Source organism: Streptomyces sp. Q2 (assembly GCF_056820935.1).
The window spans coordinates 112,698-170,368 of the sequence record NZ_JBXEJE010000016.1 but is presented as its reverse complement, the minus strand read 5'-3'; the positions used below and the strand labels follow the sequence as shown (position 1 = coordinate 170,368).

At 71.1% G+C, this 57,671-nt stretch carries 43 protein-coding genes and 1 pseudogene (2 of these 44 cut by a window edge); 20 read left to right on the top strand and 24 right to left on the bottom strand.

Features of this window, described 5'->3' with window-relative positions:
* Together ACWBNA_RS19450 and ACWBNA_RS19445 are read left to right on the top strand one after the other, a co-directional pair.
* Positions 1-95, top strand: the end of a protein-coding gene (locus ACWBNA_RS19450) for a glycoside hydrolase family 43 protein (RefSeq protein WP_482705685.1). It extends 1,006 nt beyond the left edge of the window; 95 of the gene's 1,101 nt are visible here — the last part of the coding sequence; the start codon falls outside the window, past its left edge; its stop codon occupies positions 93-95.
* A 1-nt stretch (position 96) separates the two neighbouring features.
* Positions 97-1,509 carry an RICIN domain-containing protein gene (locus ACWBNA_RS19445; protein WP_482705684.1) on the top strand — a complete coding sequence of 471 codons (1,413 nt, stop codon included), beginning with the start codon at positions 97-99 and terminating at the stop codon, positions 1,507-1,509.
* A 12-nt stretch (positions 1,510-1,521) separates the two neighbouring features.
* Here ACWBNA_RS19445 and ACWBNA_RS19440 read toward each other — a convergent pair whose 3' ends face one another.
* Complete coding sequence (locus tag ACWBNA_RS19440; protein ID WP_482705683.1) at positions 1,522-3,204, bottom strand: rhamnogalacturonan lyase B N-terminal domain-containing protein; 1,683 nt, start codon at positions 3,202-3,204, stop codon at positions 1,522-1,524.
* A gap of 223 nt (positions 3,205-3,427) precedes the next feature.
* On the opposite strand from ACWBNA_RS19440, the gene ACWBNA_RS19435 reads away from it, so the two are divergent.
* Both ACWBNA_RS19435 and ACWBNA_RS19430 read left to right on the top strand, forming a co-directional pair.
* Positions 3,428-4,471 carry a rhamnogalacturonan acetylesterase gene (locus ACWBNA_RS19435; RefSeq protein ID WP_482705682.1) on the top strand — a complete coding sequence of 348 codons (1,044 nt, stop codon included), beginning with the start codon at positions 3,428-3,430 and terminating at the stop codon, positions 4,469-4,471.
* 89 nt (positions 4,472-4,560) lie between these two features.
* Positions 4,561-6,258, top strand: a complete 1,698-nt coding sequence (locus tag ACWBNA_RS19430) for a DUF2264 domain-containing protein (protein WP_482705681.1) — start codon at positions 4,561-4,563, stop codon at positions 6,256-6,258.
* Between the two features lie 84 nt (positions 6,259-6,342).
* Here the strand turns inward: ACWBNA_RS19430 and ACWBNA_RS19425 are convergent, their stop codons facing one another.
* On the bottom strand, positions 6,343-7,731 hold the full coding sequence (locus ACWBNA_RS19425) for a hypothetical protein (RefSeq protein ID WP_482705680.1): 1,389 nt from the start codon (positions 7,729-7,731) through the stop codon (positions 6,343-6,345).
* 113 nt (positions 7,732-7,844) lie between these two features.
* Here ACWBNA_RS19425 and ACWBNA_RS19420 point away from each other — a divergent pair, with 113 nt between their 5' ends.
* Positions 7,845-8,648 carry an isocitrate lyase/PEP mutase family protein gene (locus tag ACWBNA_RS19420; protein ID WP_482705679.1) on the top strand — a complete coding sequence of 268 codons (804 nt, stop codon included), beginning with the start codon at positions 7,845-7,847 and terminating at the stop codon, positions 8,646-8,648.
* Here the strand turns inward: ACWBNA_RS19420 and ACWBNA_RS19415 are convergent.
* The 4 genes from ACWBNA_RS19415 to ACWBNA_RS19400 all read right to left on the bottom strand — a co-directional run bounded on the left by ACWBNA_RS19415 (position 8,608) and on the right by ACWBNA_RS19400 (position 12,185).
* A complete protein-coding gene (locus ACWBNA_RS19415; RefSeq protein ID WP_482705678.1) occupies positions 8,608-9,408 on the bottom strand; it encodes an alpha/beta fold hydrolase in 801 nt (266 codons plus the stop codon). The two genes, ACWBNA_RS19420 and ACWBNA_RS19415, sit on opposite strands and share 41 nt — an antisense overlap.
* Positions 9,401-9,985, bottom strand: coding sequence for a TetR/AcrR family transcriptional regulator (locus ACWBNA_RS19410; protein ID WP_482705677.1), 585 nt, complete (start codon positions 9,983-9,985; stop codon positions 9,401-9,403). Before ACWBNA_RS19410 ends, ACWBNA_RS19415 begins: the two co-directional genes overlap by 8 nt.
* Positions 9,986-10,071: 86 nt before the next feature.
* Positions 10,072-11,391, bottom strand: coding sequence for a jacalin-like lectin (locus ACWBNA_RS19405; protein WP_482705676.1), 1,320 nt, complete (start codon positions 11,389-11,391; stop codon positions 10,072-10,074).
* A 257-nt stretch (positions 11,392-11,648) separates the two neighbouring features.
* Positions 11,649-12,185 carry a P-loop NTPase family protein gene (locus ACWBNA_RS19400; protein ID WP_482705675.1) on the bottom strand — a complete coding sequence of 179 codons (537 nt, stop codon included), beginning with the start codon at positions 12,183-12,185 and terminating at the stop codon, positions 11,649-11,651.
* 194 nt (positions 12,186-12,379) lie between these two features.
* Between ACWBNA_RS19400 and ACWBNA_RS19395 the strand changes: the two genes are divergently transcribed.
* Positions 12,380-13,702 (top strand): MFS transporter, encoded by a 1,323-nt coding sequence (locus ACWBNA_RS19395; RefSeq protein ID WP_482705674.1) that lies wholly within the window; start codon positions 12,380-12,382, stop codon positions 13,700-13,702.
* A 286-nt stretch (positions 13,703-13,988) separates the two neighbouring features.
* Here the strand turns inward: ACWBNA_RS19395 and ACWBNA_RS19390 are convergent, their stop codons facing one another.
* The 10 genes from ACWBNA_RS19390 to ACWBNA_RS19345 form a co-directional block, all read right to left on the bottom strand.
* Complete coding sequence (locus ACWBNA_RS19390) at positions 13,989-14,795, bottom strand: ABC transporter permease (RefSeq protein WP_482705673.1); 807 nt, start codon at positions 14,793-14,795, stop codon at positions 13,989-13,991.
* Positions 14,795-15,598: an ABC-2 family transporter protein gene (locus ACWBNA_RS19385; protein ID WP_482705672.1), complete on the bottom strand. Its 804-nt coding sequence runs from the start codon at positions 15,596-15,598 to the stop codon at positions 14,795-14,797. The genes ACWBNA_RS19390 and ACWBNA_RS19385 overlap by 1 nt, the downstream gene beginning before the upstream one ends.
* The gene (locus ACWBNA_RS19380) at positions 15,598-16,593 is read right to left on the bottom strand and encodes an ABC transporter ATP-binding protein (RefSeq protein ID WP_482705671.1); all 996 of its coding nucleotides are present in this window, start codon (positions 16,591-16,593) and stop codon (positions 15,598-15,600) included. The genes ACWBNA_RS19385 and ACWBNA_RS19380 overlap by 1 nt, the downstream gene beginning before the upstream one ends.
* 144 nt (positions 16,594-16,737) lie before the next feature.
* Positions 16,738-19,644, bottom strand: a complete 2,907-nt coding sequence (locus tag ACWBNA_RS19375) for a glycoside hydrolase family 2 TIM barrel-domain containing protein (protein WP_482705670.1) — start codon at positions 19,642-19,644, stop codon at positions 16,738-16,740.
* Between the two features lie 27 nt (positions 19,645-19,671).
* The gene (locus ACWBNA_RS19370) at positions 19,672-20,547 is read right to left on the bottom strand and encodes a carbohydrate ABC transporter permease (RefSeq protein WP_482705669.1); all 876 of its coding nucleotides are present in this window, start codon (positions 20,545-20,547) and stop codon (positions 19,672-19,674) included.
* Positions 20,544-21,509 carry a carbohydrate ABC transporter permease gene (locus ACWBNA_RS19365; protein WP_482705668.1) on the bottom strand — a complete coding sequence of 322 codons (966 nt, stop codon included), beginning with the start codon at positions 21,507-21,509 and terminating at the stop codon, positions 20,544-20,546. Before ACWBNA_RS19365 ends, ACWBNA_RS19370 begins: the two co-directional genes overlap by 4 nt.
* A gap of 20 nt (positions 21,510-21,529) precedes the next feature.
* Entirely contained in the window at positions 21,530-22,792 is a 1,263-nt protein-coding gene (locus ACWBNA_RS19360) for an ABC transporter substrate-binding protein (protein ID WP_482705667.1), read from the bottom strand.
* A gap of 216 nt (positions 22,793-23,008) precedes the next feature.
* Positions 23,009-24,871 carry a glycoside hydrolase gene (locus tag ACWBNA_RS19355; RefSeq protein ID WP_482705666.1) on the bottom strand — a complete coding sequence of 621 codons (1,863 nt, stop codon included), beginning with the start codon at positions 24,869-24,871 and terminating at the stop codon, positions 23,009-23,011.
* Between the two features lie 427 nt (positions 24,872-25,298).
* Positions 25,299-26,534, bottom strand: coding sequence for an ROK family transcriptional regulator (locus ACWBNA_RS19350; protein WP_482705665.1), 1,236 nt, complete (start codon positions 26,532-26,534; stop codon positions 25,299-25,301).
* 114 nt (positions 26,535-26,648) lie between these two features.
* On the bottom strand, positions 26,649-27,893 hold the full coding sequence (locus tag ACWBNA_RS19345; protein WP_482705664.1) for a D-arabinono-1,4-lactone oxidase: 1,245 nt from the start codon (positions 27,891-27,893) through the stop codon (positions 26,649-26,651).
* A gap of 234 nt (positions 27,894-28,127) precedes the next feature.
* On the opposite strand from ACWBNA_RS19345, the gene ACWBNA_RS19340 reads away from it, so the two are divergent.
* Complete coding sequence (locus ACWBNA_RS19340) at positions 28,128-29,447, top strand: radical SAM protein (protein WP_482705663.1); 1,320 nt, start codon at positions 28,128-28,130, stop codon at positions 29,445-29,447.
* Positions 29,448-29,637: 190 nt separating this feature from the next.
* On the top strand, positions 29,638-31,128 hold the full coding sequence (locus ACWBNA_RS19335) for a cellulose binding domain-containing protein (RefSeq protein WP_482705662.1): 1,491 nt from the start codon (positions 29,638-29,640) through the stop codon (positions 31,126-31,128).
* An 877-nt stretch (positions 31,129-32,005) separates the two neighbouring features.
* On the opposite strand, the gene ACWBNA_RS19330 is transcribed toward ACWBNA_RS19335, so the two are convergent.
* Positions 32,006-34,174: an alpha-galactosidase gene (locus ACWBNA_RS19330; RefSeq protein WP_482705661.1), complete on the bottom strand. Its 2,169-nt coding sequence runs from the start codon at positions 34,172-34,174 to the stop codon at positions 32,006-32,008.
* A gap of 120 nt (positions 34,175-34,294) precedes the next feature.
* On the opposite strand from ACWBNA_RS19330, the gene ACWBNA_RS19325 reads away from it, so the two are divergent.
* From ACWBNA_RS19325 to ACWBNA_RS19290, 8 genes are all read left to right on the top strand, one after another.
* Positions 34,295-35,332: a LacI family DNA-binding transcriptional regulator gene (locus ACWBNA_RS19325; protein WP_482705660.1), complete on the top strand. Its 1,038-nt coding sequence runs from the start codon at positions 34,295-34,297 to the stop codon at positions 35,330-35,332.
* Between the two features lie 78 nt (positions 35,333-35,410).
* Positions 35,411-36,742 carry an ABC transporter substrate-binding protein gene (locus ACWBNA_RS19320; RefSeq protein ID WP_482705659.1) on the top strand — a complete coding sequence of 444 codons (1,332 nt, stop codon included), beginning with the start codon at positions 35,411-35,413 and terminating at the stop codon, positions 36,740-36,742.
* Between the two features lie 18 nt (positions 36,743-36,760).
* Entirely contained in the window at positions 36,761-37,684 is a 924-nt protein-coding gene (locus ACWBNA_RS19315; RefSeq protein ID WP_482705658.1) for a carbohydrate ABC transporter permease, read from the top strand.
* Positions 37,681-38,511 carry a carbohydrate ABC transporter permease gene (locus ACWBNA_RS19310; protein WP_482705657.1) on the top strand — a complete coding sequence of 277 codons (831 nt, stop codon included), beginning with the start codon at positions 37,681-37,683 and terminating at the stop codon, positions 38,509-38,511. The genes ACWBNA_RS19315 and ACWBNA_RS19310 overlap by 4 nt, the downstream gene beginning before the upstream one ends.
* 88 nt (positions 38,512-38,599) lie before the next feature.
* Positions 38,600-41,068 carry a CBM35 domain-containing protein gene (locus tag ACWBNA_RS19305; protein WP_482705656.1) on the top strand — a complete coding sequence of 823 codons (2,469 nt, stop codon included), beginning with the start codon at positions 38,600-38,602 and terminating at the stop codon, positions 41,066-41,068.
* Between the two features lie 328 nt (positions 41,069-41,396).
* Complete coding sequence (gene rsgA, locus ACWBNA_RS19300) at positions 41,397-42,524, top strand: ribosome small subunit-dependent GTPase A (protein WP_482705655.1); 1,128 nt, start codon at positions 41,397-41,399, stop codon at positions 42,522-42,524.
* Between the two features lie 89 nt (positions 42,525-42,613).
* Positions 42,614-44,017 carry an AlkA N-terminal domain-containing protein gene (locus ACWBNA_RS19295; RefSeq protein ID WP_482705712.1) on the top strand — a complete coding sequence of 468 codons (1,404 nt, stop codon included), beginning with the start codon at positions 42,614-42,616 and terminating at the stop codon, positions 44,015-44,017.
* 104 nt (positions 44,018-44,121) lie between these two features.
* The gene (locus ACWBNA_RS19290) at positions 44,122-44,610 is read left to right on the top strand and encodes a methylated-DNA--[protein]-cysteine S-methyltransferase (RefSeq protein WP_482705654.1); all 489 of its coding nucleotides are present in this window, start codon (positions 44,122-44,124) and stop codon (positions 44,608-44,610) included.
* Between the two features lie 16 nt (positions 44,611-44,626).
* On the opposite strand, the gene ACWBNA_RS19285 is transcribed toward ACWBNA_RS19290, so the two are convergent.
* Complete coding sequence (locus ACWBNA_RS19285; RefSeq protein ID WP_482705653.1) at positions 44,627-45,001, bottom strand: PPOX class F420-dependent oxidoreductase; 375 nt, start codon at positions 44,999-45,001, stop codon at positions 44,627-44,629.
* Between the two features lie 156 nt (positions 45,002-45,157).
* The gene (locus tag ACWBNA_RS19280) at positions 45,158-45,640 is read right to left on the bottom strand and encodes a DUF456 domain-containing protein (RefSeq protein ID WP_482705652.1); all 483 of its coding nucleotides are present in this window, start codon (positions 45,638-45,640) and stop codon (positions 45,158-45,160) included.
* Positions 45,641-46,594: 954 nt separating this feature from the next.
* On the opposite strand from ACWBNA_RS19280, the gene ACWBNA_RS19275 reads away from it, so the two are divergent.
* Positions 46,595-47,947 carry a protein phosphatase 2C domain-containing protein gene (locus ACWBNA_RS19275; protein ID WP_482705651.1) on the top strand — a complete coding sequence of 451 codons (1,353 nt, stop codon included), beginning with the start codon at positions 46,595-46,597 and terminating at the stop codon, positions 47,945-47,947.
* 10 nt (positions 47,948-47,957) lie between these two features.
* On the opposite strand, the pseudogene ACWBNA_RS19270 reads toward ACWBNA_RS19275, so the two are convergent.
* Positions 47,958-48,772: pseudogene (locus ACWBNA_RS19270) on the bottom strand (transcriptional regulator); the annotation flags it as partial.
* Positions 48,773-49,479: 707 nt separating this feature from the next.
* On the opposite strand from ACWBNA_RS19270, the gene ACWBNA_RS19265 reads away from it, so the two are divergent.
* Entirely contained in the window at positions 49,480-49,932 is a 453-nt protein-coding gene (locus ACWBNA_RS19265; RefSeq protein ID WP_482705650.1) for an ATP-binding protein, read from the top strand.
* 77 nt (positions 49,933-50,009) lie between these two features.
* Here ACWBNA_RS19265 and ACWBNA_RS19260 read toward each other — a convergent pair whose 3' ends face one another.
* The gene (locus ACWBNA_RS19260; RefSeq protein WP_482705649.1) at positions 50,010-51,053 is read right to left on the bottom strand and encodes a DUF2637 domain-containing protein; all 1,044 of its coding nucleotides are present in this window, start codon (positions 51,051-51,053) and stop codon (positions 50,010-50,012) included.
* Positions 51,054-51,355: 302 nt separating this feature from the next.
* Entirely contained in the window at positions 51,356-52,225 is an 870-nt protein-coding gene (locus tag ACWBNA_RS19255; protein WP_482705648.1) for a (2Fe-2S)-binding protein, read from the bottom strand.
* Between the two features lie 155 nt (positions 52,226-52,380).
* On the opposite strand from ACWBNA_RS19255, the gene ACWBNA_RS19250 reads away from it, so the two are divergent.
* Positions 52,381-53,190, top strand: coding sequence for a GntR family transcriptional regulator (locus tag ACWBNA_RS19250; protein WP_482705647.1), 810 nt, complete (start codon positions 52,381-52,383; stop codon positions 53,188-53,190).
* Between the two features lie 701 nt (positions 53,191-53,891).
* Here the strand turns inward: ACWBNA_RS19250 and ACWBNA_RS19245 are convergent.
* Together ACWBNA_RS19245 and ACWBNA_RS19240 are read right to left on the bottom strand one after the other, a co-directional pair.
* Positions 53,892-54,671 carry a hypothetical protein gene (locus ACWBNA_RS19245; RefSeq protein WP_482705646.1) on the bottom strand — a complete coding sequence of 260 codons (780 nt, stop codon included), beginning with the start codon at positions 54,669-54,671 and terminating at the stop codon, positions 53,892-53,894.
* Between the two features lie 138 nt (positions 54,672-54,809).
* Positions 54,810-56,486 (bottom strand): PucR family transcriptional regulator, encoded by a 1,677-nt coding sequence (locus ACWBNA_RS19240; RefSeq protein ID WP_482705645.1) that lies wholly within the window; start codon positions 56,484-56,486, stop codon positions 54,810-54,812.
* A 381-nt stretch (positions 56,487-56,867) separates the two neighbouring features.
* Between ACWBNA_RS19240 and ACWBNA_RS19235 the strand changes: the two genes are divergently transcribed.
* Positions 56,868-57,671: the 5' portion of an FAD binding domain-containing protein gene (locus ACWBNA_RS19235; protein ID WP_482705644.1), read on the top strand. The gene runs 96 nt beyond the window's last position; only the first 804 of its 900 coding nucleotides appear in the window; it begins with the start codon at positions 56,868-56,870; its stop codon lies beyond the right edge, outside the window.

Below are 57,671 nucleotides of genomic sequence, written 5' to 3'. Positions count from 1 at the left end.
TCGGCTGGAAGGCCGACGGCACCCCCGACTTCGGCATCCCCGTGGCGGACACGGCGCCGGCCGCCTCCGCCGAACCGGTCAAGGAGAGTGTGTGAGATGAGACGTGCCTACGCGGCCCTGTTCGCCCTCTGTCTCGCGCTGCTCGGCGCCCTGGCCACCGCCGGACCCGCCCAGGCCGCACCCCAGACCATCACCAACGGCACCCAGTTCACGGACACGTCGGGCAACCCCGTGCACGCCCACGGCGGCGGGGTCCTCAAGGTCGGCTCCTACTACTACTGGTTCGGCGAGAACCGCAACGCCGACAACACCTTCCGGTACGTGGACGCGTACCGCTCCAGCGACCTGAAGAACTGGGAGTTCCGGGGCCACGTCCTGACCGAGGCCACCGACCCCGAGCTGGCCACCGCCAACATCGAGCGGCCCAAGGTCATGTACAACGCGTCCACCGGCAAGTTCGTGATGTGGATGCACAAGGAGAACGGCACCGACTACAGCGAGGCCCGCGCCGCCGTCGCCGTCTCCGACACCGTCGACGGCAACTACGCCTGGCGGGGCAGCTTCCGCCCGCTCGGCCAGCACATGTCCCGCGACATCACGGTCTTCGTGGACACCGACGGCGCCGGCTACATGGTCTCCGCCGCCCGCGAGAACTACGATCTGCAGATCTACCGGCTCACCGCCGACTACACCGGCATCGCGAGCCTGGTCGCCGACCCCTGGCACGGCGGCCACCGCGAGGCGCCCGCCCTGTTCAAGCGGGGCAACGTCTACTTCATGCTGACCTCGGGCGCGACCGGCTGGAACCCCAACCAGCAGCAGTACGCGACCGCCACCAGCATCGCCGGGCCCTGGTCGGCGATGACCAACGTCGGCGACTCGACGACGTACGGCTCGCAGACCGCGTTCGTCCTGCCCGTGCAGGGCACTTCGGGCACCTCGTACCTCTACCTGGGCGACCGCTGGGGCAACGCCTTCGGCGGGACCGTCAACGACTCCCGGTACGTGTGGCTGCCGCTGAGCTTCCCCAGCTCGACCTCGATGTCCATGTCCTGGTCCCCGGAGGTCACCGTCGACACGGCCGCCGGCACGGTCAGCGGCACGAGCGCCACGTACAACACGCTGATCGCCCGGCACTCGTCCAGGTGTGCCGACGTGACGAGCCAGTCGCTGTGGCAGGGCGCCCAGATCAAGCAGTACGACTGCAACGGCGGCAACAACCAGAGGTACTGGTTCAAGCCGCTCTCCGGTGGCTACTACCAGCTGATGGTCAGGAGCAGTTCCCTGTGCGTGCAGGAGAACGCGAGCACGGTCACGCAGGAGAACTGCAACGCCTCCGCGACCAGCCAGCAGTGGTCGCTGACCACCAGCGGCTCGTACGTCACCATCAAGGCCCGCACGAGCGGCGAGTGCCTGGACGTGAACGGCGCGTCCACCGCCAACTCCGCCGCGGTGATCACGTACACCTGCAACGGAGCGACCAACCAGCAGTGGACGCGCGGTACATGACGGCCGATCAGGTCAGGCCAGCAGGTCGATCGCGTCGATCGCCGTGCCCGCACTGAGGTAGGACGTGCTCCCCGAACCGCTCGCCACGTAGATCTTCAGCGTGTTGTACGCGCCGGTGTCCGTCAGCCAGGCGGACGCCGGCACGCTGTAGGTGAACGTGTTGTTGTTGCCCCGGTACGAGCCCACGGTCAGCGACCGTGTGCTCGGCTGGGTGGGCGGCGAGGGGACGGCCGAGGTCCAGGTGTCGTTGATGACGACCTGCGGGCGGCCGTTCGCGTAGGCCGTCGTCACACCGATGCGCAGGGTGTGCGCGGCGGCGGCCTGGGCGGCCGTCAGCTTGAAGTAGACGATGATGCCGCTGTTGACGTCCTTCCACAGGTAGCAGGGGAAGGCCGAGGTCTCGGTGCCGCTGCCGATGACCACGTTGCCGGTCCAGGAGGCGGCCCGGACGTCGGACGGATGGGCGTACGTCATCAGGTCGGCGTTCTTGAAGCCGCTGGGCGTGCCGTTCCAGTCGTTGATGCGCCAGATCGCGCTCGCGTTGCTCGGGTCGTTCGAGGACGGGATCGCGATGGAGTTGAGGGTGGTCGTCCCGCCCGCGCTGACGCTCACCGAGCTGGTGTGAACGGCGAGTTCACCCTTGAAGACGGTCAGTGTGTACGTCCCCGGAAGGACACCGCCGATGGAGAAGTAGCCGTCCGACGACCGGGCCGAACCCCAGTACTGGGCAGCGGAGTTGGCGAGCCCGACCGTGTAGGCGTACGACGTGTTCCGCCCGGTGATGCCGACGCCCGCGACCTTGCCCCGGCCGCCCGACGCGACGTACCCGGAGATGCCGAGCGAGTCCGCCCACGACGTGGTGAGGGTGCCCGGGTACAGCGAGGAGGAGGGGGCGCCGCCGTCCGTGAAGGCGATGACGTAGGGGCCCTGGAGGCCGAAGCGCTGGGCCTCCGTCTGGTTCTCGCCGTAGTACAGGATCTCGTACAGGCCGCCGCCGTCCGCGCTCTGGTGGCGCAGGAGGGAACGGTAGAACGGGCCGCCGGAGGCCTTCTCGTGGTTGGAGCGCACGATGTACAGGCCGACGCTGCCGGTGGTCCAGCCGACGTAGTTGTAGTCGATGACCCGGGACTTCGTGTAGTGCTTCGAGCGGGTCTGGCCGTCGGACTTCGCGAAGACGTCCGAGGCCTCGATGGTGGTGGGCGCGTACGTGTAGGAGTCGGACTCGTCGTTGAGGAACTTGCCCGCGTTCACGCGCAGGATGTAGCGGGTCGCGCTGACCGAGGTGTCGGCCTTGTTGGTCCACAGATAGATGTTGTTCTCGCCGCTGCGGGCCGCGTAGTAGTGCTTCAGCGTGCCGTACGTGACCGAGATCAGGATCGTCGTACCGGACTGCTTGATGCTCACGGTGGAGGTGCCGAGGCCGGACTCGATGTGCGAGTTCTTGCCGCCGTAGCCCTGGTACTGCGTGCCGCGGTAGACCAGCGAGGTCAGGTCGCCGTTGGTCTTGCTGACCTTGAAGACCAGGTTGGCGCCGGTGTCGACGACGTAGTTGGATCCGTCGTCGGTGTAGCCGAAGGTCGCGGCGGACGCGGTCTGCGCGAGCGGGCCGGCGAGGGCGGCCGTACCGGCGGCGGCCGCGGCGGAGAGGACGAAGGTACGGCGTGGGACCGGTCTGTTGTTCGCGGTTTTGGACATGGGGGTGCCTCCTTCGGGAGGTGTGGGGGTCGGGTGCCGGGGCCTGCCCGGCGGATCCTGGTTGGCAGAGTGACAGTTGAATCGATTTCGCGAAAGGGCTTTCACTGCTGCCGAGTTGGCGATTATGTGAAAACGATCCAAGGACTAGAAAGCGCTTGCCAAGAGCGGTACGGTCCAGCCGCCAGGCCTTGTCGCCCTGTCGCAGGACCGTCGGAGGAGCCGTATGAGACGTTTCAACCTCGCCGTGCTGGCGGCGCTGACCCTGAGCGCCGCAGTGACCGCCGTACCCGCCCAGGCGCACGGCGGTCAGCGCCCGCTGGGTATCGACAACTGCACCGCCACCGCCTGCCACTTCGACCTCCCGCCGGGCACCTACGACGTGTTGGTCCTCCTCGGCGGCGACGCCGGGTCGAGCACGAGCATCGCCGGCGAGACCCGGCGTTCCCTGCTCCCGGAGACCGCCGTCGACGCCGGTGAGCGGGTCGCCCGCAGCTTCACCGTGAACGTCCGCACCCCCGAGGGCGAGCCGACCGGCCCCGCGGGCACCCCCGGCCTGGACCTCGTCCTCGGCGGTACGGCCCCCGCGCTCGCCGACATCAAGGTCACCCCGGCCCGGCACGCCCGCCAGATCTTCCTGGTCGGCGACTCCACGGTCTGCGACCAGCCCGGCGACCCGTACTCCGGCTGGGGCCAGCAACTGCCCCAGTACCTCCGCAAGGGCGTGTCCGTCGCCAACTACGCCGATTCCGGCGAGAGTACGGTGACGTATCTGGGGAACCCCCAGTTGTGGGCCACCGTCCAGCCGCAGATCCGCCGCGGTGACCTGGTCATGATCCAGCTCGCCCACAACGACAAGACGACCGACGAGGCGACCTACCGGGCGAACCTGGAGACACTCGTGGCGGGCGTGCGGGAGAAGGGTGGCAAGCCGGTCCTCGTCACCCCGATCGTGCGCCGCTGGTTCAACTCCGACGGCACCCTGAACAACGGGACCGCACTCCTGGTCAACGGACTCGGCGTGAACCACCCCGAGGTCGTCCGCTCGGTCGCCGCCGCCGAGGACGTCGCGCTGATCGACCTGACGGCGAAGACGAAGGCGGTCGTGGAGTCGCTGGGAGTCGAGGGCTCCAAGGCGCTGTACCTCTACAACGAGAAACGGGACAACACGCACACCTCCGCCCACGGCGCGACCGTGTACGCGGAACTGGTCCGTGACGAACTCGTCGCCCAGCATCTGGTGCCCGAGGGCCTGGTGCGGGTGTCATAGACCCCTGGGGCGCTCCGACCGGAACCGGGGCGCCCCAGGCTCAGGCCGATCCGAACCACGAACCAGCACATCCCGCACGAAAGAGACCCATGCAGCTGCCTCCCCACGACCGCACCCTCAGCCCGCTCACCGGCTGCACCCGCGCCCACTGGGAGGCGGCGGCGGACGCCCTGCTCGCGGCCGTCGAGCCGTACGCCAGCGAGGACCGCGCCCTCTACCACTTCCCCGGCGACCACCAGAGCTGGTCGGGGCGGCTCTCCGACGGCCTGGAAGGCTATGCCCGCACGCTGCTGCTGGCTGCCTTCCGCCGTGACGAGACCGCCCTCGAACGCTACGCCGACGGGCTCGCCGCGGGCGTGTCGGGCGTCTGGCCCCGCATCGAGGACCGCGGTCAGCCGCTCGTCGAGGCCGCGTCGATCGCCCTCGCGCTCAGGCTGACCCGGCCGCTGCTGTGGGACCGCCTCGACGAGGGCGTGCGCCAGCGGGCGGCGGCCTGGCTCGGCGACGCGCTCACCGCCGAGGCCTGGCCCTGCAACTGGGAGCTGTTCCCCGTCACGGTCGGCGGCTTCCTCCAGGAGATCGGCCACGAGCCCGACGCCTCCCGCAAGGCGATCGACAACGGCCTGGAACGCATCGAGCAGTGGTACGTCGCCGACGGCTGGTACACCGACGGCGACGGCCGCAAGTTCGACTACTACAACGGCTGGGCCATGCACCTCTACCCGGTGCTGCACGCCTGGCTCGCGGACGACGACCGGCTCCTGGACCTCTACGGCGGCCGCCTGGAACGCCACCTCGCCGACTACGCCCGCCTGTTCGGCGGCGACGGCGCCCCGATGCACCAGGGCCGCTCCCTGACCTACCGCTTCGCGACGACCGCCCCGCTGTGGCTCGGCGCGATGACCGGCCGTACGCCGCTGGCACCGGGGCAGACGCGGCGGCTGGCCTCCGGGGCGCTGACGTACTTCCTGGACCGGGGCGCGGTCGACTCGCGCGGCCTGCTCACCCTCGGCTGGCACGGATCCGACCCGTCCGTCCTGCAGGGCTATTCGGGCCCCGCCTCCCCGTACTGGGCGAGCAAGGGCTTCCTCGGACTGCTCCTGCCGCCGGACCACGAGGTGTGGACGGCCCCCGAAGAACCCGGCCCGGCTGAGCGTACCGACGCCGTGACGCCGATCGCCGCGCCCAACTGGCTTCTTCAGTCCACGAGTTCGGACGGGCTCGTCCGCCTCCACAACCACGGCAGCGAGGACGTCCGCTACGACCCGTACTACACGCGCCTCGCGTACTCCACGGTGACGACGCCTTCACCGTCGTACGACAACAGCGTGATCGTCGGCGGCGATCCGAGCCGTACCGGGATCGAGCCGCTGGGCCTGGGCGACGGCTGGGTGGCCTCGCGGCACACGGCGGGCGGGGGTGCGCGGGTGACCAGCGTGGTGCTCGCGCGCGGGGCGAGCGAGGTGCGAGCGCATCTCGTGTCGGGTGCGGCGCCGGGGACCGCCGTGCGGGTCACCGGGTGGGCGGCGGCCGACGGCCCGCGGGCCGAACTGCTGCCCGTGGCCGGCCTGGACGACGAGCTCACCGGTGTCACCGGGGACGGCGGCACCCTGTTCGTCGCGCTCGCCCGCCTCACCGCCGAGCCGGACCCCGCACCGCTGGCGGACACCGTGAGCGTGCGGGCGGACGGGGCGGGGGAGCTGACGGTCCGGTGGAGCGAGGGTCCCGAGACGCGGGTGCGGCTGGACGAGTCCTCGGTACGGGTCGAGTCCGGCCCGGCACGATGACGCCGTGACGTCGGCCGACCGCACCCGCCACGGGCCGTCCCGCACGGCCCGTGGCGGTCGTGCACCGAGGGGCGGACTGTGCCCCTACGGCGTGACGCGGGCGATCCTCAGGCTCGTCGAGGTCGGCGACGCGCCGGTGAGCGCGGTCGCGTAGCTCGGCGTCACCGGCACGTACGCCCAGGTCAGCGAGCCGTCCTTCTGTACGGCGATGTCACCGGTCAGCCGCGCCGCGACGACCTTGTCCGCGCTCTGGAACTTCCCGTTCCAGTCGATGAGCCGCAGATGCGTGCCCGTGAAGGTGCCCGTGCAGGTGCCGCTCGCGCACTTGGCGTTCTTCAAGGACTCCCAGGACAGCAGCAGACGGTCCTTGCCGTACGGGGCGAGGCGCACGTTGACGTGTTCGGTGCCCGGCGTCTCGGACAGGCGGATCGCCTTGCCGGCCGGGGTGTTGCGGTTCTTCAGGAAAGCGACGGTCACCTGGTGCGCGCCCGTCTTCGGCTTCACCGTCCAGCCGCGGCCGCTCGCGTCGTCCGGGTTCTTCGCGGCGGAGGCGGCGCCGCGCGAGGCGAAGGCGGTGGCGTAACGGCCCGTGGACGACTTCACGAGGTCGCCGGTACGGCCCGCGAACGTGCCGCCGCAGTAACCGGCCCAGCACTGCTCGCGCTGCACGACCGGAGCGTTGTCCGGGGCGCCGATCCCCGTCGAGACGAACAGCCCCGAACGCCAGTCGTCGAAGCAGAGGGAGGTGAAGGCGCCGGTCTTCTCCGGGTGCAGGGCGATGCCCTCGTTGTGGCTGCAGCCCCAGCTCCAACCACCGCTGAGCTTGGCACCCTTGGCGCTGACGTACGACAGCTTGTCGCCGAAGTGCCCGTCGGCGAAGCCCCCCGCGCCGTGCACGACGAAGTACGCGCCGTACTTGGTGCCGTTCCAGGAGAGCTGGCCGTCGAGGAGCGGGGCGGTGTCGTGGGAGGCGGTGGAGGTGAGCTTGGTGCGGAAGGTCTCCTTGGCGCCCGTGTAGCGGACGACGGCCGCCGCCGTCTCCTTCCACTTGTTGGTGTCGGCGACGCGGGTGAGGAGCGCGAAACCGTCGTTGTGTGCGACCAGACCGCCCACCTCCTTGGCGCCCTTCACCACCGTGTCCGCGCCCGAGCGCTTCCCGGCGGCCGTCAGCGGGGTGACGTGGATGCCGTCCGAGGCGGGCCAGGCGACGCGCAGGGTGCCGTTCGGGGCCGCCGCGGTCGCCGTCCGCGTCCACTCCCGGGTGTTGTTGTAACCGGACGACAGATAGGGGAACTTGGCCGGCAGGCTCACGGTCGTGGTGGTCACGGCGAGCGTCGGGGCGGCGGGCGTGGCGGCACCGGCCACGGCGTACCAGGCACCGACGAACGCACCGGCCGCGACGAGTCCGGCGAGGACGGGCTTGCGGGCGGCGCGGACCCGGCGGTGGCCGGCGGGGCGTCTTGCAGATGTCATGTCCGGCAGTCGCCGCCGGGCGGTCAAAGGTTGCCGCACGGGCCCGGTCGGCGCGAGGTGCCGCCGGAACACTTCGGCGGACACCGAACCGAGCCGCCCCTACCGTGGCGGACATGACCGCCTTCGCCGCACTCCACCACCTCACCGAGGAGCCGTTGCTGCTCCCCAACGCCTGGGACCACGCCTCCGCGACGGCGCTGGCCGCGCAGGGCTTCCGCGCGATCGGCACGACGAGCCTCGCCCTGGCCGCGGCCGTGGGTCTGCCCGACGGATCACCGGCCACCCGCGAACACACCCTCCAGCTCGCCCAGACCCTGGGCACGGAACCCTTCCTGCTCTCCGTGGACGCGGCGGACGGCTTCAGCGAGGACCCGGAGCGGGTGGCGGAACTGGCGCGCGAGCTGTCCGTGCTCGGGGCGGCAGGCATCAACCTGGAGGACGGCCTGGGTCCGGTGGCCCGGCACGCCCGGAAGATCGCCGCGGTGAAGTCCGCGGCCCCCGGCCTGTTCGTGAACGCCCGCACCGACACGTACTGGCTGGGCGACGGCGACCTCACGGACACCCTGACCCGCCTGGACGCCTACCAGCAGGCGGGCGCCGACGGCGTCTTCGTCCCCGGCCTGACCGACCCGGCCCGGATCGCCGCCCTGGTGAAGCGGCTGGCCGTGCCCCTCAACATCCTCTACTCACCCACCGGGCCGACCGTCCCCCACCTCACCGACCTCGGCGTACGCCGCGTCAGCCTCGGCTCACTGCTGTACCGGCGTGCGCTGGGCGCGGCGCTGGAGACGGTGACGGAGATCCGGGCGGGCCGTGCACCCCAGGGCGCGGCACCGTCGTACGCCGAGGTCGAGGGATGGGCGCGGCGGAGCAGGATCAGCGGGGCTTCGGCGCGACCGGAAGCAGGGTGTCCCTGAGCCGTGCGGCGAAGGCGGCGGGATGCTCCACGGTACCGAGGTGTCCGCCGGGGAACTCGACGAAGTCGCTCCCGGTCCGATCGGCGACGAACCTGGCGGTGCGGTGGAGGAGTTGACCGCGTGAATCGGCTCCGGCGGCGAGGGTGAGGCGTGCGGGAAGGGCCGCCAGGTCGGGAGTGTACGACGAGAACGGCACCAGGACATGGGCGAGGAAGACGGCCATCGGCCGGCCCAACTCCTCATCACGGGAAAGGGGTTGCCCCTGGGGAAGCTCACCTGCCTCCCGCCCCGCGAGCCTGGCGCCGAGCCGTGCCGCGGCGGCCTCGGGTCCCGCCGCACGATAGGTGTCGTACACCTCCCGGAACATGGCCCGCTGCCGATCCCCGTCCGGCAGCACTCCCACGCACGGCGGCTCGTGTGCGACGACGTGCCGCAGCCGCCGCGGATGCCGGGCGAGCAGGTCGAGGGCCGCGATCCCGCCCGAGCTGGTGCCGAGGACGTACGCGAACTCCCCCTCGGGCAACGTCCGCTGGAGCACGCGGTACGCCCCCTCGCTCCAGTCCTCCACCCGCTGGTCGTCGACGTGCCGGCCGAGGCGGCCGTGGGCGAGGCCGAGGGGGTCGTGGGTGACGACCGTGAAGTGCTCGGCGAGCACGTCCGTCATCGCGTCGAGCCCCATGGGGTGGCCGGCGCCGCCGGGGAGGACGAGCAGGACGGGCCCGTCGCCCCGGACGTCGTAGTGAAGTGGTTCCTCAGCCATGGCTCTTCTCCTCGCGGGGCCAGTGCGCGAGCGCGATGTGCAGGGCGTCGATCGCCCTGTCCCAGGAGGCCTGCACGGCGCGGGGGTGACCGAAGGCGCCGGCGGACTCCAGGGCGCAGTAGCCGTGGAAGGTGGCGCGCAGCAGCCGTACGGCGTCGGTGAGGTCGGGTTCGTCGAGACCGTAGGCGCGGAGCATGCCGTACGTGATCTCGGCGGTGCGGAGCATGGCGGCGGAGTCGGTGACGAGGGCCGGGTCGACGCGGCTCTGCGTGGCGGCGTACCGGCCCGGGTGCTGGAGGGCGTACTCCCGGTAGGCCCCGGCGAAGGCGGCCAGGGCGTCCTTCCCGGACCGTCCCGCCACGGCGGCGGCGATCCGGTCGATCATCTCGCCGCCGGCGAGGAGGGCGACGCGGGTGCGCAGGTCCCGCAGGTTCCTGACGTGCGAGTACAGGCTCGCGTCCTTGACGCCGAAGTGCCGGGCCAGGGCGGACAGCGTGACGTGCTCGAAACCGGCCTCGTCGGCCAGGTCGGCGGCGGCCGCGGTGATGCGGTCGGGGGTGAGCCCGGCTCGGGGCATGGGGGTACCTACCTCCCTTGGCTAGGGCAACTAGCTTATAGCCTAGTTGCCCTAGCTTTCGGGCGGGCGAACTACCTGGGCCGGCCTCAGCCGATCGGCGCGTACAGCACGCCGAGCTTGTCGATCTCGCCGCCCGCCCGGCCCGTGAAGCCGACGATCTGCCAGCCGGACGGGGCCGTGAAGGTCTTCGTGTCCGTGGTCGCCGTACCGGTGGACAGGGTGCGGCCCTTGTCGGTGGTGAACGCCGCCGAGAAGATCCTTGTACGTCCGTCCTTCTGACCCTGTGTCAGCTTCGCGGACGTGAGGTGCTCGCCGGCCGCGAGGGTCAGCGAGCCGGCCGTGCCACCCGTACCGCCGTGGGCGAGCGTCGTACCGCCGTCGTGGGTCAGGGCCACCGCGTCCAGGCGGGAACCGCCGCGGAGCGTCAGCGTGCGGGGGGACGGCGTCGCGGGCAGGTCGTCCGCGTCGTTGAAGGCCGTGCCGTGCGGGCCGCCGAAGAAGTCGCTCGCCTTGAGGGACGAGTTGAGGGTGTAGGAGAAGTCGACCGTGTGCGGGAAGTGGTCGGAGAGGTTGGCGCCCGCGGAGTCCAGGAAGGACGCCCACTCGTTGTTGTAGCGGGTGGCGTCCAGGGTCAGCAGGTCGCTGCCGCGGTAGAAGACCTTGTCGACGACCTCGCAGTCGTTGGTCGGCGCCGTCGTGGGGCACAGCAGCGCGTCGGCGCCCTGCGTCGGTGGCGTACCGCCCTTCACCAGCTTGACCCACGGGTCGGTCAGGCCGTTCTCCTCGGCCAGGGTGCGGATGTTGTCGCCCGTGCGCGTGTACCGGGTGTTCGTGTCGCCCATGACGATCACCGCGTTGCCCGCGGAGTTCGCCTGGATGAAGTCGGAGAGCTGCTTGATGTTGGCGCGGCGGGCGGCGTGCGCCTCGTCCGTGTCGTCGGCGTTGGTGTGGACGTTGTAGAGGTCCACGAAGACGCCCTCGGCGAGCCGCACCCGGGCCAGTGAGAAGCCCTTGGGTGTCAGGCAGTTGGTGCCCGTGCAGTCCTTCCACTTCACCCGCTCGAAGTCCTGGAAGGCGTAGTCCGAGAGGGTGTTGAGGCCGTCGCCGAAAGGCACACCCCCGCTGGTGGCGGTGCGGTACGGGTGGTTGTCGCCCGCGTAAAGGGCCGCGTGGTAGTTGAAGTCCTCCTGGACGTTCACGATGTCGTACGACGCCAGGCGCGGGGAGATCAGCGGGGTGTTCTTCTCCGGGTTGCCGGAGCTGATGCCCTCGGGGAGACCCGCGACGTTGTACGTCAGGACGTTGAACGAGCCGGTGGTGACCGCTGCCGCGGGCGTCGCGCCGCCGGCGGCCAGACCGGTCACGGCCAGGGCGGCGGCCGCGAGGGTGCCGATGAGTCGTCTCATGGGGGGTGTCTCTCCGGTGAGAGGAAGCGGGGGGTGAAAGATGAACGCTGCTCAGGTTCACCGGCGAACAGTGTGACGGGCAATGGCAGTTGGGGGAACAGTGAGGGACGAGGTGACGTGACGTGCCTCGGTCAGCCGTCCCGGTCCGCCGTTGATCTCCAGCCGGGCAGAGGTCCCGGCATGCCGGTCGCGCGATCACCGCACGCAAACGCCGCCGCCTTCCGGCGAGGCCCGCGGCGCACCGAGCCCGACCCTCGTCAGCTCTCCCGTGCGGGAAGCTCCGCCAAACCCGTCTCGCGCATGATCCGCTCGACCGTCTCGGGTGCCGGGCTCGCCGCGTCGACGACCGTCTCCACGGCATCGGGGAGGAGGTCGAGGGGGCGGTACCAGGAGCGCAGTTCCCGCTCGGTGATGTGGGCGAGGTCGGGCTTGGTGGCGTGCCGGGCGAGGGTTTCCTCGAACGGGACGTGCAGGTAGTAGCCGTGGGTGGGGCCGCGGTGGTCGGTGCGGAGGCGGGTGAGCATGTCGCCGTAGCGGTCGGCGTAGAGGATGCCCTCGATCACGACGTGGTAGCCGGCGTCGAGCGCATACCGGGCGACGGTGTCGATCAGACCGATGTTGGCCGCTCCCGGCCGGTCGTGCTCGCGCAGGACGACACGGCGCAGGTTGTCCTGGGCGACGAGGGCCAGACCCCGGCCGAAGCGGTCACGGATGCCGGTCGCCAGCGTCGACTTGCCCGAGGCGCTGTTCCCGCGCAGGACGATCAGCCGGGTTTCCTCGGTGCCCACGGTCATGGGGTCACCGTAGTGGGGACGGGCCGTGGCGGGGGGCGGAACCCGGTGGCCGCGGACGCACCCCGCTCGCGTCGCGCGTCGGGATGCGACCCGGTCGGCAGGCCCGTGTGCGGGCGAGGCGCGCGCTATTCACATGCGGGTCGTCGCAGGGCAGCCGTAAGGTTGCCGGGTCCAGGACGAGGGGAAGGGGCCGCGTGGCGTACGAGGCGCAGCGCGAGGGCGAACCGGGCAGCCCGGCTCCGGGCGTACGACGCACCGATCAGCGGGCCCCCGACGGCCGCCCGCTCTGGCGGCAACGGGACTTCGGGATCTTCTGGGTCGCGCAGACCCTCTCCGTCCTCGGGGACTCCTTCGCCCTCATCGCCCTGCCCCTGCTGGTCCTCCAGGCCACCGGCTCCCTGGCCCGGATGGGCCTGCTCACGGCGGTCGGCGGAGCCGCCTCGGTGCTGGCGGCCGTCTTCGCCGGGGCCCTGGTGGACCGGGTCGACCGCCGCCGGCTGCTCATCGTCTGCGACCTGGTGCGCATGGTGCTGTACGGCGTGATCCCGCTGGTGTGGCTGTTCGGCCCGCAGGTCTGGCTGCTGTATGCCGTCCTGCCACTGTGCGAGGCCGTCGGCATGCTGTTCGCGGTCGGCTACGTCACCGTCGTCCGCGGTCTGGTCGGCACCGCGCAGCTCACCGAGGCCAACGGCCGGCTGAACGCGACCGCCGCCGCGGCGGGCGTGCTCGGTCCGCTGTGCGCGGGCCTGGTGGCCGCGTGGTCCGGCCCGGCCGCCGCGGTGGGCGTGGACGCGGCCAGCTTCGGGGTGTCGGCCGCCTGCCTGCTCTTCGTACGGTTCGCCCCACGCTCCGGGGGCGACGGCGGCCCGGCCGGGAAGAGGAGCCTGTGGCAGGACCTGCGGACAGGAGCGTCCTTCCTGTACGGCCATCCGGTGCTGCGCTCCCTGACCGCCCTGCTCTTCGTCTTCAGCTTCCTCACCCTCGGCATGACCGACCTGGTCATCTACCACGTCAAGCACGACCTCGGTCACGACGACGCGGCGGTGGGCACCGTCATGGCCGTCGGCGCGCTCGGTACGATCACCGGCGCCCTGCTGGTGGCCCGGGTCCGCAGAGGGCTCGGGTTCGGGCCGACCTGGACCGGTGCGGTCGCGGTGTGCGGGCTGGCGTTCGCCGGACTGGGCTGGGCGCGGGAGGTGTCCGTCGTCGCGGCGCTGTGCGCGGCGTTCCTCGCCTGCGGCGGTATCGCGGGCACCTGCTCGATGTCACTGCGTCAGGAAGTCACCCCGGAACCGCTGCTGGGCCGCGTCACCTCCGTGTTCTGGACCCTGCAGTACTCCGCGGCCCCGATCGGGGCCGCGGTCCTGACCTGGGCGGCGGAACGGCGAGGCACCGCACCGGTCGCCCTGGTCGCCGGCGCCGCCTGCGTACTCATCGCGGTGGTCGCGCTGTTCACGCCGATTCGCCGGTCCGGATCGGCGAGAGAACCCGTCCCGTCAGCTCCTTCGCCCGGGTAGGCGGGCAGACGGCAGCGGGGCCAGGGCGAGCAGGACCGCCGTCACCGCGTACGCGATCCGGAACCCCTGGGGCCGGCTCCGGCGCGAGGTCCCGCCCCGCGGGCCGGAGAAGCAGATCGCCCCGGATGAGCCGCCCCTGAGTGAACCCGGCGCAGCAGGGCCCGGACCGGCCGCCGGTCCGGGCCCACTCGTGTACCGGCGGCCATCCAGCGGGTGAGTACGGCCGCCCCCGACGAACACGAGGCTCACCGCCGGGGGTGGACGTAAGCCGGAGCGGTGGCGGACGTCATCCGTTGACGCCCGCGTAGTGCCTCAGGCTCCACCGCCACAGCAGCCGCGCGCCCAGGTAGGCCAGCACGCCGAGGAGCGGGGAGGCCGCCGCCAGCCAGTACGGGACGCCGGTGTCGTGGCCGTGCCCGGTGAGGACGGCGGCCGGGAAGTACGCGACGAACGCGAGCGGAAGACCGTACGTCAGAAGGCCGCCCACCGCCTTGGGCAGCACGTTCAGCGGGTAGCTGCCGAAGGTGCCGAGGAGTTCCTCCAGCCAGCGGCCCCAGTAGTCGGCGGCCGGGAAGCGGAGGGAGGCGCAGGCGACCGCCGTGAACAGGGCCGCCTCCAGGAGCATGCCGCCCAGGATCGCGGCGATCAGGTACGAGACCCGGCCAGCCGTCCAGTCCAGGTGGCTGCGGCTGAGCGCGCCCGCCATCAGGCCCGCCGCCACCGTCAGGTCGCCGATCGCGTTGGTGGGGAAGAAGCGCAACTGCAGCTGACGGTGGACCGGCATCGGACGGACCAGGTAGACGTCGATCATGCCTTCCTGGATCTGCCGGCCGGAGCCGTGCACCCGGCCGAGGAACAGCACGAACAGCCCGTGCGCGAGCATCCGCGTCGCCGGGATCAGCAGTACCTCCGAGCTGTCCCAGCCGCCCATCCCGGTGAACCGGGTGAGCAGCACCGTCGCGAAGACGATCACCGACACCTGCCAGATCGCACCGATCGCGATCATCAGCAGGAACTCGGTGCGGTACTCCAACTGGGCACGGAAGTTGAGAAGCGTGACGCGCCACACGATCCGGACGGCGTTCACCGGCATCAACCTCCTTGGGACATGACACGAAGGGCGGCCCGCCGCCACAGGAAGCGGGTGAACAGGGTGAGCAGCACGACCCAGACCGCCTGGACCGCCAGCTGCCCGGCCGCGTCCGACAGCGGGATACGGCCGATGTACAGGGACAGCGGCACGCTCAGCGTCGCCTGGAAGGGCAGGAAGGCGCTCAACGTCACGAACCAGTCGGGGAAGAACCACAGCGGCGCGTACACCCCGGACAACAGGTTCTGCGCGAAGATCAGGATCAGCATCGCCGCGTTGTTGCGGACCGTCCAGAAGCACAGCTGGTCCAGGACCAGCATCACGTGGTACAGAACCAACTGGCCGAGCAGCAGGCTGAGCCCGAACACTCCCGCCACCGCCGCCGACCGGGGCGGTTCGATCACTTGGGCCGCGAGACAGACCGCGTATCCGCCCAGCGCCCACGCGAAGCCGTACAACTGCTCGCCGAGGGCGCGCAGGGCGTGGTAGCGCTGGGGCGGCAGCGGGCGCAGGTACCAGTAGATGATGGTGCCGAAGTGCATGTGCTGCAGCACGGTGTCCCGGCCCGCGTACTGGTCCAACTCCCGCAGCCGGGAGGCGAGTACGGCCAGCACGGCGTACGTGACCGCCTGGTCGCGGTCGAGTCCGGCGGTGGTGCCGGTGTGCGTGTACAGGCCGTGCCACAGGGACGCCACCAGCACCACCTGGACGGTCAGCCGGAGCAGTACGGCCGTCATCCGGGGCGGGGTGTGCAGTTCGCCGAGCGGGGTGACGCGGGTGGTGCGCCAGGCGTGCAGGACGGCCATCACGCCACCTCGGCGTGGACGTAGGCGGCCCGCATGACGTCCTCCAGGTCGGCCTCGTCGATGGCGATGCCGGTCACCTCGTACCGCTCGATGACCGCCTTCAACGCCTGGTGCACGGTGGGGGCGTCGGGGCCGTCGGGCCCGAACACCACCTCCGGTCCGTCGTGGCGCAGCACCGCGATCCCCGGCAGTGCCTTGACGTCCGTGTGCGGGCCGGCGAGGGTCGCCCGCACCTGCCAGGTCGAGCCGAACTTGCGGCGGATCTCGTCCAGGCTGCCGTCCAGGACCAGCCGGCCGTGGTTGATCAGGACGACCCGTTCGGCGAGCCGCTCGACCTCCGTCATGTCGTGCGTGGTCAGCAGGACCGTACGGCCGCGCTGCTCGACCTGGTGCCGCAGGAACTCCCGCACCTGTTCCTTGACCACCACGTCCATGCCGATGGTCGGCTCGTCGAGGAAGACGACCTGCGGGTCGTGCAGCAGGGCGGCGGCCAGGTCACTGCGGACGCGCTGTCCGAGGGAGAGATGGCGCACCCGGGTGTCCCAGAAGGACGACAGGTCGAGCAGGTCGTCGAACTCCTCGAGGCGGGCGGCGTGTTCGGCCTTCGGTACCTCGTAGATGTCCCTGAGGATCGCGAACGACTCGCGCACCGGAAGGTCCCACCACAGCTGGGTACGCTGTCCGAAGACCGCGCCGATGCTGCGGGCGTTGCGCTCGCGCTCCTCGTACGGCACCACGCCCGCGACCCGCGCCTCGCCGGCGGTGGGCGTGAGGATGCCGGTGAGCATCTTGATGGTGGTGGACTTGCCGGCGCCGTTCGGGCCGAGCAGGGCGAGGAGTTCGCCCGGGGCGACGTCGAAGGTGACGTCGGCGACGGCGTGCTTGGCGACCCGCTCGGGGTTGACCAGGGAGCGCACCGCGCCCGTGAATCCCGGGCGGCGGACGGTGGTGTGGAAGGTACGGGACAGACCGCGGACCTCGATGTTTCCGCTCACACTGTCAACTCCCTTGCTCTGGACGTGAGTGCGGCCGGTCGGCTGGAAAGGCCGACCGGCCGCGGGCACCTCACGACCGTCGCAGAATGTCGATCAATCGGTCAATGGATTAATCGATCACGGAGTTGGACTAACGGAGTCGGACTAACCGGTCACCGAGAACACGAACGAGAACTCCGTCGGCTCAGCCCGCAGGAAGTACTGCGGCAGCGGGCCCGGACCGCACGACTGCGAACCGATCCCGTGCAGGCCGTGGTCGAGGTTCACCCACACCCTCGCGGCGGAGCCGCTGTCGGACGCGGCGTGGGCCGTGAGGTCGGTGAGGTGGGTGGCCGCGTCCAGCTGCTCGGTCGTCCAGCGGCGGGCGGTGAACCAGAACTCCGGGTCGCCCTCGATCCTGAGGCCGCCGAGCTCAGCCCAACGGACGTCGGCGCGGGCGCCGTTCTCCTGTGGACGGACGTACGGCGTCTGAAGATCGTCCACAGTCGACTGCCAACGGCCGACCATCGACGCCGACCGGGTGTCCGGATACGCCTCGCCGGGACCGCCGCCGAACCACTTCACCTGGTCCGCCTCGGGCAGTCCGAGCCTAACGCCCAGCCGGGGCAGCGGCAGCGTCCACTCGCCCTCGGGAGTCACCGACACGGTCAGCCGCAGCCGGTCGCCGTCCGAGGTCCAGCGGTAGACCGTGCTCAGGCCCACCTCGCGGGCGGCGGGCGCCACCCGGGTCCGCACCGTCAGCGCGTTCGCGCCCAACTCCACGGATTTCAGGCGGTGTTGCATGCGGTGCAGGCCCAGCGTGCGCCACAGCACCCCGTACCGGGTGTCGGTCTGCCACTCCGCGCCGTCGTCGTTGTCGGTGGTCGCCCGCCACACGTCGAGGCGCGGGCTCACCACCGCCACCTCGCCGATCGTCTTCAGCGCACCGGTACGGGCGTCGAAGGAGGCCGGGCCGAGGGTGATCAGCTTCCCGTCGGCCACCGGCCGGCCGGTGGCCGCGACGGACGGCGACAGGCGGGCCGCGGCCGGGAACTGGCCCCAGGCGACGACATGGCCCTTCGGCGCCCATGCGGTGTCGGCGGCGAGCAGCGCCCGTACCGTCCACTGCGACTCGGCGCCGCGGGTGTCCGCGGGCGGCTCGGGCAGCTTCACGTCGGCGGTCTCGCCGGGGGCGAGCGGCGGGACGTTCAGGGTGCCCGCCTCGACCGTCTCGCCGTCCACCTGGTACTGCCACTCGAAGGCGAGCGCGGACAGGTCGGCGAAGTCGTGCTGGTTGGTGACCCGTACGGTGCCGGCCGAGCTCTTGCCCTCGCCCTCGATACGGACCGGCTCGATGACCTTCTTGTACTCGACCAGGCCGGGGGAGGGCCGCCGGTCGGGGAAGACCAGCCCGTCGCAGACGAAGTTGCCGTCGTGCAGCTCCTCGCCGAAGTCGCCGCCGTAGGCGTATCCCAGCTCGGGGTGCTTGATGCCGTGGTCGATCCACTCCCAGATGAAGCCGCCCTGCAGCCGCTCGTACTTCTCGAACAGCCGCTGGTAGTCGGCGATGCCACCGGGGCCGTTGCCCATGGCGTGCCCGTACTCGCACTGGATGAAGGGCAGTTCGCGCCGCTTGTGGGTGCCCCCGTCCAGGCCCTGGCCGATTGTCTCGACCTCGGCGTGGAAGGCGTACATCCGCGAGTACACGTCGGTGTCCCGGCAGTCCCAGTCACCCTCGTAGTGCACGAGACGGGAGGAGTCGCGGCCGTGGATCCACTCGGCCATCGCGGTCAGGCCGCGGCCGGTGCCGGCCTCGTTGCCCAGCGACCAGAAGACGATCGACGGGTGGTTCTTGTCCCGCTCGACCATCCGGGCCGCACGGTCCAGGAGGGCCGGGGTCCAGCGGTCGTCGTCGACGGGGTTGTCCCGCCAGCCCTGCTCGGTGAAGCCGTGGGTCTCCAGGTCGCACTCGTCGATGACCCACAGGCCGTACTCGTCGCACAGGTCCAGGAAGGCCGGGTGCGGCGGGTAGTGCGAGGTGCGGACCGCGTTGAGGTTGTGCCGCTTCATCAGCAGCACGTCCTCGCGCATCGTCTCCAGGTCGAGCGCGCGCCCCTGCTCCGGATGCCACTCGTGCCGGTTGACGCCCTTGAAGAGGACCGCCTTGCCGTTGACCTTGATCAGGCCGTCTTCCAGCACGACCGTACGGAAGCCGATGCGCAGGGGCACCCGCTCGCCCTCGGTCGCCAGCACCCCGTCGTACAGATGGGGCGTCTCCGCCGTCCACGGCCGCACCAGAACGGACACCGACTCGCCGGTCGCCACGTCGATCCCGAGGTCCGGCACGGTGACACGGCCGTCCACGTCGGAGTCGACGCGCAGGGTGCCCTCGCCGCTGACGTGGTCGTAGGAGGCGTGCACGAAGAAGTCGAGGACGCTGCCCGCCGGGCGGTGCAGCAGGGTGACGTCACGGAAGATGCCGGGCAGCCACCACTGGTCCTGGTCCTCCAGGTACGAGCCCGCCGACCACTGGTGGACGCGGACCGCGAGCACGTTGCCGGCCGGCTTCAGCAGATGGCCGACCGCGAACTCGTGCGGCAGCCGGGAGCCCTTGAACTCGCCGATGTCCGTGCCGTTCAGCCAGACCCGCGCGCACGACTCGACACCGTCGAACCGCAGCACCGCGCCGCCCTCCGACAGGGCGGGCCAGTCGTCCGGCAGGTCGAAGACCCGCAGGTGGTCGCCGGTCGGGTTCTCGGTCGGGACGTGCGGCGGGTCGACCGGGAAGGGGTAGAGGTGGTTCGTGTAGATCGGCGACCCGAACGAGCCGTCGCCCTGCAGGACCCAGTGCCCCGGGACCGTGACCTCGGCCCATTCCCCGGCGTCGTATCCCTCCTCGGCGAAGGAGTCGTCCTCGGCGTCGGCGGTCGCCGACACCCGCAGGCGCCAGCTGCCGTTGAGCGACAGGGACGCGGCGTCCGAGGACGGGTACCAGGCGCGAGGTGGGAGGGCCCCGCTGCCCGGTGAGACGTCCTCGACGTAATCGATGGCCGTCGTGGTGCGGAAAGACATCGGTCTCCAGATATCGGGAAGAGGGTGTCAGCCCTTGATGCCGGTCTGCGCGATCCCCTGCACCAGCCAGCGCTGGAGGAAGAGGAACACGAACAGCAGGGGCAGGATGGAAATGGCCGTGGCCGCGAAGATCAGGTGGTAGTTGACGGTCTGGTTCGTCATGTACGAGGACAGCGCGACCTGGATGGTCCAGGAGCTCGGGTCCTGACCGATGACCAGGGGCCACAGGAAGGAGTTCCAGCCGCTGATGAACGTGATCGTGGCCATGGCCGCGAAGAAGTTCAGCGAGTTGGGCACGACGACCCGCCAGTACGCCCCCCAGTACGAGAGTCCGTCCACGCGTGCCGCCTCCTCCAGCTCCTTGGGGAACCCCAGGAAGTACTGCCGGAACAGGAAGCAGGTGAAACCACTGAACAGGGCCGGAATGATCAGACCGCGGTAGGTGTCCACCCAGCCCAGCGACGAGACCAGCACGAAGCTCGGCACGAAGGTGACGGCCGTCGGGATCATCAGGGTCACGAGGACCATGTAGAAGATCTTGTTGGCGTGCTTGTACGGGATGCGGGCGAGGCCGTAGCCGGCGAGCGAGCAGATCAGCAGGATGCCGGTCGTGTGCAGGATGGCGACGACCCACGAGTTCCACAGGGCCCGGCCGAAGTCGACGGTCTCGTCGTTGAACGGCTCGGCGAAGTTGCCCCACTGGATGTCGGTGGGGAACCACTTCCAGTTCTCGCCCGTGATCTCCGGGTCCGTCATCAGGGCGTTGCGGACGATCAGGTAGAAGGGCACCAGGAAGAGGACGGCGGCGATACCGGTGGCGATGTACAGACCGGTGTTGCCGATGACCTTGCCCCCGCGCTTCTTGCCGGGGGTCTTCCTGAGGTCAGGTGCGGTGGTGGTCACTTGGACTCCTCACCCCTTCCGAAGCCCATGATCTTCCCCTGGAACAGGGTGATCACGAGGATGAGCAGGGTCAGGATGACGGCGCCCGCGCTGCCCTGGCCGTAGTCCTGGCTTTCCCCGAGGGCCGTCTTGTACAGCTCCACGAGGGGTGGCTGGCCCCAGGTCGCCTTGCCGAGCAGGTTCCAGAACTCGTCGAAGGCCTGGTAGGCGGCGATCAGCAGCAGCAGGATCACCGCGGTGGAGGTGGCCCGCAACTGGGGCAGCGTGATGTACCAGAAGGTCTGCCACCCCGGCTTGGCGCCGTCGATCGCGGCGGCCTCGTACAGCTCCGCCGGGATGTTCTGCAGTGCCGCCAGGAACAGGATCATGTAGAACCCGGCCTGCAGCCACAGCCGCAGGGTCACGATGACCAGCCAGTACCAGGGCGGGTCGGGGTTGGCCAGCCAGGCGACGTTGTCGACGCCGAACCAGCCGACGACCGTGTTGGCCAGGCCGAAGCGGACACCGTTGAAGATGGACATCTTCCAGATGAGCGCCGCGGCGACGTAGGAGACGGCGGTCGGGATGAAGAACACCGAGCGGAAGAACGCCTTCATGAACTTCAGCCGGTGCACCAGCAACGCCAGGCCCAGCGAGAGCCCCCACGTGGTGGGCACGATGAACGCGGCGAAGACGGTGAAGGTGACCAGGGACCCGGTGAAATCGGGGTTGTCCAGGATCGCCGTGTAGTTGTCGAAGCCGATGAACGTGCTCGGCGAGACGGTGAAGCGTGCCTCGAAGAAGCTGAGGTAGATGCTCCAGCCCATCGGCACGAAGACGAAGATCACCAGGCCGATGAGGAAGGGCCCGGTGAAGAGCCAGAAGTTGAGGGTGCTGCTCGCCCGCAGACTCCGCCGCGGCCTGTCCTTCACAGGCTTGGCCGGGGCGGAGGTGGCGAGGTCGATCTCGGTGGTGGTCGACATGTCGAGGTCCGTCCGTCTGCCTATCCGAAGAGCTTCTTGAGCTCTGCGTTGACCTTCTTGTCACAGGCGTCGAGTGCGGCCTCCGGGCTGCCGTTCTTGCGCACGGAGTTGGCGATCACGTCGTTCAGCGAGGCGATCATCGCCTGCGTCCAGGCGATGTTGTCGAAGTGCCCGTAGTCGGTGAAGAGCTTGACGCCCTCGGCCGGCAGACCCGACTTGAGCTTGGTGGCGGACTGGGCGATCGACGTGCGCGGCGGGACGTGGAAGCCGTAGGACAGCGCCCAGTCCTCCTGGTACTCCTTCTGGTCGATCCACAGCCACTTGACGTACTCCTTGGCCGCGTCGACGTTCTTGCCCTTGGCGTTGACGAACATCGACCAGCCGCCGTTGGTGACCGATGCCTTGCCGGCGGAGCCGACCTTCGGGAACGGGAAGATGCCGACGTCGTCGCCGAGCGCCTTCTGGATCACGGGCATGGCCCACATGCCGCACCACTGGATGGCGGTCAGGCCCTGGGTGAAGGCCGAGGGGTCCCACCAGTCGGCGGGGGCGTCCAGGAGCAGGTTGCCGCTCGTGAACAGCTTGCGGAGCTGGCTCAGACCGGCGGCGACGGCGTCCGTGTGGTACGCGATCTCGTTGTTCGCGTTGAGGGTGTCGGCGCCGGCCGACCAGATCAGCGGGCTCTGGACGGGGGTGATGTCGTTGCCGAGGAAGGCGCCCTTGACCTTGTCGGTGGTGAGCTTGTCGATGGCTTCGATCAGCTCGTCCAGTGTCTGCGGGACCTCGACCTTGGCCTTCTCGAAGAGCGACGGCCGGTAGTAGAAGAACTGCGGGTCGTCGATCATCCGGACGCCGTATATCTTCCCGTCGACCGTGTGCGAGGCGATGTCGGCCGGGTTGAAGTCGTCCTTGACCGGGTTGATGATGTCGCTCAGGTCCGCCACCTGACCGCTCTTGACCATCTGGAGCTGCGGGTGGAACTCGAAGAGGTCCGGCGCGTTCTTGGTCAGCAGGGCCGGGAACAGCTTGTTCTCGAAGTTGCTGCCGGTGATCCACTGCGTGGTCACGTTGGCGCCCTTGTAGGCCTTCGCGTACTTCTTGATGGCCTGCTCGGTGCCCGCCTCGCCGTATGCGTGGAAGTACTGGGTGAGGACGTCGCCCGACCCCCCGCTGCTGCGGCCGGTGTTCCCGCCGCACGCGGCCAGACCGCCGGCGGCGGCCAGGCCCATCGCGGCCCGCAGTACGTTGCGGCGGTCCCAGTTGGTGTTGCTCAGTGCCGACATGGTGACGTCCTTGTCTCGAGTACGGCTGCTCTGTGCCTGTGGCTCTGCGGCTCAGGGCCAGTTGGCTCAAATGAGGTTGCGGTGCGGGACGCTAAACCTTCGGCTAAGGCTTCGGCAAGGGGTTGGACGAAGTCTGTTCGAAGCGTTGTGTAGTGTTCGGGATTCCGGACGTGAGGGATGGCGGGCCGCCGCACCAGCGGCCCGCTCCTCGGGGACCTACTGGCGGAACCAGGCCTGGTTGGCCCCTCCGTTGCAGCTGTACATGCTCACCTTGCTGCCGTCCGCGGTGGCTTGTCCGCCGACGTCCAGGCACTTGCCCGAACCCTCGTTCACGACCTGCCCGTTGGAGTTCAGCAGCCACTGCTGGGAGGCGTCACGGGTGGCCGTGGGTGAGGCCACCAGTCCCGAACTCCCCGCCGTCAGAAAGCCGTTCGCGCCCTTCAGACGGCCCTTCGCGTCGTACGACCAGGACTGCTCGTCCCCGGCCGTGCAGGCGCCGATCACCGCGCCCGAGGCGGTGGCCGTCAGGCACTTGCCGGACTGCTTGCCCTGCCAGGCACCGGTGACGGCCGTACTCGGGGCGTGGCTCTTCTGGTCGAGGACGTACGTCGTGATGGAGCGGCCCGGCAGCGACGCGGAGACCGTGCCGCCCTTGACCGACGGCTTGGCGACGTTCGCCCAGTTCTCCTCCGCCGACGTGCGCACCGCCTTGCTCGCCCGCACCGGCGCCTTGTTGTTGAAGTGCAGGTCGAGGGCCGTCTCGGTGGCGTTGTGGTTGTTGACCACGACCACCCACTTGCCGTTCCGCTCGTACGTCGACGCCTCGACGCCGTCCGGCAGACCGGTCACGTTGTGCGCGACCGAGCCCGGCTTCACGAACTTGCTGTACTGGCCGAGCGCGTAGTACCGCTTGGTGTAGTACAGGGTCTGGTTGCCGTTGGTGGCGTAGTTCGGGTCGTAGTAGATCAGCCCGTCGTTCCAGCCGTCGTCGTTCTTCGCGTACGGGTCGCTGCCGATCATCTCCGACAGGGCGACCCACCAGTGGAACGCCGAGTCGTGCGCGGTCGCGAAGTCCTTGTAGATGATCCGGGACAGGTTCAGACCGCCGTCGATGGTCGGGTCGTACTCCTGCGCCCAGCCCGTGCCGCCCTTGCCGAAGCAGCAGATCTCCGTCGACCAGGACTCGATGCCGGCCGCCTTGGAGGTCTCGTAGATCTTCGCCCGGTTCGCGTCACTGGGATTGTCGTACGTGTGGTGGGCCAGCTTGTCGACGTACTGGGCCGTGCCCGGCTGCGAGATCCACTGCGGGACCTCCTCGTTGAACTTGACCGCGCTGGTCGACTCGTCGGCGATGATGCCGGTCTTCTGGCGGCGCGCGTCCTGCTCGGCGCCCAGCGCGCGCACGATGTCGTCGCGCTGGTCGACGTTCACCAGCATGCCCTCCTGGCCGCAGCTGTCGAAGCTGTTGGTCGGCTCGTTGAAGGGGCTGATGTAGTCGAACCTCTGGCCCAGCCTGGCGAAGTGGTCGGTGACGTCCGCGACGTACTTCGCGAAGTCCTGCTCGTTCTCCGCCTTCAGGTGACCGCCGCAGCTCTTGGCGTTGGTCTTCCACTCGGCGGGCGCGCTGTTCACGAATGCGACCAGGTTCTCGACGCCGTACTTCGCCGCGTAGGACAGGAAGGTACGGCCGCCCTTGTCCTTGCTCCAGTCGTACGTGCCGTCGTCGCCCCGGAAGTCCTCGGGCGCCCGGGACGGGGTGGTGACACCGGTACCGCCGCCGCCGATGTTGTAGCGGTAGTTGCTGAGGTCCAGGCCGCTGGAGGAGAACAGCAGCTTGGCTACCTTCGCCTGGATCTTCGGGTCGAAGTTCTTCAGGTCGTTGACCCACCACGCGCCGGAGGCACCGATGTTGTCGATGGTCTGCGCGGCGTGCGGGGAGACCTCGGCCACCGTGGGGGTGGCGGCCGAGGCGGTCGGGGCGGAGAGGAGGGGCCCGGAGACAGCTAACGCGGCTGCGGCTGTCAGCAGGAACGGTCTCCTGCGGCGGGGGTTGCCAGCTGCTCGCCGGGGAGCGCGCACGCGGTTTACCTCGATTGTGTGATGGTCGGCTTCCGGGCTTGCGGTGTGCTGGGCCGTTCGGGCTACGGTGATCATGCGATCTGGGACGCCGGGTACGGCGCCAGCGTGCGGGGCCCCCGTATCCACCGGAGTGATGGTTCGGGGCCTCCCCGTCGCCTCTGGCTGTACCCAATTGGCCAGGTCGTGAGGGAACCGGCCTCCTGGGGTCGGACCACGGACAGGATCCGTGTCGCTGCCCCGGGGCTGAGTACGCCGGGGACCAGTGTGCCCAAGACCGTTCGGGGTGTGCGGCTGAGCAGGCTCATTCCCGCCCAGTCCAGAGGAACGGTGAGTCACGTGCATCCCTTCCGCCGTCGTGAAGGTGGTGCGGTACGGCTCTTAGGGGGTGTCTTGCGACGCCGACCAGCTCGGCGTCGCAAGACACCCCCTAGCGATGACCCCGAACTGGGGTGGTGGTGCGTTTCGCACTCCTCTGCCCGACCGACTGGAGGGCCCCTTCGAGCGCGAAGGTCGCGGCCCCCAGGCACACCGGATCGGTGGGGATCGGGGAGAGGACGATCTCGGTGGCGGCCATCGGCCGCGGCAGCGCGTGCCGGGCGACGGCCTCGCGCACCTCCGCGACCAGCGGTTCGCCGAGGGTGGCCGCGACCCAGCTGCTGAGCACGACCACTTCGGGGTTGAACAGGTTGACCAGGTCGGCGATGCCGGCGCCGAGGTAACGGGCGGTGTCGCGAACCACCTTGAGCGCCACCGGGTCCTGTGCGAGCACCCCTCGGGAGAGCGCGTCGATGGTGGCGGTCTGGTCCTCCGGATGCAGCAGGGTGCTGCGGGGGCTGAGCTCGCGCAGGTTCAGCATGATGCCGGGCGCGCCGACGTACGTCTCCACACAGCCGTGGTTGCCGCAGTGGCACAGCCGGCCGTCCAGGACGATCGTGGTGTGGCCCCACTCACCGGCGCTGTTGCTCACGCCCCGGTGCAGCCCGCCGCCCAGGACGAGGCCCGCGCCCACCCCGGTCCCGAGGTTGACCACGACGGCGTTGCCGCTCCCGCGGGCGGCTCCGAACCACAGCTCGGCCACCGCGCAGGCGCGCAGCGGGTTGTCCAGGTAGAGGGGGTAGGCGATGTGCTCGGTGAGCAGGTCGAGCAGCGGCACGTCGTGCCAGTCCCAGTTGGGCGCGTACTCCGAGATGCCGGTCGCGCGGTCCACCTGCCCCGGCACGCTCACGCCGACGCCGAGCACCCGGGCGCCCTCGATCCCGGCCTGCGCCACCACCGAGCCGACGGCGGCGGCGACATGGCCGACCACCTGCTCGGGGCGGCTCTCGCCGGGGCGGACGTCCTCCTCGGCGCGTGCCAGGACGTTCAGCGCGAGGTCGAACAGCTCGACATGGACGTACGTCTCCGCGATGTCGACGCCGATCAAGGCGCCCCCCGACGCGTTGACGGCCACGAGACCCCGGGGGCGGCCACCCGCCGAGTCCTCGAACCCGACCTCTGTGATCATCCGGAGGTCGAGAAGTTCGCCGACCAGCGTGGCGACCGTGGCGAGACTCAGACCGGTGGCGGCCGCCAGCTCCTGACGGGAGGTCGGCGACTCGGCGATGATCTGGCGCAACACCTCGTAGCGGTTCGCGGTGCGGATGTCCCGTGATGTGCGCTTCACCGGCCCGGCCCCATCCCTTCAGATCGTGCCGGGACGACAGCGGCACCGGCGCGGCGCAAGGCTATGGGCTGCGAGGGACTTTCGACAAGGGGTTAGGAAAGGGGCTTTATAAAGTCAGTCGGCAAGCACGTCCCGCACGAACGCGTTGGCGAATTTTCCCTTCGGGTCCAGTGTTCGTGCCAGCTCCCGGAAGTCGCCGAGCCGCGCGTAGCGTGCCCGCAGCGCCGCCGCCGGGGCGGTGAACACCTTCCCCCAGTGCGGCCGCGCGTCGAAGGCGTCCAGCGCCGCCTCCAGTCGCCGCACCACCGGCAGCACCGCGGCGGTGTTCTCGATCCAGGTGAAGTGCAGGGCCACGGTGTCCCGGCCGTACGAGGGGCTCAGCCACTGCTCGTCGGCGGCGACGGTCCGCACCTCGCAGGTCTGCAGTACACCGGCGACCGCATCCCGGATACTGTCGATCGCATACAATGCCTCGACGGCGTGCCGGCGCGGCAGCAGGTACTCCGACTGCAACTCGCTGCCGCTGCTCGGCGTGAAGTCGGCCCGGAAGTGCGGCAGCCTTTCGTGCCACGGTCCCGCCACCCCGAACTGCTCCGTGCAGTTGACGGCCGGCATCCCCGGCACCGGGTGCATCTTCTCGGTGGCGGGCGCGGCCCAGGGGAAGTCGGACAGTGCCTGGTCGGTGCGCCGCTTCAGCCACACCTGCCGGAAGCCGGGCGCACGCCAGTCGGTGAACAGGCTCACGCTGTACGCCGCCGCCGCCACCGTCTCGAAGTCCAGCCCGTCGAGCGGCAGCTCCGTGAACACGTGCTGCTCGACCTCGAAGGAGGGCTCCAGGTCGAGGGTGAGCGCGGTGACGACTCCGAGGGCGCCCAGCGAGGTCACCGCACCGCCGAACCGCTCGTCCCCCCGCCCGATGACGACCGTCGACCCGTCCGCCGTGACGATCTCCACCTCGCGCACGGCCGAGGCGAGCGGACCGTTGCCGACCCCCGACCCGTGGGTGCCGGTCGCCACCGAGCCGGCCACCGAGATGTGCGGCAAGGAGGCCATGTTGGGCAGCGCCAGGCCGTGGGCGTGCACATGGCGGGCCAGCTCCGCGTACCGGACGCCGCCACCGACGCGTACCGTGCGGGCCGCCGCGTCGACGTCGATCTCGCTCGGCAGCGCGGCCAGCGACAGCAGCACCCCGCCCGGCCCCGGCTCGGCGATCTCGTTGAAGGAGTGCCCGCTGCCCAGCACCCGCACGGTCGCGCTGTCGGCCACGAGGGTGCCGAGCGCGGTGAGCGAGTGCGGGCGGTGCAGCTCCTTGGCGAGGAACGTGATGTTGCCCGCCCAGTTGGTGACCGTTTCGGCCATGTCCGTCGTCCCTTTCGGAGGGTGCGTTTGGTTGACCTTCTCATTGCCGCCGCCCTCGGAGCAGAACGGTTTCCGCAGCCAGGTCGCCGAGCGGGGCGCGGCCGCCGTCCAGGCCTCGGCGAAACCATCCTGAACCGGGGCGTATCGCTCGACGCGGGGGCCCCGGCACGGCTCCCGCGGGGACGAGCGCATACCGTGAGGAGTCGTGACGTCCGATCCGGGAGGAGACACGGGATGGGCAGCCGTACCGCACTGGTCGAGGATCTGATGGAGCGGTTCCCGCACGTACCGCGGGAAGCCGTCTTCAAGGAGGATCTGCTCCGGGGCGGGGTGGCGTTCGATCCATCGGCCCTGAGCGACAACGAGGCCGGCGAGGTCAAGCCGAAGTCGTACTTCATCTTCTCCTTCGACCACGGCACCCTGCCGGAACTCGGTGAGGCCGCGCTCCGGCGCCCGCCGGAGGAGATCATCCTCACGGGCGGGCCGTACGACCTGCGGCGCACGGTGGTGTCCGTGCGGGTAAATCCGTCCTCGCCCTACCGGGTCGCGGCGGACGACGACGGTGTGCTCGGGCTCTACCTCGACGGGAAGCGGATCTCCGACGTCGGCGTGCCGCCGATGCCGGAGTACTACCGGCACACGCTCGCGAGCGGGAAGTCGGTGATGGAGGTCGCCCCGACCATCCAGTGGGGCTACCTGATCTACCTCACCGTCTTCCGGGTCTGCCAGTACTTCGGCGCCAAGGAGGAGTGCCAGTACTGCGACATCAACCACAACTGGCGCCAGCACAAGGCGGCGGGCCGGCCGTACACCGGTGTGAAGGACGTCGAGGAGGTCCTCGAGGCCCTGGAGATCATCGACCGGTACGACACGGCGAAGGTGTCCACCGCCTACACGCTCACGGGTGGTGCGATCACCAAGACGGTCGCCGGGCGCGACGAGGCCGACTTCTACGGCCACTACGCCAAGGCCATCGAGGAGCGCTTCCCCGGGCGCTGGATCGGCAAGGTCGTGGCCCAGGCGCTGCCGCGCGACGACGTGCAGCGGTTCAAGGACTACGGCGTGCAGATCTACCACCCCAACTACGAGGTGTGGGACCGTCGCCTGTTCGAGCTGTACTGCCCCGGCAAGGAGCGCTACGTCGGCCGCGACGAGTGGCACAAGCGCATCCTCGACTCGGCGGAGATCTTCGGCGCCCGCAACGTGATCCCCAACTTCGTGGCCGGCGTGGAGATGGCCGAGCCCTCCGGCTTCACCACGGTCGACGAGGCGATCGCCTCCACCACCGAGGGCCTGCGGTTCTTCATGTCGCACGGCATCACGCCCCGCTTCACCACCTGGTGCCCCGAGCCGACGACCCCGCTCGGCAAGGCCAACCCGCAGGGCGCGCCGCTGGAGTACCACATCCGGCTCCTGGAGGCATACCGCGCCACCATGGACGACTTCGGCCTGTCCTCGCCCCCCGGCTACGGCCCGCCCGGGCCCGGTCGCGCGGTGTTCTCGGTCAGTTCCTTCATGGACAGTCTTCCCGCGGAGGAATCGGCGACGGTATAAGTGAGTCGCCCGGCGGTCGCATCCGTACAACAGGCGGGAGTTGTAGGGTGCGCCTGTCCTGTCATGACAATTGAACAGGGCGCTTGTCAGTTGTGTAGGAGGCGTGAAAAACTCGTTCTCTGCCGCGAGGTTCCCCCCAACTCCTTTGCCAGTATGGCGAGTTGACCTCGCACGTATACGCAGGAGACCCATGCCCGACCTGCCGACTCCCCAGGACGCCGCCGAGGCCGCGCTGTTCTCAGAGTGCTGGGATGCCGTGCTCTCCTACGCGGACCTGTGCACGTCCGGCTCCACCGCGGCCACCCAACTGGCCACGGAGGCGTTCTCCCTCGGCATGCGCGAAGCCCGAGACGCGCAGTCCGCTCCCGCCCGCGGCGCCGGCCGCCGCCCGGCCCGCCTGCCCCGGATCCCGCTGCTGCTGACCGCCGTACGCAACACCGCGGCGGCCTGGGAGATCCAGGGGCAGGGCCACAAGCTCGACCCCGAACTGCGCCTGTGGCTCAACTCCGACAAGGCCGCCCGCTACACCGGCCCCCCACTGCGGCGCCCGCTCGCGCTGCGCGGCCTGCGCGACCTCCAGGAACCGGACGCGGCCCTGCTGTGGCTGGCCGAGGTGGAGGCGCTGCCGCTGACCGCGGTGGCCCGCCGGCTCGGCCTCGACCCGGCCGTCGTGGGCGAGGAACTCGCCCAGGTCCGCGGCCTGTTCCGGGACCGCTGCCACCGCAACCATCTCGACTCGCCGATGGACGCGCAGTGCCGCAGCTACGCCCGGCTCCTCGACGCGGTCACCCGCTCGCCGGCCGCCGACACCCCGAACGACCTGTCCCGGCACCTCGCCCGCTGCGTGGAGTGCGCCGAGGCAGCCGCCTGCCTCCGGCTGGAGGGGGGCGGAACGCCCGCGGCCCTCGCCGGCGGAGTGATCGGCTGGGGCGGCCTCGCCTACCTGGAGCGCCGCCGCCGGGCAGCCGAGGTCCGTCTCGGCGCCGGGCGCCCGGCACCGGCGGACAGTGAGCACGGCCCGCCGAACCCGGACGCCCACAAGGCGCGCGTCGTGCGCAACGGCCTTCTGGTCGCGGCCGTCCTCGTCTCCCTGCTCGCACTCGCCGTCTCGATGATGCCGGGCGTCGGCACCGACAACAGCACCGCGTCGCCCGGTGACTCGGCCGACCGTCAGCCGGTGGCCGACCCGGGCCCGTCCGTCCCGACCGTCGGCGAAGGGCTGTCCGCCTCCCCGGAACCGACGGCCGCCGTCTCGCCGAGCACCGCCCGGGCCTCCTCCGGCAAGAACCCCGCGACCACGCCCCAGGGCACAGCCGCCTCCACCGCCCCCGGCGGCGCGCAACCGGACCCCGACAAGAGCGAGCCCGCGTCCTGCCGGGTCCGGTACGACCTGGTCAGCGAGTGGCCCGACGGTTTCCAGGCCACCATCACGGTCACCACCGAACGCCCCCTCGACTCCTGGAAGGTCGCCTGGTCCTTCCGGGACGGCCAGGAGGTCGGCCAGATGTGGGACGCGAGCTTCGCCCAGAACAGCTCCCGGGTCACCGCCACCGCCGCCGACTACAACAAGAAGATCCCCGCGGACGGAACCCTCGCCTTCGGCTTCCTCGCCTCCTGGCACGGAAAGAACACCCCGGCGTACGACTTCACACTGAACGGGAACAGCTGCACGAAGGCGTGAGGACGGCGGCTACGCGGGCGCCGAGCGGCCCGTCCACGTCCAGCGGGACGCGGTGACGACCGTGGCGAGCCGACCCCGGTGGACGTCACGCGGGCGCCTGCGGGCAAGTTGTGGGTGGCGGCGGAACAGTGGGTTCCGGTCGTGCCTGCGGTCTGCGGCTCACGAGCCCGGACCACGGGTCGGGCCGGCCGTGCCGCCGCCCGGCGCCCGCCGTGCGCGGCTCCCAGGCCCGGTGAACCGGTCCAGGTCGTCGGGGTGGTCTGTTCGGACCGGGCGGGTGGGGCCGGTCTTGGTCGTCTGGGGTGGCATGTTCGGACGGGGGCGCAGGGCTGGACCAGCCGGGCCGTTACGGGCAGTCGTCGAGCGGCTTGGCCAAGTCCGGCGGGACGCGGTGACGACGGTGGCGAGCCGGCCCCGGTGGACGTCACGCCGGGCCGTCTGCGGGCGGGACTTCGTGGGCGGGTGGCGGCGGAACAGCGGTTCCGGTCGCGCCGCATGCCCGGTCCGCTCGCGGACCGCGGCGATGCCGCGCACGAGCTGGGACCGACGGACCGGGCTGGTGGCCGCCGCCCGGCGCCCACCGTGCCCGGCGCCCACCGTGCCCGGCTTCCAGGACCCGGTGAAGCCGGCCCTGGCCGTCCGGGTGGCTCGCTCCTACCTGACCCGATGCGACCAGCTTCGCCTCGCCTCGACCCGACCCAGGACGGGAGGGGCCGGGCCTTGGCCGTCCCGGTGGCCCGCCCAACCGGGACTCGCGGGACGCCGCCCGACTGCGCGGTACCCGCCGAGCGGGCGGCCGTCCGGCCACGCCACCTCGGCGGCCCCGTCGGCAAGAGCCCCGCCGGAGGCCGTGGCGGCGCGTCCGCCCCCGCGTCCCCTACGCGCCCGGAGTGAGCCGGGCGAGGAGGACCGCGGGTGTGCGCGGCAGGGACACCCGCAGTCCGTCGCCGTCCCAGACCGCGGAGTCGGTGGCGGTGGTGGACGGGTGCAGGATGTCCGCGCGGATCTTCTGGCCGGCCAGGTGCCCCAGAGGCAGGTGGAGTTCGCTCTCCCCGCCCCGTCGCCACACCGAGACGTACGAGCAGCCGTCCGGCACCCGCAGGCCCAGAGCCAGCCATTCGTCCGTCCACCCCGGCAGACCGAGCGGCCAGAACGGCACTGCTCGGGCGAGGTCCGCGCGGATCGTCTTGTACGTCCCCACCGCGTCCCGCACGAGCCCGAGCTGGTGGTCCGACATGCGGTCCAGATGGCCGGACAGGTGGATCCGCCCGAGCAGCGCGCCGCCCAGGGTGAAGGTGATGAGGTCGTCGTCGAACTCGGGCTGTGGGTAGGCCCAGACGGCGCCCTGCTCGGGCGGGACGGCCGTCGGTGCCGCCGCGGCGATCGCCGGGTAGCGCAGCGGATCCTGCTGGTCGCTGGTGGACTGGAGCTGGGCGACGGCGAGGGTGGCGCCGTCCATGCGCATCCCGCCCGAGGCGCAGTTCTCGACGACCAGCCCGGGGTGGCGGTCCAGGACGTCGGACAGCCAGTCCAGGTAGGCCTGGGCGTGGCCGAGCAGTCCGGCTCCCGGGGCGAGGTCGCCGGTGTCCCCGGCGTCCCGGGTCCCGCCGGTGACTCCGGGGGCGCAGGTGCCCGGATCGACCATGATGTTGTAGTCCAGCTTGAGGTAGCCCACGCCCCAGTCGCCGACGATCCGGTCCACCGTCTTGTCGAGGTGCGCGCGGGCGGCCGGGTGGCGCAGGTCGAGCTGGTGGCGGCCCTGTTCGGTGAGGCGTACACCGTCCCGCTGGAAGAAGGCCTCCGGCGGGAGCGCGGTCGCGACGGGGCTGCGCACGCCGACGACCTCCGGCTCCAGCCACAGGCCGGGCACTATCCCACGCTCCCGGATCCGGTCCAGGACCGTGGCGATCCCGCCGTCGGGAAAGCGGCGGGGCGAGGGCAGCCATTCGCCCACGCTGTCCCACCAGCCCCGGGTGTCGTCGTCGTACCAGCCGGAGTCGATGCAGAAGTACTCCGCGCCGGCCTCGGCCGCCGCGTCGATCAGCGGCAGGAGTTTCCCGGTCGTCGGGTCGCCCATCAGCGTGTTCATGTAGTCGTTGAAGACGACCGGAAGGGTGGTGTGGTCCGGGTGCGGGCGGCGGACGGCACGGCGGTACGAGGTCAGCGCGCCCATCGCCGCGTCGAACCCGGCACCGAGGGCCAGCGCCCCCGGCACGGTGGTGAACTCCGCGCCCGGCGTGAGCCGGACCCGCCACTGGTGTTCGGCGTCGGTGGGGCCGTTCAGCGCCAGGTACGTGCCGCGGGCGTGTTCGCCCAGGTCCCAGCGCCAGCCGGCCGGGGACTCGGTCTGCCACAGCCAGGTCCGGCCGCCGTCCCGCTCGGTCAGCGCGCCCATGGCCAGGTGGCCGTCGGTGGGCCAGCTGCCGCGTCCGGCGAGGACGAGGGCGGCCCGGCTGTCGTGCTGGTGGGCGTCGACGCTGATGTCGGCGACGGTGTCGCGCAGCGGTTCGGCGTACCAACGGCACTCGGCGAGCCAGTCGTTGCGCGCCCGGTGCACGTCGAGCGCGTCCGGCGAGGGCAGGCCGCCGAGCAGCAGGCTGCTGACGGACTGGACGACCAGGGGCTCGGTGCCCTCGTTGCGCAGCCGGACGCGGGAGCGGAGCACCGGGAGCCCGATCGGGGACGTCAGCTCGACGAACGCCGTCAACCCGGTGGCCGGGTCGTGGAGTTCGACGGTCAGCCACTCCCAGTCGGCGCGTCTGCCGCTGCGGTGGTCGCGGTGCCGCAGGCGGGTACCGAAGGCCGTGCCGGTGAAGCGCGGGCCGGACCAGCCGCTGCCGTGGCCGAGGGCGGTCAACTCGACGAGAGGGAGGGCGGCCTCGGGGTCGCGGGCGGGCCCGGCGTCGCCGGGAGCGGCCAGCCGGACCAGCCGCAGTGTCCCGTCGGAGGCCGTGGCGAACTCGGCCCGGAGCGCCGAGTGGCCCCAACTGAAGTGGTCCTCCGAGTTGTTGGCGATCTTCCTCGTCGCATCCGCAGTACCGGCCAAGGCGTTGTCCCTTCCTGACCCCGCCCCTGTCGTTCCTCGGCGGCGGCGGTCTGCGTCAGTCGCGTGAATCCCTCGTTACGGTCTCTTGACGACCGCATTGTGACCGGTCACAATCCTGGCATGAATGTGACCGGTCACACAAGCCGCCCGCCGAGCATCCGGGACGTCGCGACGGCGGCCGGTGTCTCGTACCAGACCGTCTCCCGGGTGATCAACGCCCACCCCAGCGTCAAACCGGCCACCCGGGAGCGGGTGCTCGCCGCCATCGACGAGCTGGGCTTCCGGCGCAACGCCACCGCGCTCGCCCTGGCCAGCGGCCGCAGCAGGGCCGTGACCGTGCTCACCGCCAACACCACCCACTACGGCTACGCCTCCATCCTCCAGGGCATCGAGGAGGCCGCCCGCGCCGCGTCCTACGCCGTGGGGATCGGCGTGCTCGAATCGTCGGACGAGCCCGCCGTCGCCGCCGAGGTGCAGCGGGCGGCGGACGCGGGCGGCGGACTGATCGTGATCGCCTACGATCCGGCCGGGGTACGGGCCCTGGCCGCCGTTCCCGCCGAACTGCCCGTCGTCGGCGTGGTCGAGACCCCCACGAGCCCGCCCTCCGGCGACCGCCCCTGGGTGTGGACCGACGACCGCGAAGCCGCCTACGAGGCGACCCGCCACCTGCTCTCCCTCGGCCACCACACCGTGCACTACGTCGCCATCCCCTCCAGCACCCGCCGCACCAGCGCCCGCACCACCGGCTGGCGCCAGGCGCTGAAGGAGGCCGGAGCACCCGAGCCCCGCCCGGTGCAGGGCACCTGGGGCCCGGCCGGCGGCCACGCGGCGGGCCTGAAGCTGGCCAAGGACCCCGACGTCACCGCGATCCTGTGCGGCAACGACGACCTCGCCCTCGGGGTGCTGCGCGCCCTGCACGAGTCCGGCCGGTCCGTCCCCGGCCAGGTGAGTGTGGCCGGTTTCGACGACGCCCCGCACTCCGCCTTCCTGACCCCGTCACTGACGACCGTACGCATGGACTTCACCGGCCTCGGCCGGTCCGCCTTCGCCCTGCTGCACGGGGTGCTGGAGGAGTCCGCGCAGATCGCCCCGCACCCCGTCTCCGTACCGGAGCTGGTGGTGCGGGAGAGCTCGGGTCCCGCGTCCGCCCGCGACTGAGATCGCGTCCGCCCGCGACTGAGATGTCGGTACCGCCGTCCTGAACCACCCGTTCGCGAAAGGCACTTGAGGTACGAGATGAAGACAAGAGCTCTCCCCGCCCTGGCCCTGATCTGCGCCGTCGGCCTGGCCGCCACCGCGTGCAGTGACCCCTCCGCCGGCGACTCGGGCGATTCCGGTACGGACGCGAAGCAGCCGGCGGTCGACCCGACCGCCCGACTGGACGGCGTGAAGCTGACCATGTGGACCGCGCAGAACACGGTCAACGCACCGAAGCAGGTCATCGACGCCTTCGAGAAGGCCACCGGCGCCGAGGTCGAGACCCAGGCGATCCCGGACCTCTACGAGCAGAACGTGCCGACCAAACTCGCCTCCGGCGACCGACCGGACCTGATGTTCTGGCAGCCGTCCATCTCCACGCTGCCCTTCATCCAGCCCCGGCAGAACCTGCTCACCCTCGACGGGGAGGAGTGGGTCTCCAAGCTCGGCACCACCGAGCGCTCCCTCGGCGTCATCGACGGCAAGCGGTACGCGGCGATCGTCACCAGCCCCGCCATGCTCGGCGTCTACTACAACAAGGACGTCTTCCGGCAGGCGGGCCTGACCGAGAAGGACTTCCCCACGTCGTACGACGACCTGCTGGCCCTCGGCCGCACCGTCACCGACAAGACCGAGGCGGCCGGCTTCTACGAGGCCGGCGGCGACCAGTGGCCCCTGCAGTGGCAGATGCAGGTCCAGCTCACCGACCTCGACAAGCAATGGTGGGCCGACCTGAACCAGAACAAGGAGAAGTGGACCGACCCGGTCGTGGTCGGCGCGATCAAGAAGTACAAGGAGAAGCTGCTCGACGCCGGGCTCGCCCAGAAGAACTACAAGACCGGCACCTTCACCGGGCAGGCCGACTCCCTCTGGAAGGGCGAGGCCGGCATGGTCCTCAACGTCACCTCCTTCCAGAGCCAGTTGCAGGCCAAGTACTCCACCGCCGAGATCGACAAGAAGATCGGCTGGTTCCCGGTCGCCAACTCCTCGGCCACCGGCCTGTACTCGCCAGACCAGACCAACGGCGTGGTCGCCTTCAAGACCGGCGACGACAAACGGCAGAACGCCGCCCGCCAGTTCCTGGCGTTCTGGCTCGGCCCCGACTACGCCGACTACATCAAGGCGATGAAGATCCCGTCCGTGCAGCCGTCCGTGCCCACCCCCGACGGACTCCCGCAGGCGTCCAAGGACCAGGTCGCGGCCCTGCCCAAGGCCATCGGGGTCTTCCAGGCCAAGGCGATCGTCGCCCCCGACACGCACCTGTACCTCGCCGACATGCTCTACGGCAAGAAGAGCCCGCAGCAGGTCGCCCAGGCGATCCAGGACCAGTTCGCGCAGGTGGCCAAGGCCCAGGGCGCGACCGGCTTCTAGACGACACGGGGCTTTTCGATGGCGGACACAGCCATACGTACGCGCAAGCAGGCATCCACGACAGGCGAACCTGGGCGGGTGGGACGGCTCCCGCGCGCCGCCGTGCACCACCCCTGGTGGTTCGCGCTCCCGGCGATCGTGGTCTTCGCGGGCTTCTTCCTGGTGCCGAACCTGCTCAACTTCTACTACCCGTTCACCAACTGGTCCTCGTACCACGCGGACATCGCCTTCACCGGCCTCGACAACTTCCAGACCATCGCCGACGACGGCTCCCTGCTGCGCGCGATCCGCACCACCCTGCTGTACGCCCTGCTGGCCGCGCTGTTCCAGAACGGCTTCGGGCTCGTGCTCGCCCTGCTGCTGGAGGCCGACACCCGCTTCAACCGGTTCTTCCGCGCCGTCTTCTTCCTGCCCGTGCTCATCTCCGCGCTCGCCACCGGCTACGTCTTCCAGGCCCTCCTCGACCAGGACGGCGCCGTCAACTCCGTCCTGGGCACGGACATCCCGTGGCTGGGCTCGACGACCTGGACGCTGGTCCTGGTCACCCTCATCCACGGCTGGAAGTGGATGGGCCTGGCCATGCTCATCTACCTGGCAGGGCTCAAGGGCATCCCCGGCGAGATGCTGGAGGCCGCGAAGTGCGACGGCGCCGGCCCCTGGCGGACCTTCTGGTCGGTGCGCTGGCCGATGCTCGCGCCGGCCGTCACCTTCAACGTCACCACGGCGCTGATCGGCTCGATGAACACCTTCGACATCGTGCAGGCCACCACCGGCGGCGGTCCCGCCGCCTCCACGGAGGTCTTCAACATCTACATGTTCCGGATCTTCGGACAGGGCCTGTACGCCCAGGCGTCCGCGATGAGCCTCGTCCTCTTCCTGGTCGTCGTCGCCGTCGCGGTCCCGCTGGTCGTCGGCCTGCGGCGAAGGGAGCAACTCCTGTGAACCCGTGCGTGGCCTGGCGCTACGGCCGCCCGGCCCTCGTCCTGCTGCTCGCGGGGCTGGCCGTGGGCGTACCGCTGTGGCTGGTCGCCGTCACCTCCGCCAAGCCGCAGGCGGAGGCCATCAAGCCGAACCTCGACCTGCCGCGGCACTGGCAGGCGGGCAGCAACTACGCGGACGCCGTCAGCCAGGGCGAGATGCTGCGCGGCTTCGTCAACTCGCTGCTGGTCGTGCTGCCTTCGGTGGTCCTCGTCCTGATCCTCGGCGCGGGCGCCGCCTGGGTCTTCGCCCGCCGCAGGTCCAAGCTGGTCTCGGCCGCGTACGCGCTGTGCATCAGCGGACTGCTGCTGCCGCCCGCGGTCATCACCATCGTGATGGAACTGCGGCAGCTCGGGCTCTCCAACACCCGGCCCGGGATGATCGCCGTCTACACCGGGATGTACCTGTCCACGTCGATCTTCTTCATGACGGGCTTCATCCGCGCCATCCCCTTCGAACTGGAGGAGGCCGCGCGGATCGACGGGGCGCGGCCGGCGCGGATCTTCCTGCGGATCATCCTGCCGCTGCTCAGGCCCGTGATCGCCACCGCGACGATCATGGTGATGCTCTACGCCTGGAGCGACATCTTCTACGCCTTCTTCGTCCTCGGCGGCGGAGAACGGGCGACCCTGCCACTGAACCTCTACAAGGTCGCCAGCGCCCAGCTCTACCTCAACAACTGGCATCTCGTCTTCGCGTACGTCGTGGTGATGAGCCTGCCCATGGTCGCCGTGTTCCTCGTCGGCCAGCGAAAGATCGTGTCCGGAATCACCAGTGGAGCCGTCAAGTGACCGGAGGTCCAACCGCGTGATCACCCCCACCCGCACAAGATCCCGTCTCACAACCCTGTTCGTCACCACCGCACTCGGAGTCGCCACCATGGCAGGCACCCTCCCCGCCGCGGGGCCCGCGGCAGCAGCCGCCGACCCCCAGCGGCTCACCGTCGACCTCGGCGCCTTTGAAGGCCCGGTGATGCTCGGCGCCAACGGCGCGCTGTACGGGCTCAGCGACGACGGCGTGCCCAGCGACGCCGCCCTGGAGCCCCTGAAGATCACCAGCATCTCGCAGAAGCCGGAGGGCGGTGCCCAGCACCCCAACGGTGACGCGCTCACCGTCTCCAAGTCGTTCTTCCGCAACGGCGGCGGCGAGATCAACGTGATGATGCAGGACATCTACGCCAAGTGGCCCTACGAGGACCTCGGCATCGACGACTACCTCCCCAAGGTCGACAAGATCGCCAAGGAGGTGTCGTCCGACCCCAACAGCGAGCGCTTCGTCTACATCCCGTTCAACGAGCCCGACCAGATCTGGTACAACCTCGGCACCTCCGACCAGGCACAGTACGAGGCCAACCGCGACCGGTTCCTCAAGGACTGGAAGACGGTCTACCAGCGCATCCGCGCCATCGACCCCGACGCGCGGATCGCCGGACCCAACGAAGCCGGCTACCACACCCGCCTGCTGACCGACTTCCTCACCTTCGCCAAGCGGGAGAACGTCCTGCCCCAGGTGATGACCTGGCACGAACTGAGCTCCGGCTCGCTGCGCGACTTCCAGGGCCACTACGACAACTACCGCTCGATCGAGCGCCAGTTGGGCATCGCACCACTGAAGATCAACATCGACGAGTACGCCAACCGCCGCGACCTGTCCGTGCCCGGACAGCTCGTGCAGTGGGTCTCGATGTTCGAGCGGAACAAGGTGTACGCCAACCAGGCCTACTGGGACGCCGCAGGCAACATGGACGGCAACGTCGTCCGGTCCAACATCCCCAACGGCGGCTGGTGGCTGTTCCGCTGGTACGCCGGAATGACCGGTGACACCGTCAAGGTGACCCCGCCGCAGGCCAACACCATCGACACCCTCCAAGGGCTCGCCTCCCTCGACACCTCGCGCCGCCAGGCCCAGGTCCTGCTCGGCGGCTCCGCCGGCGACTCCGACGTCGTCGTCCAGAACGTCCCCCGGTCCGTCTTCGGCCGCACGGTCACCGCGACCGTCGCCGAGGCGGCCTGGTCCGGCTACGAGGGACAGCACGCGACGCCACGCGTCCTCGCCCGGACGAAGGTCAAGGTGGCGGCCGACGGCACCGTGACCGTCCCGCTGCGCGGCCTGCACAAGATGTCCGCCTACCGGATCGTCCTCACCCCCGGCGGCACCGGCACTCCCACCGCGGCCTCCGTCCCGTGGTCGGCTTCGTACGAGGCCGAGAACGCCGCCATCACCGGCGGCCAGGTCTACACCCAGGGCACGGTCAGCAACGCCAACGGCTACGCGGCCTCCGGAACCAAGGACGTCGGCTCGCTCAACCAGGCCTCCAGCAAGGTCGACTTCAGCGTGACGGTGCCGAAGGACGGCACCTACGACCTGGCGATCCTGTACGGCAACCAGTCCGGCGCCCCCTCCACGCAGAAGCTGTCGGTCGACGGCGGCGACCCGCTCACCGTCACCTACCCGTCCACCGAGAACTGGACCTACCGCGCCAAGAAGGACGTCACCCTCGACCTGACGGCCGGCACCCACACGCTGACCCTGGCCAAGGGCGACGCCGAAGTCACCCTCGACCGGATCGACCTGACCGCCCGTACCACGAAGCCCTCCGCGTCGTACGAGGCCACCCTCGCCGACATCAGCGGCACCCCGTCGTACGACTACTCCTCGTCGGCCGGAGTGGGCACCGGCGCCCTCGTCCTGCGCAAGGGCGACAAGGCCGTCTTCGACGTGTACGCCCCGCGCGACGGCTACTTCACCGTGGTGCCGCGCACCTCGGCGCCGGTACGGCTCACCCTGCACGGCGAGACGGTGTCGGCGGCGCCGGGCCGGCCGCTGCGGCTGTACCTGGTCGCCGGCAACAACCGGGTCGCGATGACGGCCCAGAACGCCTCCGTACGCTCCCTCGACGTCTCCGGCGAGGGCTCGACCCACGGCACGCTCTCCTACGAGGGCGCCTCGGCCACCCTCGCGGGCGGGGCGAAGCTCGTCGACTCCGCCCACGCCTCCGCCGGTTCCTACATCGGCATGCTCGGCAACAGCGCGGCCAGCACGGCGGAGTTCACGGTGGACGCGCCCAGGTCCGGCCGCTACCTGCTGGTCGTCCACTACGCGCACAACGACCGGCGCGACAACGGCCACGCCTACAACACGGACATCATGTCCCGCACGGCCGACATCACGGTGGGTAGCGCGGCGCCCCGGAAGGTCACCTTCAAGAACACCTGGAGCGTCGACGACTACTGGACGCTGGGCGTCCCCGTCGACCTGAAGAAGGGCTCCAACACCGTGACCTTCGGGAACGCGAGCGCCTGGGCCCCGAACATCGACCGCATCGAACTGGGCCGCGTCGTCGGCTAGGCACGTTCCACCCGCGGCGGTGGCCCCGACTGTTCCTCGGTCGGGGCCATCGCCCTGAGCGGGCCGGAGTGTGGCCGGGGGCCAGAAAAAGGGTTGGCGCGCGTGCTCGCGTGTCCCTATTCTGGCGGAGCTTCGCGCGGTGGCCCCCGGCCGCCGCCGTCAGTCGTTCAGGAACGGGAGGTGTGACCGATGGCTGTCTTTGAGATGGGCGCTGCCCTCATCCAGAAGTGCATCAAGTCCACCTCCGTGGCTTCCGGCTGACACGACTCCTCACCACTCCGCGCGTCCGTGACGCGCGTGCCGGGGCCACCCTTGTGAAGGGTCTCCCTTGACTTCCAGCGCAGCTTCATCCGCTTCATCCGCTCTCACCACGTCTTCTGCCCTCTCCGCGCTCGCTCCCTACGGGTGGGACGACGCGTGGGCGGAGGAGTTCGCCCCCCACGAGCCCGACGGGCTGCTGCCCGGCCGGGTGATCCGGGTCGACCGCGGGCAGTGCGACGTGGTCACCGCCGACGGGATCGTCCGGGCGGACACCGCGTTCGTCACCCCGCACGACCCGATGCGGGTCGTGTGCACCGGCGACTGGGTCGCCGTCGACCCGGCCGGCCACCCGCGCTACGTACGGACGTATCTGCCACGCCGTACCGCCTTCGTGCGCTCCACCTCCTCCAACCGGTCCGAGGGGCAGATCCTCGCGGCCAACGTCGACCACGCGATCATCGCCGTGTCGCTGGCCGTCGAACTCGACCTCGGCCGCATCGAGCGGTTCCTCGCCCTGGCCTGGGAGTCCGGCGCGCAGCCCCTGGTCGCTCTGACCAAGGCGGACCTCGTGCCGGACCCGGCGACGCTCGGGCATCTCGTCCAGGACGTCGAGACGGCCGCACCGGGCGTGCCGGTGCTGCCGGTCAGCTCCCTGGACGGGGCCGGACTGGAGGTCCTGGTGGCCGTCGTCTCCGGCGGTACGTCCGTGCTGCTCGGCCAGTCCGGTGCGGGCAAGTCGACGCTCGCGAACGCGCTGCTGGGCGAGGACGTCATGGACGTACGGGCCACCCGGGACGCGGACGGCAAGGGCCGGCACACCACGACCACCCGCAACCTGCTCGCCCTGCCCGGCGGCGGAGTCCTCATCGACACGCCGGGGCTCAGGGGAGTCGGGCTGTGGGACGCCGAGAGCGGGGTCGGACAGGTCTTCTCCGAGATCGAGGAACTGGCCGCGCGCTGCCGGTTCCACGACTGCGCGCACGAGAGCGAACCGGGGTGCGCGGTGCTCGCCGCCATCGAGGACGGCGAACTGGCCGAGCGGCGGCTCGACAGCTACCGCAAGCTCATGCGGGAGAACCAGCGGATCGTCGCCAAGACCGACGCACGGCTCCGCGCCGAGATCAAACGGGACTGGAAGCGGAAGGGGGCGCAGGGCAAGGCGGCGATGGAGGCGAAGCGGGGGCGCTGGGCGTGACGAGACGGACGTAGGGCGGCCGGAGGGGCAGCTCGGCGTCCGATTTCCGCCAGCCACGGTCCTGGTCCTGGCCCACACTGGATGACGTGATGGACGAGGACACCAGGTACGAAGCGGTGCGCAGCCGGGACGGCCGGTTCGACGGCGAGTTCTTCTTCGCCGTCGAGACGACCGGCATCTACTGCCGGCCCAGCTGCCCGGCGGTGACGCCGAAGCGGCACAACGTCCGCTTCTTCGCGACGGCCGCCGCCGCGCAGGGCTCCGGATTCCGGGCCTGCCGGCGGTGCCGGCCGGACGCCGTGCCCGGCTCCGCCGACTGGAACGTACGGGCGGACGTGGTGGGCCGGGCGATGCGGCTGATCGGCGACGGTGTCGTCGACCGGGAAGGCGTCGTCGGGCTCGCCGCACGGCTCGGCTACAGCGCCCGGCAGGTCCAGCGCCAGCTCACCACCGAACTCGGCGCCGGACCCGTCGCCCTCGCCCGGGCCCAGCGGGCCCACACCGCGCGCGTCCTGCTCCAGACGACCGCCCTGCCGGTCACGCAGATCGCTTTCGCGTCCGGCTTCGCCAGCGTGCGCCAGTTCAACGACACCATGCGGGACGTGTACGCCTCCACGCCCAGCGAACTGCGGGCCGCCGCTCCGCACGGCGGCCGGCCCTCCCGCCGCACGGCCACCCCGACTGCCGGGATCCCGCTGCGGCTCGCCCACCGGGGCCCGTACCGGTCCACGGCCGTCTTCGACCTGCTGGCGGCCGAGGCGGTGGCCGGTGTCGAGGCGGTCGCCGGGTCACCCGGGCGACGCACGTACCGCCGCACCCTGCGCCTGCCCCACGGCACCGGCATCGTCGCCGTCGACGAGCGGCCCGGCGCCGCGAGGGCCACGTCCGGCGCCCATCCGGGCGGCTGGCTGGACGCCCGGATCCACCTCACCGACCCCCGCGACCTGACCACCGCCGTACAGCGGCTGCGCCGGCTCTTCGACCTGGACGCCGACCCGTACGCCGTCGACGAACGGCTCTCCACCGACGCACGGCTCGCCCCGCTGGTCGCCGCCCGGCCGGGACTGCGGTCGCCGGGCACCGCCGACCCGGAGGAGCTCGCCGTGCGGGCCCTGGTGGGACGGGCCGAGGCGGAACGGCTGGTCCAGCGGTACGGCAAGACGCTGGACGCCCCCTGCGGCAGCCTCACCCACCTCTTCCCGGAACCGGCCGTCCTCGCCGGGGCCGAACCCGAGGGCACCCTGGGCGCCCTCACCACCGCCCTCGCCGACGGCGCCCTACGACTGGACGCGGGTGCCGACCGCGACGACGCCGAGGCGGCCCTGCTCGCCCTGCCCGGCCTGGACGCCCGCACCGCCGCCACCATCCGCAGCCGCGCCCTGGGCGACCCGGACGTGGCGCCACCCGGCCCGGCCACCCCCGACAGCTGGCGCCCCTGGCGCTCCTACGCCTGGCAACACCTGCTCACGGCAGGAGAGTTGGAGTACCGATGACCGCCGCAGTACCGACGACCACCGCAGTACCGACACCCACCGCAGTACCCATGACCAGCACGGCACTGATTACCCCGGCAGTACCGATGAGCACCGGAGCCCCGATGAGCACCGACACGCACTACACCACCCTCGACAGCCCGGTCGGGCAACTTCTCCTCACCGCCGACCCGGACGGCGTTCTGACCTCCCTCTCCGTGCCCGGCCAGAAGAACGGCCGTACCCTCCAGGCCGGTTGGCGGCACGACCCGGACCTCTTCCGGGCCGCCGAGGAGCAGATCACCGCCTACTTCGCCGGTGAACTCAAGGAGTTCCGGCTGGAGTCGCGAGGCGAAGGCAGCGACTTCCGGGAGCGGGTCTGGGCCGCCCTCGACACCGTCCCCTACGGCGCGACCACCACGTACGGCGAGATCGCCGCCCGCATCGGTGCCTCCAGGGCCGCCGTACGGGCCGTCGGCGGCGCGATCGGCGCCAACCCGCTGCTGATCCTGCGGCCCTGCCACCGGGTGATCGGGGCCGACGGCTCACTCACCGGGTACGCGGGCGGGCTGGAGCGCAAGACGAGGCTCCTCGCTCTCGAAGGCATCCTGTGAGCGTCCTCCGAGCGAGCTAAGCGTTGTCCTCCAGTCCCCAGCTGTGGATCCGCCGCGGATGGACGCGGATGACCTCCTCGCTGAAGTGCGGGCCCAAGTCGTGTGGACCCGTGAGGAGTTCGGCCTCGCCCCGGATGTCGATACCGCGGACCTTCCACGGCTTCAGGCTCACGATGTCGTCGACGACCAGGGCGACCTTCGGGTTCTGACGGAGGTTGCGCCACTTCTTGGTGCGGCCCATCGCGAAGCCGCCGATCAGGATGGTCCCGTCGGGCCGGGGGTGGAAGCCGACCGGGTTCGCCTGGGGCTGGCCGTGCGGGTCGACGGTGGCCAGCCGCCCCAGGCGCTGGGAGCTGAGGTACGCGCGCTCGGCCTCGCTGAATTCGGTCATGGCAGCCACCCAAACACTTCGGGCCCGCCCCGCGCATCGGATTCTCGCCCTGGTTCCCGGGGCCCACGACGGCCGAGACGCCGTACGGGATTCGCGGGCTTACGCCGATCGGGAAACGAAGGCGTCCGCCTCCCGCCGGGTCGGGAGCCGGCCGGCTCAGCCCCACAGCACCGCGCCCAGCCACGCACCCATGATCAGCAGGCAGGTGAACAGCTCCGCCAGCACGCTGGAGCCCCCCGAGCGCATCGCCGTACGCAGGGCCGCCATCGCCTCGCGGTGCCGGCCGAGCCGGAGCCGTTCGCACAGGTAGATGCCGCCCATGAAGCCGGGGATCGCGCCGAGCACGGGGATCAGGAAGAAACCGACGAACGCCCCCACACCGGCGTACACGCCCATGCGTACGGTGGCGCCGCCCGCCCGCAGCCGTCGGGGTGGCAGCGCCCAGCGCACCACCTGGGAGAGCAGCAGCGCGACGGTCGTGGCCACCAGGACCGCCCAGGCGAGCGGCTGGGGATCCTTCAGCGCCCACCACATGACCGCGGCCCACACCAGCCACGATCCGGGCACGCCGGGCACCAGCACTCCGCCCACACCGAACAGAAGGACCAGTCCGACCAGCAGGAGATCCACCACTCCCATCTGTCCAGAGTGCCGGAGGCCGGCCGAAGGCGCAGGTCAGGGCGCGGGCCTACGCCGTCCATCGGCACGTCGGGGGAGGGGTCCGCCCGACCGCTCGTGTCGTATGGCCGTTCGGCGACTCACTCGACACGCCTTTCGATGATCCGTGCGCCGCCCGGATTTTCCGGATGCCCCGTTTTCATATGGCCCGCGCGGTGGACAATTAGGGGCATGAAACAGCAGGGGGGAAAGCCCAGCGGTCACGAGGACGACTGGTGGGGGCAGCTGTACGACGACACCACCGAGGACACGGGCCCCACACCCACGCCCGACTCACTGGACGACCGGTTCGCCTCGGCGGCGGGGACGGTGGAGGGGCGCGGCGCGGCTCCGGGGGAGGACGAAGGCGGAATCCCGGCGCAGCGTCCCGGCGACGCCGCCGCCACGGAAGACGCGACGCCTGCGGCGGGGGCCGGGTACGCCGGTTCTGGTGGGGGTGCGGAGGGCGGGGCCGCCGGTCCAGGTTCCGGTTCTGGCGGGGGCGCGGGGGACCGGGTTGCCGGTCCGCCTTCCGGTACTGCTGGTGGCTCGGAAGACGTGGTTACCGGGCCGCGTCCCGGTGCCTTCGGCGTTCCGGTAGGGGAAGGCCCTGTGTCCCGGTCCGGTCTCGGCGATGCTCCGGAAAGAGGAGATCCCGCCTCCCGGTCAGGTGCCGCCGGTTCTCCCGGCGTCGGGGCGACCGCGCCGCGAGCCGGTGGTACCGGGGCGGTCGATGCCCCGCGGCGCGCGGGGTTCGCAGGGCTGCGGGCCCCCTGGGAGCCACCGCCCGACCCGCCTCCGGGGCCCGCGACCTTCCCGCCCGAACCCAAGCCGCCGGGATCCGCCGAGCAGCCGCCACCCTGGGGCCGTGCGGCCACCGCGACCGGTGGCCGTACCTCCACGCAGCCCCCCACCACAACCGTCCCGGCCTCGCGGATGTCCCCGGACACACCCCCGCCCCCGTCCGCGCCCCCTCCGCCACCGCCCCCCTTCGGCCCGCCGCCGCCCACGGCTCCGCCCGAACGGCGGGACACCGAGGCCGACGCGCGAGCCGTCGACGACGAGCCGGAGCAGGACATGCTGCGGGGAGCGCCCGCCGGGGGAGACGCCGTAGGCACTGCGAGCCCCGTCGGTTCCGCGCCGAGGCGGGCGCCCTGGGAGGCGCCTGCCACGGTCGAGGGCGCCGCCTCCGCATCCTCCCCGGCGCGGGAGGCCGCCGACGCCCAGGACAGCAGCCCCGGAACCTCGCTTCAGGGCAGCTCCGGCGACCCGCGAACCCCCCTTCGTACCGCGACCCGAGTCGACCTCCCCGTCCCGCCGCCGAAGTCCGTCGGCTACGTCGGCTCCGGGCCCCCCACCTACGAGGCCGAACCCACCGCGCTGCCGCCGGCCGACCCGGACGATCTCGACGACCTGGTCGCGGACACCGTGCTGGACGGGGCCCGGTACGGGTCCTCCACGCTGCGGGCGTCCTCGGTTCGGGGGGACTCCGCGCGCTACCGGGGTGAGCCGCGGCGGGATTCCCTGCTCACGGCACGCTTCGGGGCGGGGGAGGACGCGCTGATCCTGGTCGCGATGGCGACCGGCGCGCGGGCCACGCCGGGTGCGCACCGGGCGGCCGCCGAGGCGTGTCACTGGATCGGGCGGGCCGTGGGCCGCAGCCACGTCAGGCTCGCCGAGGACATAAGGGCGGGCCGGCGCGGGGACCTGAAGTCGGGTCTGCACCGTCTTACCGACCGAAGCCTCGGCAAGCTCCGGGCCAGCGCGGCCGAGCAGGGCATCGAACCGGAGGAGTACGCCGCAGCCCTGCGCTGCCTGCTCCTGCCCGCCGACCCCGAGTGCCGCACGCGTGTCTTCTTCGGCGTCGGCGCGGGCGGGCTGTTCCGGCTGCGCGGCGGCGAGTGGCAGGACATCGAACCACGGGTCTTCGACGTCCCCGGCGAGCCGGTCGTCGGTTTCGGGTCCCTGCCCGCCGAGACCCCCGAGGGAGACCGGCTCACCATGGACCTCGGCATCCCGACACCCCCGAGCCCGTACGAACCCGCCCCCGAGCCGCCCCGCGAACCCTTCCGCTTCCGCGCCTCGGTGGCCCGGCCGGGGGACACGCTCCTGATGTGCACCGACGGCCTCGCCGAGCCGCTGCGCGGCGAACCCGAACTGTGCGGGTATCTCACCGGCCGCTGGTCCGGGCCCACCCCGCCCGGTCTCGCCCAGTTCCTCGCCGACACCCAGGTCAGGGTCAAGGGGTACGCGGACGACCGTACGGCCGCCGCCGTCTGGGAGGCGTGACACCCGGCCCTCAGCCGGTCCTCTCCACCCACTGGCGCGAGATGTCGTACCAGTAGCGCGGCAGTCCCCTGATGGAGCTCGTGCGGAACGGCCGGCCGTCGTCGTCGATGCGGACGGTGCCGGTGCGGCCCTGGGAGGCCCAGTCCAGCTCCAGGTACCAGCGGCAGTCGCAGCCCTCGGTCCGCGCGGTGACGAGCAGGACCTCGGGGTCCTCGACGGAGACGCGGTACGGCAGGCGCATGGCGGGAATCGGCGTGCCCGTGTCGCCCCCTCGACGGGGCGGGCGAGGGGGCGGTCGATGTCCAGGCCGACGTCGAAGCAGCGGGGGGTGACGGCTCCGCCGCAGCCCTGGTCCATGGAGTAGGCGGTGCCGGGGGCGGGGTCGGCGCGTCCGACGACCCGTACCCGCAGCGCCTCCAGGATCACGGCCGCGGAGGTCCGCCCCTGCACCGAGATCCGTACGTTCGTGTCGTGCCCGTGCACCGCGTTCTGGGTGCCCGCCCAGGTGCCGGCGTCCTGTGGGGCGGGAGGCGGAGGTACCTGCCGGGGCTGCTTGCCGATGACGTAGTCGTGGCCGCAGCCCAGCGCCCAGACCTGGGAGTCGGCGGTCCAGGTGAGGGGGACGGAGGGCACACCCCCGCCGTCCTGCTCGTGACTTCCCGAGGGGCCGCGGCTCTCCGCCGGCTTTCCGGAGGGCTTCGTCGTCGTGCCGTCGGCCGAGGGCGACCCGAGGCTGACGGAAGGGCTCGGCGACGCGGTCGGGGGGAGGCCCGAGGTCCCCGGCGCGGTCGCACGGGACGGGGCGCGCGCAGGCCGCGCGGGCGGCCCCGGTTTCCGCAGCGTGGGCGCCCGGTGAGACTGGTTCCTGCTGAGCTTCCGCGTGAGGAACCAGCGGGTTCCGGCCAGTTTCGCGAGCCGCGGAAGGCGGTCCCTGCGCGCGGACACCCACCTCGTGAATCAGCTCCGACGGCACCTCGACGTCGAGCACCAACTGCCCCACCTGTGCGTCGAGTACGGCAAGGTCGGCAGCCCGGAATCGGTAGACGGGCCCATCGCCGGCGGTCCGGACGTCCGTGAGGTGCGTAGGCTCGAAGCCGTGCGGGACGGCCCGGTGACAGCCGCCGCCAGGAGCGGACACACCGCCTCGCGCCCGCTCGCCGGGGCGCGGCAGGCAGGTGGCGGTTGCGCCGGTGGATCCCTTTCAGGGGCCACGTCCCCGCCATCGGAACCCGCTCGACGACCAGGGCTTTCTCCCACACCGTGCCGGGTGTGAAGAGCTCGTAGGCGGCCTCCGATGCCTCACTCACCGGGCCGCACCAGCCGTCGCAGGGTGCGTTCATGCCCTCAGGGGCGCCTCATGAGGGTCTCAGGAATCCTCAAGGATGGCCGAACACCTGGTCGTTGACGATTCGACATGACTGCCGCCAGTCCCACAGGGGCATGGATCCTCGTGAACGTGTTCGAGCAGGAGGGGAACCGACATCGGCACGCGGGCGGGGGTCATGAAGAGGCAGGTACGAGGAGGCGGTCCCATGGCAAGAGGGGCCTTCTCGGCGGACACAGTGGAGGACAAGGCCGACAGCGCCATGGACGAGGCGCCGGCACCGCAGCTCAAACGCAGACTCGGGCGGGCGGACCTGAGGGCGGTGCCCGAGTCGCGCAGAGCACTGCGCGAGCTCTTACGGCACTGGGGCAGGCCCGGGCGGGCCGAGGTCGCGGAACTGCTGACCAGCGAGATCGTCACCAACGCGATCATCCACACCGACCACGACGCGCTGCTGACGGCCACCGTCGGACCGCGTGGTCTGAGGGTGGAGGTGCGGGACTTCGTCTCACGCAGGCCCAGACTGCGCGTACCGAACGCCGACGACGGTACGCACGGCCGGGGCCTGCTCCTCGTGCAGTCCCTCGCGGACGCGTGGGGCGTGCGGGTGCACGGGGTGGGGAAGGCGGTGTGGTTCGAGCTGGACGCGGGCGTCGCCTGAACCACCGCGTGAACGCCAAACGGGACGGGGTGCGGCTCCTGCGAGCCGCACCCCGTCCCGTGAAACCGTTTTTGCCTCTAGCCGAACTGCTGCTCCAGGTCCTTCAGCTTGCGCTCAAGGGAGTCGAGACGCGGCAGCGCCATGGTGTCGTCCTCCGCGGTGAGATCCACGGTGATGGGATCAGATCCGCTGCGGACGGGCTGCAGGGAGGGCCGCTGGCGTGCGGGGGGCAGTTGCTCCGGCGATATGGCAGGCTCCGCGGTGGTCCGGTCCGACGGGGCCCGCTCCAGCGTCGCCTGCGCCTCCAACTGCCGGCCACGGCCGACGAATCCGCGGTGGCCCCGGCTGATCGCCTTGAGCTGCGCGCGCTCCACCCGCTGCTCGCCGCGCCGGCGAAGTCGGGCCGCTTCCTTCTCCCGCTGGTCCTCGCGGACCTCGTCGACCGCCTCGTCCAGGCTGCGCACGTTCTCCAGCAGCATCAGCGACCACGCCTTGTACGTCTCACGGGGCGCCCGCAGCCAGCGGACGACGCGGATCTGCGGCAGCGGACGCGGCACCAGACCCTGCTCGCGCAGGGCGGCCCGGCGGGTCTGCTTCAGCGCGCGGTCGAACAGTACGGCCGCCGACAGGGACATGCCGGAGAAGAACTGCGGTGCGCCGTCGTGGCCGAAACCCCTGGGCGCGTGCACCCAGTTGAACCAGGCCGCGGCACCCGCGAACGTCCACACGAGTATCCGGGAGCCGAGCGCCGCGTCACCGTGGCTGGCCTCGCGCACCGCGAGCACGGAGCAGAACATCGCCGCGCCGTCCAGGCCGAACGGGACCAGGTACTCCCAGCCGCCGGACAGGTTGAGGTTCTGCTGGCCGAAGCCGACGAGGCCGTGGAAGGAGAGGGCGGCGGCGACCGCCGCACAGCAGAACAGCAGCACGTAGGAGGCGGTGCCGTATATGGCCTCCTTGCGCCTGCGGCGCTCCTCGCTGCGCTCCCACGAGTCGTCCGCGCGCGCGTCCTTCCCCGAGGTGCGCTTGCCACGCGCCAGCACCGCAACCGCCGCCAGCATGCCCAGGAGCAGTACGGCGCCCGGAAGCAACCAGTTCAGCGATATGTCGGTCAGTCTCATCTGGGGTCCCTTGCATTGGGATAGGGCGTAACGCCCGCCATAGTGGCCCAATCCCAACGGCCCTCAGGCGTTTTCGGGGCAAGAGGCCGCCAAGGAAGTGCAAGGGGATGCCCAGGGCGGCTTTCTGCTCGAACTGCCGCTTGAGGGGCGGGAGTTGAGTTCGAATAAGACTACCCGTACGGGTGGTTCCACGGAAAGTTCCCGCGGCCCGTGAGGAAAATGTGAAGTGCCTGTAACCAGGGGGCGTCTCAGTCGTGAGTGATCTTACGGGACGCCTGATTCCGGCTCGGACTGAGGGTCCCTCAACTCGCCGCGAGGGCCGTCAGCTTGGCCACGCGGTCCGCGTCGCAGGTGCGCGGACAGGTGGCGCAGGTGTCCTCGGGCTCCAGTGTGTAGAACATGCAGCAGCTCGCCCGGTCCCGGGTCGGCAGCGACTCGCCGTTCGGTCCGGTCAGCCGGCGGAACGCCGCCGAGCCCACGTACGGCCTGGTCGATCCCGGCAGGAGCAGTTCCAGCTCGTGCTCGGCCCGTCGCCGCTCGCTCTCGCCGAACAGTCCGGCGACGAACCACAGGCCCTCGACGATCTCGTCCGTCACCATGCCCCACAGGGCGCGGCCACGGCGTCGCATCCGCGGTCCGAAACCGGCCAGCACCGGTTCCATGTGCTCGGCGACCGCCGCCCGCACCTCGGCCCGCAGTGCCTCCTCGCCGGGAACCACCCGGGCGCCGGGCAGCGCTGCCGCCGGGTCGTCCGGCAGACAGGCGAAGGGGCCGGGGCGCACCGCGAAGGACATGGGGCCCCTGGTGCGGTCGTACGAGACATGCGTCACGGGGTAGCGCGGGACGCGGCGCTGCAGGAACCACGGCGCGGTGATCAGGAGGCAGGCGGGCCAGGCGTACCGGTGCAGACCGAAACTGGCGATCACGTCCGGGCGGCCGGGGCGGCCGTGGTCCCGCAGTACCTGTGCGTCGTCCCAGGCCAGGAATGCGTCGAGTCCGGGTCCGGCCTGCGCGAGTTCGGTCGCGGTGACCCAGCCGTCACCGGTGGGGAGCCGCTCGCCCGGGTGCAGTTCCGTGACTGTCAGGCTTGGAAGGGCCTTGGTGAGGTGTGTGTAGGCGTGAGCGACCGCCGAGCGGGGGGTGGACGGCGGGGCGGGCGGCAGGGCTGGCATCCGGGACCATCGATTCGGGGGCGCTTGGAGGTAAGGCTTACCTTACCCAAGGTCCTGGTCATGGGAACTGTCGGGTTATGCCCTAATCTGCTTGACGGGTGAGTAACAACCCGCCGTAATGACCCCAAGTACCGACACGTCCGGAGGAGGACCCCGTGGAGCAGGGCGCGCAGTCCGCCGAGACGGGTGTTCCTGGTCTTTCCGGCGTTCCCGCGGACGCCGTCCGGGTGCCGTCGCAGCCTCGGGCCGCGGACGTGAACCGGGAGTGGGGCGCTGCCGTTCCCGGGGCCGTCCGTGGTGAGCACACCCACAGCGAGACGCCCATCCCGCGGGCCCGCCCCGCCGTTCAGCGGTCCTCCGTGCGCGGGCAGATCCTCGACGCCCTGCGCACCGCGCTGGTGGCCGGCGAGCTCAGGCCCGGCGAGGTCTACTCCGCCCCCGCGCTCGGCGAGCGCTTCGGGGTCTCCGCGACGCCCGTCCGGGAGGCGATGCAGCAGCTCGCGCTGGAGGGCGCCGTCGAGGTCGTTCCCAACCGCGGGTTCCGGGTGGTCGAGCGGGGCACGCGCGAGCTGGCGGAACTCGCGGAGATCCGGACGCTGATCGAAGTCCCCGTGATGATGCGTCTCGCCCGTACGGTGCCGGTCGAACGCTGGGCCGAGATGCGGCCCCTCGCCGAGGCGACCGTGCGTGCGGCGTCCACCGGCTGCCCGGCGACCTACGCGGAGTCCGACCGGGACTTCCACCGCGCGGTGCTCGCGCTGTCGGGCAACGAACAGCTGGTCCAGCTCGCCGAGGACCTCCACCGCCGCGCCCAGTGGCCTCTGGTCGGCGCGCCCGCCTCGCGGAAGCGTGCCGAACTGCTGGCCGACGCGGCGGAACACGCCGCCTTGCTGGACGCGTTGATCGCGCGGGATCTGGACGTGGTGCGGTCGCTGGCGGGTGGGCACTTCACGGGGGCTCGCTGAGGGGTGCGGATGCCTGCGGCGGCCTGTGCGGGTGGTGTGCGGTGCGCGTTGCGCCTTTGGGTGCGTGGGGGGTCGGGGCCGTGTCGGGGGGTGTCCGTCCTCGGAACGGCGCGGAATCGGTCACCTACCAACTCGCCGGCGTTGACGCGCCAACCGCTGCGGGCGGACACCCCCCGACACGTCCCCTTGCCGCCGTACGCGGGTGCGGGAGCGGAGCGCGCACCTCTCGACGGCGCGCGACGGCGCGTGACGCCCGTGACGCCCATGACGCCCATGACGGCCGTCACGGCCGTCACGGCCGGGCGAGTGGGACGACGGGTGGAGACCCTCGTCCCTGGTCCTTGCCCTCCGGTTGGGGGGCGGAGCTCGCCGGTTGCCTCAATCTGCCGAGCTGGGACATTGCATCGGTCACCCCAATTCGCCGAGTCGGGCGCCGGGGTGGCGGCCTTCGTCCCTGGTCCCTGCCCATCCGTTGCGGGCGGAGGCCGTCGGACGCCTCGACCTGCCGTGTCGGGTGGGTGGAGGCCGTCCCGAGTCCCCAGCCACCCGCGGGGGGTTGGCTCCCTCCCCCCCCCAGCCGCTGGGGCGCAGCCCTCAGTGTGAGGTTTCCGTTCGGCTGACCGAGTCGGGTGGTGGGTGGGCATAGGTCCGGGGGTTTGGGGGCGGAGCCCCCAAGGGGTGCGCGGCGGTGGTGGGTGGGGCTATGCCGTTGCCGCGGGCGGGGCCGGGGCCAGTTGGCGGGACAGCCAGGTGGGTACGCCCCCGAGGAGGCGGAACAGGCGCCGGGCTTCCTCCCGGAGGTGCGAGGCCTCCGGTTCTACCTCCGCGTCGGCCAGGGACGCCAGTGCCGGTGCCGTTCCGACCAGGTACCCCAACTCCTCGCGGATCCGGAGCGATTCCCTGAAGCCGTGCCGTGCTTCGGCCAACTCCCCTTCTCGCAGGGCGAGTCCGGCGAGGTGGCGCCAGGTGAAGGACAGGAGTAGTGGATCGGAGTGCGCGGTGGCGCCGGCGTGCGCGCGCCGGTACGCCGCGCGTGCCGACTGCGGGGAGTGCGCCAGGTTCTCCGCCAGCAACCCCCGCCGGAAGTCGAGGAGCGCCCGTCCGGGAGCCCCGGGCGGGATCAGCGCCGCGGCCCGGCCGAGTGCCGCCCGGGCCTCGTCGGCGCGGTCCCGGACGCCGTGCAGCGTCGCCGCGTAGGCAAGTTGCCCGCGTTCACAAGCGGCCGCGCCCCGCTCGTCGTCGCCGTGGGCCAGCGCCTCGGCCGTGCGCAGCGCGTCCTCGGCCTGTTCCCAGCCCTGCTCTGTGTACAGGCACCGTTCCACCAGCAGGGAGGCCCGTTGGAGCGCGGCCGGTGCGGTGGTCGGCTGGAGCAGTGCGGCGGCGTCCGTCCAGCAGGCGCGGGAGCGCAGCCGCCATACCGCGGTCTGGAGTGGATCGTCACCGGCGGTCGTTCCGTTACCAGACATGGCGGTATGCGCCACGTTGCCCTCCCCGAGCACGCCATCGAGCTATGAGTGGTGGCGGCATCTCAGCACGGATCGCCCGGCTGGGCCAAGGGGGTGGGTGAAGGATTTCACAAAGTCGTGGGACTCCTGGTAGGCGCGTTGTGCCGTGAGGGGTCAGCTCATTCGCAGTGCCAGGAAGAAATCCAGCTTGTCCTCGAGGCGTGAAAGGTCACGGCTCGTCAACTGCTCGATCCGGCCCACCCGGTAGCGCAGCGTGTTGACGTGCAGGTGGAGGCGGTTCGCGCAGCGGGTCCAGGAGCCGTCGCAGTCGAGGAATGCCTCCAGGGTGGGGATGAGTTCGGCGCGGTGGCGGCGGTCGTAGTCACGGAGGGGGTCCAGGAGGCGGGCGGTGAAGGCCCGGCGGACGTCGTCCGGGACGAAGGGCAGCAGGAGGACGTGGGAGGCCAGTTCCTGGTGGCCGGCCGCGCAGACCCGGCCGGGGCGGGCGGCGGCCACTCTGCGGGCGTGCCGGGCCTCCTCCAGGGCGCCGCGCAGGCCCTCCGCCGAGTGGACCGACGCGCTGACGCCGAGGGTGACCCGCCCGTCGTCGTCGAGGCCGGCCGACAGCGGGTCCCGTACGGCCTCCAGGAGCAGGTCGGCGAGGATCCCGGCTTCCGAGCCGTCGTGCTCCGTGGACACGGCCGGCAGGGGGACGAGTGCGATGGCCTCGTCGCCGGTGTGGGCGACGGCGATCCGGTCGGAGGGCTCCGGTCCCGTCGACAGCGGGTCGACCAGGATCTCCTCGAGGAGGGACTGGGCGATCGGGCCGCCCTCCAGGTCGCCGCCCTGCCACTCGACGCGGGCGACGACCACCTGCCAGTGCGGGGCCGCGCCGAGGCCGGGGAGGAGGACGGGGGCGGCCACGCGCAATCGTGCGGCGATCTCGGCGGGCGCGGCACCCGTCTGCACCAGCTCCAGGACCTCCTGGGCGAGGCGCCGGCGGACCGTGCGCGCCGCGTCCCGCCGGTCGCGCTCGACCGAGATCAGCTGGGTGACGCCCTGGAGCAGGTCCAGCCGCTCCTCCGGCCAGTCCCCGGCGTCCGCCTCGACGGCCAGCAGCCAGTCCGACAGCACGCTCTCGCGCACGTCCCGGGAGCCCTGAGGGGAGCGGCCGCCGCTGCTGTGGACCGGGAAGAGCGAGTAGGTGGTGGTGCCGAGCAGCACGCGATGCGGGCCACGTCGGCCCGTACGGACCGCCGCCAGATGCTCGGCCGCGAGCTTGGCGCACACGTCGGCCGGCAGGGCGGGCCCGGCGACCTTCGAGCCCGCGATGGGCCGCCCGGCGGGGGACAGCACCCAGGCGCGCAGGTCGAGGTCGGAGCCGAGCAGGTCCAGGACCACGTCCGGGCCGCCGCCCGCCGGGCCCGAGGTCATCATCCGCCGGTGCCGGTCCACGACCGCCGCGAGATCACCGGCCCGCTCCCCGGACACCTGGCGTACGACGTGCTCGGTGATGGTCGCGAACGCCACCGACTCGTGCACCGCGAAGAGGGGGAGGCGGTGGCGCGCGCAGGCCGCCACCAGATCGTCCGGCACGGCCCCGAGTTCGGCCTCCCCGGCCGCCAGCGCGGCCACCTGGGCCTGCACCAGGAGTCGTACGAACGGTTCGGAGTCGGTGGCGTCCCGACGCCAGGCCAGGCCGGTGAGGACCAGCTCTCCGCCGGAGAGGTAGCGGCTGGGGTCCTTGAGGTCGGTGGTCATCACGCCCCGCACGGTGCGGTCCAGCTCGTCCTCGCCGCCGAGCAGCCGCAGGCCCAGCGCCTCGGTGTCCAGCAGTGCGCGCAGCCGCATTTCTCGTCGCCGCCGTTCTTTTTTGTCTCGAAATCTACGATGGGTCGTGAGGGTCCCCGGACGAGGTGTCCGTCCGGCGGTGGACGAGCCGGGCTCGCCGCTCCGGAGCCGCTTTCCGGTCGTGTTCCAGGTCACACGGGGTGTGCCACGCGTTTCCGCAGGAAAACGAGGAGGTTGCCGATGACCTCCTTTCATACGAATCTACAAGATGACCGCCCTGGCCAGCCAACTCCTTCATGGTTTCCGTGACTGACCCGGTCGGCGCACGGCGCTGTGTACTGGCCTCACTCCGCGTAAACAGCACATGAACGAGCCGGGACCGCCGCACACGGATTGGCTCGATCTGTACGACCCACGAGACGAAGAAGAAGAGAGCCGGTCATGGACTTCCTTCGCCCCGCCAGCTGGGAGGAGGCGCTCGCCGCGAAGGCCGAGCACCCCACCGCTGTGCCGATTGCGGGTGGCACCGACGTGATGGTCGAGATCAACTTCGACCACCGCCGGCCCGAGTACCTGCTCGACCTCAATCGCGTCGGCGACCTCGACGAGTGGGAGGTGGGCGAGGACAGTGTGCGGCTCGGGGCCTCGGTCCCCTACGCGAAGATCATGGAGAACCTGCGCGGCGAACTGCCGGGTCTCGCACTCGCCTCGCACACCGTCGCCTCCCCGCAGATCCGCAACCGCGGCGGCGTCGGCGGCAATCTCGGCACCGCCTCGCCCGCCGGTGACGCCCACCCCGCCCTGCTGGCGGCGGGCGCGGAGGTCGAGGTCGAGTCGGTGCGAGGATCGCGCCGCATTCCTATCGACGCGTTCTACACCGGCGTGAAGCGCAACGCGCTGGCGCCCGACGAGCTGATTCGCGCGGTGCACATCAACAAGGCGGACGGGCCGCAGCAGTACTCGAAGGTCGGTACACGCAACGCCATGGTCATCGCCGTGTGTGCGTTCGGGTTCGCCCTGCACCCGCGGACGCGGACCGTGCGCACGGGGATCGGCTCGGCCGCCCCCACCCCGGTCCGGGCCAAGGCCGCGGAGGAGTTCCTGAACGCCGCGCTGGAGGAAGGCGGCTTCTGGGACAACGGGAAGATCATCACCCCCTCGGTCGCCAAGCAGTTCGCGGACCTGTGCGCCGGCGCCTGCAACCCGATCGACGACGTCCGCGGCACCGCGAGCTACCGCCGCCAC

Bases quoted from the DNA above. Each gene is read 5' to 3' on its own strand.
- ACWBNA_RS19445 (WP_482705684.1), top strand. From the start codon at position 97: ATGAGACGTGCCTACGCGGCCCTGTTCGCCCTCTGTCTCGCGCTGCTC.
- ACWBNA_RS19440 (WP_482705683.1), bottom strand. From the start codon at position 3,204: ATGTCCAAAACCGCGAACAACAGACCGGTCCCACGCCGTACCTTCGTC.
- ACWBNA_RS19435 (WP_482705682.1), top strand. From the start codon at position 3,428: ATGAGACGTTTCAACCTCGCCGTGCTGGCGGCGCTGACCCTGAGCGCC.
- ACWBNA_RS19430 (WP_482705681.1), top strand. From the start codon at position 4,561: ATGCAGCTGCCTCCCCACGACCGCACCCTCAGCCCGCTCACCGGCTGC.
- ACWBNA_RS19425 (WP_482705680.1), bottom strand. From the start codon at position 7,731: ATGACATCTGCAAGACGCCCCGCCGGCCACCGCCGGGTCCGCGCCGCC.
- ACWBNA_RS19420 (WP_482705679.1), top strand. From the start codon at position 7,845: ATGACCGCCTTCGCCGCACTCCACCACCTCACCGAGGAGCCGTTGCTG.
- ACWBNA_RS19415 (WP_482705678.1), bottom strand. From the start codon at position 9,408: ATGGCTGAGGAACCACTTCACTACGACGTCCGGGGCGACGGGCCCGTC.
- ACWBNA_RS19410 (WP_482705677.1), bottom strand. From the start codon at position 9,985: ATGCCCCGAGCCGGGCTCACCCCCGACCGCATCACCGCGGCCGCCGCC.
- ACWBNA_RS19405 (WP_482705676.1), bottom strand. From the start codon at position 11,391: ATGAGACGACTCATCGGCACCCTCGCGGCCGCCGCCCTGGCCGTGACC.
- ACWBNA_RS19400 (WP_482705675.1), bottom strand. From the start codon at position 12,185: ATGACCGTGGGCACCGAGGAAACCCGGCTGATCGTCCTGCGCGGGAAC.
- ACWBNA_RS19390 (WP_482705673.1), bottom strand. From the start codon at position 14,795: ATGCCGGTGAACGCCGTCCGGATCGTGTGGCGCGTCACGCTTCTCAAC.
- ACWBNA_RS19385 (WP_482705672.1), bottom strand. From the start codon at position 15,598: ATGGCCGTCCTGCACGCCTGGCGCACCACCCGCGTCACCCCGCTCGGC.
- ACWBNA_RS19375 (WP_482705670.1), bottom strand. From the start codon at position 19,644: ATGTCTTTCCGCACCACGACGGCCATCGATTACGTCGAGGACGTCTCA.
- ACWBNA_RS19365 (WP_482705668.1), bottom strand. From the start codon at position 21,509: ATGTCGACCACCACCGAGATCGACCTCGCCACCTCCGCCCCGGCCAAG.
- ACWBNA_RS19360 (WP_482705667.1), bottom strand. From the start codon at position 22,792: ATGTCGGCACTGAGCAACACCAACTGGGACCGCCGCAACGTACTGCGG.
- ACWBNA_RS19345 (WP_482705664.1), bottom strand. From the start codon at position 27,893: ATGGCCGAAACGGTCACCAACTGGGCGGGCAACATCACGTTCCTCGCC.
- ACWBNA_RS19340 (WP_482705663.1), top strand. From the start codon at position 28,128: ATGGGCAGCCGTACCGCACTGGTCGAGGATCTGATGGAGCGGTTCCCG.
- ACWBNA_RS19335 (WP_482705662.1), top strand. From the start codon at position 29,638: ATGCCCGACCTGCCGACTCCCCAGGACGCCGCCGAGGCCGCGCTGTTC.
- ACWBNA_RS19325 (WP_482705660.1), top strand. From the start codon at position 34,295: ATGAATGTGACCGGTCACACAAGCCGCCCGCCGAGCATCCGGGACGTC.
- ACWBNA_RS19320 (WP_482705659.1), top strand. From the start codon at position 35,411: ATGAAGACAAGAGCTCTCCCCGCCCTGGCCCTGATCTGCGCCGTCGGC.
- ACWBNA_RS19315 (WP_482705658.1), top strand. From the start codon at position 36,761: ATGGCGGACACAGCCATACGTACGCGCAAGCAGGCATCCACGACAGGC.
- ACWBNA_RS19305 (WP_482705656.1), top strand. From the start codon at position 38,600: ATGGCAGGCACCCTCCCCGCCGCGGGGCCCGCGGCAGCAGCCGCCGAC.
- ACWBNA_RS19295 (WP_482705712.1), top strand. From the start codon at position 42,614: ATGGACGAGGACACCAGGTACGAAGCGGTGCGCAGCCGGGACGGCCGG.
- ACWBNA_RS19290 (WP_482705654.1), top strand. From the start codon at position 44,122: ATGAGCACCGACACGCACTACACCACCCTCGACAGCCCGGTCGGGCAA.
- ACWBNA_RS19285 (WP_482705653.1), bottom strand. From the start codon at position 45,001: ATGACCGAATTCAGCGAGGCCGAGCGCGCGTACCTCAGCTCCCAGCGC.
- ACWBNA_RS19280 (WP_482705652.1), bottom strand. From the start codon at position 45,640: ATGGGAGTGGTGGATCTCCTGCTGGTCGGACTGGTCCTTCTGTTCGGT.
- ACWBNA_RS19275 (WP_482705651.1), top strand. From the start codon at position 46,595: ATGTCCCCGGACACACCCCCGCCCCCGTCCGCGCCCCCTCCGCCACCG.
- ACWBNA_RS19265 (WP_482705650.1), top strand. From the start codon at position 49,480: ATGGCAAGAGGGGCCTTCTCGGCGGACACAGTGGAGGACAAGGCCGAC.
- ACWBNA_RS19260 (WP_482705649.1), bottom strand. From the start codon at position 51,053: ATGAGACTGACCGACATATCGCTGAACTGGTTGCTTCCGGGCGCCGTA.
- ACWBNA_RS19255 (WP_482705648.1), bottom strand. From the start codon at position 52,225: ATGCCAGCCCTGCCGCCCGCCCCGCCGTCCACCCCCCGCTCGGCGGTC.
- ACWBNA_RS19240 (WP_482705645.1), bottom strand. From the start codon at position 56,486: ATGCGGCTGCGCGCACTGCTGGACACCGAGGCGCTGGGCCTGCGGCTG.